The organism is Lactiplantibacillus sp. 3062 (genome assembly GCF_055413545.1).
This window is the reverse complement of sequence record NZ_JBVAYE010000014.1, coordinates 1-44,957: the sequence shown is the minus strand read 5'-3', so window position 1 is coordinate 44,957 and position 44,957 is coordinate 1. Positions and strand designations below refer to the sequence as shown.

At 38.9% G+C, this 44,957-nt stretch carries 42 protein-coding genes; 5 read left to right on the top strand and 37 right to left on the bottom strand.

The features are described 5' to 3' along the window. On the bottom strand, positions 1-2,294 hold a 2,294-nt coding region (locus tag ACWQAU_RS14030; RefSeq protein ID WP_463841233.1), incomplete at its 3' end, for a lectin-like domain-containing protein. Between the two features lie 306 nt (positions 2,295-2,600). Here ACWQAU_RS14030 and ACWQAU_RS14025 point away from each other — a divergent pair. Then, complete coding sequence (locus ACWQAU_RS14025) at positions 2,601-3,347, top strand: helix-turn-helix transcriptional regulator (RefSeq protein WP_027822092.1); 747 nt, start codon at positions 2,601-2,603, stop codon at positions 3,345-3,347. A 124-nt stretch (positions 3,348-3,471) separates the two neighbouring features. Here ACWQAU_RS14025 and ACWQAU_RS14020 read toward each other — a convergent pair whose 3' ends face one another. The 22 genes from ACWQAU_RS14020 to ACWQAU_RS13915 form a co-directional block, all read right to left on the bottom strand. Then, positions 3,472-4,248, bottom strand: coding sequence for a DUF4422 domain-containing protein (locus ACWQAU_RS14020; protein WP_027822093.1), 777 nt, complete (start codon positions 4,246-4,248; stop codon positions 3,472-3,474). Positions 4,249-4,383: 135 nt separating this feature from the next. Continuing rightward, positions 4,384-5,463 carry an acyltransferase family protein gene (locus ACWQAU_RS14015; RefSeq protein WP_003643284.1) on the bottom strand — a complete coding sequence of 360 codons (1,080 nt, stop codon included), beginning with the start codon at positions 5,461-5,463 and terminating at the stop codon, positions 4,384-4,386. Continuing rightward, positions 5,447-6,556, bottom strand: a complete 1,110-nt coding sequence (locus ACWQAU_RS14010) for a polysaccharide biosynthesis protein (RefSeq protein WP_003643283.1) — start codon at positions 6,554-6,556, stop codon at positions 5,447-5,449. Before ACWQAU_RS14010 ends, ACWQAU_RS14015 begins: the two co-directional genes overlap by 17 nt. Continuing rightward, positions 6,553-7,773 (bottom strand): hypothetical protein, encoded by a 1,221-nt coding sequence (locus tag ACWQAU_RS14005; protein WP_003643282.1) that lies wholly within the window; start codon positions 7,771-7,773, stop codon positions 6,553-6,555. The genes ACWQAU_RS14010 and ACWQAU_RS14005 overlap by 4 nt, the downstream gene beginning before the upstream one ends. Continuing rightward, a complete protein-coding gene (locus ACWQAU_RS14000; protein WP_003643281.1) occupies positions 7,760-8,383 on the bottom strand; it encodes a YveK family protein in 624 nt (207 codons plus the stop codon). The genes ACWQAU_RS14005 and ACWQAU_RS14000 overlap by 14 nt, the downstream gene beginning before the upstream one ends. Positions 8,384-8,388: 5 nt before the next feature. Beyond that, entirely contained in the window at positions 8,389-9,516 is a 1,128-nt protein-coding gene (locus ACWQAU_RS13995; RefSeq protein WP_228403022.1) for a polysaccharide biosynthesis protein, read from the bottom strand. Positions 9,517-9,537: 21 nt separating this feature from the next. Further along, positions 9,538-10,671 carry a UDP-galactopyranose mutase gene (gene glf, locus ACWQAU_RS13990; RefSeq protein ID WP_003644178.1) on the bottom strand — a complete coding sequence of 378 codons (1,134 nt, stop codon included), beginning with the start codon at positions 10,669-10,671 and terminating at the stop codon, positions 9,538-9,540. Positions 10,672-11,183: 512 nt separating this feature from the next. Next, entirely contained in the window at positions 11,184-12,116 is a 933-nt protein-coding gene (locus tag ACWQAU_RS13985) for a glycosyltransferase family 2 protein (protein WP_027822095.1), read from the bottom strand. A 38-nt stretch (positions 12,117-12,154) separates the two neighbouring features. Continuing rightward, positions 12,155-13,063: a glycosyltransferase family 2 protein gene (locus ACWQAU_RS13980; protein WP_024002495.1), complete on the bottom strand. Its 909-nt coding sequence runs from the start codon at positions 13,061-13,063 to the stop codon at positions 12,155-12,157. Between the two features lie 816 nt (positions 13,064-13,879). Beyond that, complete coding sequence (locus ACWQAU_RS13975) at positions 13,880-14,068, bottom strand: type II toxin-antitoxin system RelB/DinJ family antitoxin (RefSeq protein ID WP_228403024.1); 189 nt, start codon at positions 14,066-14,068, stop codon at positions 13,880-13,882. 22 nt (positions 14,069-14,090) lie between these two features. Then, positions 14,091-15,596, bottom strand: coding sequence for a lipopolysaccharide biosynthesis protein (locus tag ACWQAU_RS13970; RefSeq protein WP_065080320.1), 1,506 nt, complete (start codon positions 15,594-15,596; stop codon positions 14,091-14,093). Positions 15,597-15,609: 13 nt separating this feature from the next. Next, positions 15,610-16,473 (bottom strand): glycosyltransferase, encoded by an 864-nt coding sequence (locus ACWQAU_RS13965; RefSeq protein WP_079111777.1) that lies wholly within the window; start codon positions 16,471-16,473, stop codon positions 15,610-15,612. Positions 16,474-16,486: 13 nt separating this feature from the next. Continuing rightward, positions 16,487-17,593 (bottom strand): EpsG family protein, encoded by a 1,107-nt coding sequence (locus tag ACWQAU_RS13960; RefSeq protein WP_027821996.1) that lies wholly within the window; start codon positions 17,591-17,593, stop codon positions 16,487-16,489. A gap of 14 nt (positions 17,594-17,607) precedes the next feature. Next, positions 17,608-18,606 (bottom strand): glycosyltransferase family 2 protein, encoded by a 999-nt coding sequence (locus ACWQAU_RS13955; protein ID WP_027821997.1) that lies wholly within the window; start codon positions 18,604-18,606, stop codon positions 17,608-17,610. Then, positions 18,603-19,838 (bottom strand): CDP-glycerol glycerophosphotransferase family protein, encoded by a 1,236-nt coding sequence (locus tag ACWQAU_RS13950; protein WP_027821998.1) that lies wholly within the window; start codon positions 19,836-19,838, stop codon positions 18,603-18,605. Before ACWQAU_RS13950 ends, ACWQAU_RS13955 begins: the two co-directional genes overlap by 4 nt. Positions 19,839-19,855: 17 nt before the next feature. Beyond that, positions 19,856-20,794 carry a GT-D fold domain-containing glycosyltransferase gene (locus ACWQAU_RS13945; protein ID WP_003644166.1) on the bottom strand — a complete coding sequence of 313 codons (939 nt, stop codon included), beginning with the start codon at positions 20,792-20,794 and terminating at the stop codon, positions 19,856-19,858. Positions 20,795-20,834: 40 nt separating this feature from the next. Next, complete coding sequence (locus ACWQAU_RS13940) at positions 20,835-21,668, bottom strand: glycosyltransferase (protein WP_003644165.1); 834 nt, start codon at positions 21,666-21,668, stop codon at positions 20,835-20,837. Next, the gene (locus tag ACWQAU_RS13935) at positions 21,665-22,342 is read right to left on the bottom strand and encodes a sugar transferase (protein WP_003644164.1); all 678 of its coding nucleotides are present in this window, start codon (positions 22,340-22,342) and stop codon (positions 21,665-21,667) included. Before ACWQAU_RS13935 ends, ACWQAU_RS13940 begins: the two co-directional genes overlap by 4 nt. Beyond that, positions 22,323-23,270 (bottom strand): NAD-dependent epimerase/dehydratase family protein, encoded by a 948-nt coding sequence (locus ACWQAU_RS13930; protein WP_027821999.1) that lies wholly within the window; start codon positions 23,268-23,270, stop codon positions 22,323-22,325. The genes ACWQAU_RS13935 and ACWQAU_RS13930 overlap by 20 nt, the downstream gene beginning before the upstream one ends. 17 nt (positions 23,271-23,287) lie before the next feature. Then, entirely contained in the window at positions 23,288-24,061 is a 774-nt protein-coding gene (locus ACWQAU_RS13925) for a tyrosine-protein phosphatase (protein ID WP_027822000.1), read from the bottom strand. Continuing rightward, positions 24,048-24,776 (bottom strand): CpsD/CapB family tyrosine-protein kinase, encoded by a 729-nt coding sequence (locus tag ACWQAU_RS13920; RefSeq protein WP_011101299.1) that lies wholly within the window; start codon positions 24,774-24,776, stop codon positions 24,048-24,050. Before ACWQAU_RS13920 ends, ACWQAU_RS13925 begins: the two co-directional genes overlap by 14 nt. Positions 24,777-24,787: 11 nt before the next feature. After that, positions 24,788-25,558: a YveK family protein gene (locus ACWQAU_RS13915; protein ID WP_027822001.1), complete on the bottom strand. Its 771-nt coding sequence runs from the start codon at positions 25,556-25,558 to the stop codon at positions 24,788-24,790. A 358-nt stretch (positions 25,559-25,916) separates the two neighbouring features. On the opposite strand from ACWQAU_RS13915, the gene ACWQAU_RS13910 reads away from it, so the two are divergent. Together ACWQAU_RS13910 and ACWQAU_RS13905 are read left to right on the top strand one after the other, a co-directional pair. After that, positions 25,917-26,513 (top strand): tyrosine-type recombinase/integrase, encoded by a 597-nt coding sequence (locus tag ACWQAU_RS13910; protein WP_027822002.1) that lies wholly within the window; start codon positions 25,917-25,919, stop codon positions 26,511-26,513. Positions 26,514-26,575: 62 nt separating this feature from the next. Next, entirely contained in the window at positions 26,576-28,129 is a 1,554-nt protein-coding gene (locus ACWQAU_RS13905) for a lipopolysaccharide biosynthesis protein (RefSeq protein ID WP_027822003.1), read from the top strand. 81 nt (positions 28,130-28,210) lie between these two features. On the opposite strand, the gene rfbD is transcribed toward ACWQAU_RS13905, so the two are convergent. From rfbD to ACWQAU_RS13835, 14 genes are all read right to left on the bottom strand, one after another. Continuing rightward, complete coding sequence (gene rfbD / locus ACWQAU_RS13900) at positions 28,211-29,053, bottom strand: dTDP-4-dehydrorhamnose reductase (RefSeq protein ID WP_003646252.1); 843 nt, start codon at positions 29,051-29,053, stop codon at positions 28,211-28,213. A 69-nt stretch (positions 29,054-29,122) separates the two neighbouring features. Continuing rightward, positions 29,123-30,151: a dTDP-glucose 4,6-dehydratase gene (rfbB, locus tag ACWQAU_RS13895; protein ID WP_003643249.1), complete on the bottom strand. Its 1,029-nt coding sequence runs from the start codon at positions 30,149-30,151 to the stop codon at positions 29,123-29,125. A 9-nt stretch (positions 30,152-30,160) separates the two neighbouring features. Next, complete coding sequence (gene rfbC / locus ACWQAU_RS13890; RefSeq protein WP_003644155.1) at positions 30,161-30,742, bottom strand: dTDP-4-dehydrorhamnose 3,5-epimerase; 582 nt, start codon at positions 30,740-30,742, stop codon at positions 30,161-30,163. A gap of 3 nt (positions 30,743-30,745) precedes the next feature. After that, on the bottom strand, positions 30,746-31,615 hold the full coding sequence (gene rfbA, locus ACWQAU_RS13885) for a glucose-1-phosphate thymidylyltransferase RfbA (RefSeq protein ID WP_003646253.1): 870 nt from the start codon (positions 31,613-31,615) through the stop codon (positions 30,746-30,748). A 16-nt stretch (positions 31,616-31,631) separates the two neighbouring features. Continuing rightward, entirely contained in the window at positions 31,632-33,230 is a 1,599-nt protein-coding gene (locus ACWQAU_RS13880) for a glycoside hydrolase family protein (RefSeq protein WP_027822004.1), read from the bottom strand. Next, positions 33,193-33,942 carry a hypothetical protein gene (locus tag ACWQAU_RS13875; protein WP_003646255.1) on the bottom strand — a complete coding sequence of 250 codons (750 nt, stop codon included), beginning with the start codon at positions 33,940-33,942 and terminating at the stop codon, positions 33,193-33,195. The genes ACWQAU_RS13880 and ACWQAU_RS13875 overlap by 38 nt, the downstream gene beginning before the upstream one ends. Beyond that, positions 33,932-35,254 carry an O-antigen ligase family protein gene (locus tag ACWQAU_RS13870; protein WP_003646256.1) on the bottom strand — a complete coding sequence of 441 codons (1,323 nt, stop codon included), beginning with the start codon at positions 35,252-35,254 and terminating at the stop codon, positions 33,932-33,934. Before ACWQAU_RS13870 ends, ACWQAU_RS13875 begins: the two co-directional genes overlap by 11 nt. A 20-nt stretch (positions 35,255-35,274) precedes the next feature. Next, positions 35,275-36,522 (bottom strand): glycosyltransferase, encoded by a 1,248-nt coding sequence (locus ACWQAU_RS13865; RefSeq protein ID WP_027821176.1) that lies wholly within the window; start codon positions 36,520-36,522, stop codon positions 35,275-35,277. 71 nt (positions 36,523-36,593) lie between these two features. Beyond that, complete coding sequence (cps2T, locus tag ACWQAU_RS13860; protein ID WP_044430140.1) at positions 36,594-37,772, bottom strand: beta 1-4 rhamnosyltransferase Cps2T; 1,179 nt, start codon at positions 37,770-37,772, stop codon at positions 36,594-36,596. Between the two features lie 4 nt (positions 37,773-37,776). Then, positions 37,777-38,469 (bottom strand): acyltransferase, encoded by a 693-nt coding sequence (locus ACWQAU_RS13855; protein WP_003646259.1) that lies wholly within the window; start codon positions 38,467-38,469, stop codon positions 37,777-37,779. Continuing rightward, positions 38,453-39,625, bottom strand: a complete 1,173-nt coding sequence (locus tag ACWQAU_RS13850; RefSeq protein WP_027821174.1) for a CDP-glycerol glycerophosphotransferase family protein — start codon at positions 39,623-39,625, stop codon at positions 38,453-38,455. Before ACWQAU_RS13850 ends, ACWQAU_RS13855 begins: the two co-directional genes overlap by 17 nt. Then, positions 39,625-40,596, bottom strand: coding sequence for a glycosyltransferase (locus ACWQAU_RS13845; protein WP_027821173.1), 972 nt, complete (start codon positions 40,594-40,596; stop codon positions 39,625-39,627). Before ACWQAU_RS13845 ends, ACWQAU_RS13850 begins: the two co-directional genes overlap by 1 nt. A gap of 35 nt (positions 40,597-40,631) precedes the next feature. Continuing rightward, the gene (locus ACWQAU_RS13840; RefSeq protein WP_050482325.1) at positions 40,632-41,804 is read right to left on the bottom strand and encodes a serine hydrolase domain-containing protein; all 1,173 of its coding nucleotides are present in this window, start codon (positions 41,802-41,804) and stop codon (positions 40,632-40,634) included. Positions 41,805-42,120: 316 nt separating this feature from the next. Next, positions 42,121-43,704 (bottom strand): glycosyl hydrolase family 28-related protein, encoded by a 1,584-nt coding sequence (locus ACWQAU_RS13835; protein ID WP_044430132.1) that lies wholly within the window; start codon positions 43,702-43,704, stop codon positions 42,121-42,123. A gap of 412 nt (positions 43,705-44,116) precedes the next feature. Here ACWQAU_RS13835 and ACWQAU_RS13830 point away from each other — a divergent pair, with 412 nt between their 5' ends. Further along, entirely contained in the window at positions 44,117-44,449 is a 333-nt protein-coding gene (locus ACWQAU_RS13830; RefSeq protein ID WP_027821389.1) for a helix-turn-helix domain-containing protein, read from the top strand. After that, positions 44,442-44,846, top strand: a complete 405-nt coding sequence (locus tag ACWQAU_RS13825) for a M78 family metallopeptidase domain-containing protein (RefSeq protein WP_003646265.1) — start codon at positions 44,442-44,444, stop codon at positions 44,844-44,846. The genes ACWQAU_RS13830 and ACWQAU_RS13825 overlap by 8 nt, the downstream gene beginning before the upstream one ends. Positions 44,847-44,957 lie beyond the last annotated feature (111 nt).

Genomic DNA, 44,957 nt, shown 5'->3' with positions numbered 1-44,957 from the left:
GCCGCAAATTGTTGCGCTGCCGACCAACCCCCATATGTCTTTTCACCCGTGACAGCATCTGTAAATATAGTCCGTGTAAACGTGATGGGCTGGGCCACATAGTCATCGTGGGCTGTAGTTCCATCCGTATAAACATAATGAATAGTCTCATTGACCGTTTTACTTTCCGTTGTCACGATTGGGACATTCTTGGTGTACACGACGGTAAATTCAAGGTCACCAGAATCACCAGTAACCGTCTGCGCTGACACATGCTGCAAATCTGAATTAGGCGCATCAGTACTTGTTACTGTATAGCCCTTGATTTGTGGATTTGTAACTGCATCGAAATCTTGACTATTACCCAATACCCATCCAGAATCGACTGGTCTACCAGTTGTCGCATCTAGTTCTATCGATGTTGTAATTGTTGAATAGTAGGTTGTCGTCGTTCCATCCACCGGATTCGTCACGGTCAATATATGGATGGGATTGGCGGTGTAGCTAGTGGTCAACGCATGACCATTTTCATCAACATAATTAATAGTTTCGTTAACTGTCTTGACAATAGCCATATATTCAGGCACATATACATAGATAACAGTACCATTGTCACCCGATTGGATTAAGGTTCCATTGGCATCTAAACTTTTTGTGCCGGTAACTGAGCCATCATCCATCTTAATAAATCTATAATTGGGAATTATTAATTGTTTAGTGGTGTACCGACCATTGACATACGCTCCATCTGGATAATTAGCTGTTCCTTGAGCTAGCTGATGTCCAGTAGTATCAACATATTTTACATTCACAGTCGCTGCTTCTTGAAAATCGAAGCTAGTCAACTTAAATTGTTGTAAATTTTTAGCTGCACCAGTTGATGCACTGACAACCATGGCCATTGCTTGATAAGAACTGGCAACAGTCGTCTTCCAAGTTAATACTTTACCACTAGCTTGCGTATAACTAACGGTTAACGTTCTTGTAGCACCATCATAGTTAACTACAAAATCATGAAAGTTACCATCAATATCCGCTTTACTTAACGCCTGCGACTCTCCTGTATCTTGAGCCCACCATCGCTGTACCTTAGAACCATTCGCAGTCGAAATTTCTTGGTTACTCGTCTTGACAAAGGTGCCATATGGTGCGTTGGCTGAGTCACCATTCCAACCAAAGCCATTAGAATTTGTTGATGAGATTTCACTCCCATTTTTATCTGATGATGGTGCTTGGTAGCTATTAAACCATGTGTCTAGCTTGAACCCGATAGCGTCTTGCAATCCACCAATACCTAAATTACCACCAGCATTTCCCACGTCAGTTGTATTGCCACTGTGAAAAGCAAACCCAATTCCATCCGCACCATTCGGGTTAGACCCCAGATTTACCTGACCAGTTAATGTAAAGCTTTTATTCATATCAATCTTACTGGTTAATGAAAAATTACCAACTTGATTATTTTGATTGGGCGTAATAGTTACAATTCCCGTCTTGGCATCATATGTTGCAGATCCGTTCAAACTAAAATACTTTAGGAAATTGTCCTTGTCTACATGAGTCAAGGCCGCTTCATCAGAGATCAACGCTTTACTTGTACGAAGCTGCTGTAACAATGTGCTATATGACACTTTTGTCTTGGTGGAGTACTTTTTAACACTAGTCGAGGTAGCACGAACCGCTTTGCCCGTAGTCGTAGTTGTTAATGATTGGGCTTGGCTTTTAGTGCTATTAATCTTCCGACTACTTGTACTGGTTGTCTGACTAGTATTTTTCGCACTGCTGGATTCTTGATTGCTTGTACGGGTCGCTTGATTAATACTCTTGGCACTGTTAGCTTCTTGATTGCTTGTACTGGTTGTCTGACTAGTATTTTTCGTACTACTGGATTCTTGATTGCTTGTACGGGTCGCTTGATTAATACTCTTGGCACTGTTAGCTTCTTGATTGCTTGTACTGGTTGCCTGACTAGTATTTTGAACGCTACTATTTTCTTGGCTAGTTGCGCTGACCGCCTTATTGACAACACTCGCGCTAGCGTCTTGATTAATTGATGCACTAACACTTTTATCATCATTTGTAAGAATCACATTACTAGACGTATGCTGATTTTTAGACGCATCAGTAGAGATGCTCGTCACATGTTGAGATGCTGAATCGTTCGTCACTTCGGAATCTGCTGCGGCGGCCCGTGTCATAGTAACAGTACCTACCCCCAATGAAACCAACGTAATCCCCATAATAGCCCAGTTTTTTCCACATTTATAAAGCTTATAGTGTGTTTTATGCTCTCCAAAATTATCCTTTTTTAACATAAAAATCTATCCTTTCGCACGATTTTGTAAAAAATCATGCGAAAGGATAGGTGTAAAATGGGACATTATAATTAAAGTTTCTCAGTTAAATTCACGATAAGTATAGCATTACCTATTTGATAACGCAGAATATATAGCACGATTTTTTACAAAAGCATGCTAAAGTTACCTTGTTGCCTTAATTAATCATAATGGTAACATCTTTCTACTACAAAATAAATTACATTTAATAATTTTTGTGTTGTCCATGAATGATTTGTATTGCAAAATATCAAATTTAATAATTATGATGGAAGGTCTCTAATTATGAACATTGCACGCTTTACTCCCTTGCGTATCTCATCATCCGAGCAAGAATTCATTTTAAATTTTTCATTATTGGAACATGATCTGATACACTTTTTTAAAATACGTGATTTCGATCACGCAATTAGTCGCATCAATAAATTCAAGGAAGTTCATCCTATAAATTGGATCGATGCAGAAATACTTAATCAACTTCTACTGGGCTTAATTGGTAGCTTAACAGCAGCTAGTTATACCCACAATCTCAACCTAAATGACTTCCTAAAATTGCGATTATATTTCTTTAATTTTATTAAAAAATCACCTTGTACATCATCGACATTTTGGCCATTAAGCAATGATATCATTACTACTTATTTCAATTTATTAGACAACTTCGACTTTCATGTTTCTTACCAGAATCTATCAAAACAAGTGGCTTTAACGGCTTATTACATCAGTGCCCATCCACAAGAACTTACTAACAGTCATGGAGTTCTGCATACTTTAAACTTGAACAATGATTACACCCAAAAACTGTTCAAAAAAGAACTAGGATTTTCAATTAATGCGTATATTCAGCATATTAAATTATCAGAAGCCAAGCGTTTGTTACTACAACGTCAGCTATCTGTCGGTAAAATCGCATCTTTATTGCACTTTTATGACACCCCTACGTTCTCAAAAACATTCAAAAAGGCTGTAGGTTTGTCACCACTCAAGTATCGCGAACTAAACTATCTGTCGTTAACAAGTCAGTCCTATTAATATGACCTGGTCACTATTAAACGCGTACTGGTGGTTATCGATACACGTTACTTGATGTTCATGGTACACCAGGATCACCTACTCAACACTTCAATTTGTCTGCATTAAATTGAAATGTCAAACGTTAAAAATGGGTCCGCTTAGCAGCTTGTGGGAAGAACTTACGTTTCAACAGATTATACGCTTTCGCCGGTAACTGTTGCTTTTCCATGTACATTACCGGGACTTCCACGTACTTAAGTTGGTTATGGTTGATCCACACGTCCAATAGGAACTCAGATAAGTACCCGAAAACGCGAGCTTCTTGGACATCGTAATCCGCAATATCGATCCGGTCACGCACAGCAAACAGAATATCAAAGACCCATTTGGCATAGTCGTCAAACTTAGGACCCGACATAATCATCATGTTAAACATGTGCGCCGACGTTCGATGCATCAACTGATCAAAATCATCTAAGTAGGCAGCATGACGTTCACTAATAACCGTTCGCATCATGTCCAGTGGTTCTCGATGATGTGCGTGAACGTAATGTGAATAATTCGATTCAATATAATAATGGCGCTTTTTTGGTACGATGACATCATATTGCTGCAATAAACTTTCAATTTCGGTCATTGATAAAATACCGGCTAATTTGCGTTTGGGTGCTTCAGACAAGTAGCGTCGATATTGATTCAAGCCCTTAACATCCGCATGACAGTTCTTCCAAATCCAGTACATCGCTGTTAGCTCGTTAAAGTTCGGGTTGCTTGCCGAAATGTTATCACCGACGTCATCAGGTTGATAATTTTGTGGTGCACCTCCATGGATCGCAGCACCAACAAAAATAGGTCGGTAAGTTGGATCCTGTGGCATTTGATACGGCTTATGAGCCGCTACATAAATTTGTACTTTCATTTGCCAGTCCCCCTCTGGTATGAAATTTGTGCCTCAAATCATGATAAATTTTCCATCATTTAATAATGCAAGTATTTGCACGTGACTGTTAGGTCAATTAATTATCTCGGTATTTGCCGGATTATACACAGTAATTTAACGACGTTGTAGCCGGCGAAATAGATACTGCCGAGGTAAAAAACAAGCTCGAATTCCCGGAAGATGCGGAATTGCCAGCATGGCAACCGTCACGAAGCCAATTCGGTAACTGATTGCGATGATCGTCGTCACGAGTGGTCCCATATGGGTAATCAAATGATTCGTCAACCATCCTTCAATGCCAATCACGTTTAGATCGATCAAATGAAAACACAGAACCACTAGCGATAACTGACCGTAGCGTTTTAACCACTTAATCGGCCGCGCATTCGGATAATGACTAAGCCAGTCACTGACGCGAATGATACACAAACTGCCAGCAACGCCCCCCATGACGCTAATCAACAGATTAGGCGATGTTGGAACTGTCAACGCAAAATAACCCTGAAAAGCACTCACTAACCACATGAACGTGAATAATAAATACCAAGCTGATGATATCCGACTTAGCAGGGCTGTTTGTTTAACGAGGTAACCAGCATATAAAAAGAGCTGTGCTAACAACGCGGCGTTAACGGCCCACGGTAAATAAGCGGCATGACCGAGCCAACCACCTAAGATTGCGAAAATAGCGAACACCCCGCCCCGTACAATGGCCTGACGCCAGCGCTGATGACGTCGGGCCGTTAGTAGCATCACACCATTGAACAGTTGCAGCGCAATAAACATACTGAGCAAGAACCACACGGCCCCAATCGGTTGAACTTGCCAGTGCCACGGATTGAACACTGCCGAACCGGCCCCGTATGCCGTGGCAATTAGTCCTTGTCGCCAGCTTGGAAAATACGCATTAAGGAGCGGATTCGGTAATAATCGGGCTATCGCACTTACGACTAAGAGCACAACTGCCGTTGCGAGATACGGTAGTAATAGGTTAATGATGCCACGCTGACATTCTTGTCGTGCCGGGCGTGAGCGATACAAATAACCGCTCAACATGAAGAAAATCGGCATGTGAAAGGCGAAGATCAAACTACCGAAGAATTGCCCGTTATAGGGGCCCAAGGTATGACCAATCACGACCGCTAAAATTGCGATTCCCTTTGCAATATCGATCCACTCAATTCTTTTGCGCATTAACAGAGCCTCCTATTAACTGGGAGCCACCAAATAAATCTGGTAATAACCGTTGCAACCAGCGGACATGTCGTAATAACCATACTAGTTCAACGCTAACGATCAGCACCGCGATACTCCAGAGCCAACCAGACCACCACGCACCAATAATTGGTGTCAGCAACCGATTAATGACCATAAATGGTGTAATCAGTAGACCGGCCACCAGCATATCACCATAACCCGTTTGAACAAAGTTATGCCGGCGTACTGCTTTGGACCGTGGCCGGTTCATCATCCAGGTGGCAATCGTCACCCACAGCGTCAAACATGGAATTGCCTGAAAGGTTTGGGCAAATGGCTGGCTGCTGATAAGGTCAAAATTCTTTTCCAGATTCACTTGATACATCGTGACCGACACCATCACGGCATAGCACCCACATGTCAGCAGCCACGCCACTAAGAGATGTTCTCGCGTAATCCGGTGTAACACCTCCGTTTGGCTCAACCAATACCCCATCAATGCAAAAAAGCAACCGGCCGTAATCGCGAGCGGCGAATTAACACTGATCGTCGTCAAACCAGTGAAATAGGCCAAGATTGGTACCATGCCAATAAATACGAGCTCCGCCCAAAATAGGTATTGCTGAATCGCAACACTCGCATGGTGTGCAATCACCCTTAACAACGGCAAGGTGACAAAGAAGCCCAACAGCTCATACAAAATGTCATAAAAGCCCACGGGCGCTTGGGCTAACGCGGTTAAAAAGCCGGCAATGTTAAAACTATTTAAACTGCCTTGGGTCACCAAGTCTTCAAGATAGAAGGCCAGTGAGAATAAGGTAATTCCGCCTATTATCCATAAGACTCGGCGAATCAACTGTGGCACGGTCAATGCCGTGCGCCGCAATTGATAGGCGCCCAGGGCCATCAACAATAAGTTGGGGCCCGCTGCCGTTATTAATGCAATGACGAGCTGCGGATAGAACCAGATACTTTGTGGTTGGTGGCTAAAACTAAATACCGCGTTCATCCCGGTATCACCGAATAGAATTAACATCAGGGCGATGATCAGGATCAACCGCTGGACCCGATAAGCCTGTTGATGATTCATCGGCACGACGCCCCCCTTCGAATAACGACAGGTTGGTCAAATGCGGGGCCGACTGCCGTTTGATAATTTGGTAAATCAGCGAATAACATCAGAATAAAGACGTTATACGTTACTTCTAAGAAGTGCTGATCAAACATACTACTGATGGCAATGGCCACAAAGATTACCGGCAACAAATAATCGTGTTGCCGCGTACGTTGATACAAAAACCAGGTCATACCGATAATTATAATCAGCGTTAATAGTAATCCGTATGAAATCAACATATTTAAGAATGACGAGTCAATGAAGAAATACGTTGCATCACCAACACCATTGGTAAACGTTTCAAACCGATCGCCGCCCCAACCATTAATTGGAATCGGGGCTTGGCCGAATAATTTAACGCCATATGCTAATAACGCGTTATTCCCTAGCGCGAGTCGCGTGGACAAGGTATTATTGAGCGCTACCAGCAACCGGTCTTGATAATTAAAAATATTCGACAACCCAATAATTAGCCCACTAGCAAGTGGTAACATCAAAAAGCTATACCGAATCATCGGCCGAAGCCACCGAAGCTGACGGCGATAGATATAGACCAAGTACAAGCTGATCAAAACGAGTAAAGCAATCACATCCGTCATCGTTTTCGTAAACTGGTAAATCATTGCCAGGCCAAACAACACGGGTAATAGCGCTACTAATCGAAAACGACGGGCCAATAAATACAAATACGCCGCACACAGATAGAAAATATGGGCCGCAAAATCAGTGGTATACACGACACCAAACGACTGACGTAACCCATCGGCAGTTGCAAACGTAATATTTTTAATCAGTCCGACTTCCGCAGCAACTAGCGCTAACAAGAGAATCGTCCCCACGACGCCCAGATAAACTTGAATGATCTGCCGAAACGAAACTTCCCGGGCTGCAATCACCAACATGATTGTCGGCATCAAATAATGCGCACCCGATGTGAGTGTCACGACAGTCACCAGTACAAGTAAACTGACTTCTCCAATAATTTGGCCGGGGGTCAAGGTATCTAAGCAAACCACGAGGCCCAGTAATGCGGCCAAAGTCGCTAATTCAATCAAAACGCCCACTCGATGCGGTATCATCTCGTTAAAGGTCGTCGTCTGTAGTGTGACTGAGGCTAAGTAGATTCCGAAGATAATCAGATAGAGCACATTACGGTGCTGCTGCATACTTGCTCCCCTACGTCTCATCATCGTGCCGCCCCCAACCCTGACCATATTTCACGAGGTACGGACTCAGCAACGCCAAGCCGCCCCCAACAACTAATATTAACTTCCAAAGCGCCCCGCGAATCACGTTCGTCTCACGCGTTACGGTACGTTTAACTGTCTTCACTCGATAATTTTTTAAGCCCGTCAGATTAGCTTTAATCGCCACATTGAACGCCTGAACATTCTGCTGGGCCACTTGCCGTGAACTACTCGTTGCTGTCACTCGCAAGACCGGTCGCCGCGCAACTGGTGCCGCTTGGACCGACTCACTCAGTTCCTGAATCGGTTGCCAAATGCCATAATGCGCATAGGCATAAGTGCTGGCTCGAGTCAGCACTGCACTCTGGTGTGGCATCACGTTGAACTGCGTGATAGCTTTGATATCCTGGCGTCGCTGACGTTTTAGACGGGCTGTTGACAGCCCTGAACGCGGCGTTTGCGCAATCTGAATATCAACAGATGCTTGATACACCGGCTTAGGTAGCCATCGATTGCCCGCCCATCCAAGGCCGACGCTTAGCATAATGATCAGCAATTCGAGCGGCAACCACCGCCACGCTAGACTAAAGCGTTCCTTTGGCTGTACCTTCATGTGCCTCACTCACTCCCACGTAGACTAATTTGAAATTGGCTCCAGAGATAATCAGTGACCAATAGATGCTGCTGCCCCACTGCTTTAAATCGCCGATCAAGTAACCGATAACGTGGCTGTTTCTGAACTTTTTCAGCTGTCGTCAAGTCAAATATTAACCGGTAGCGATGCTTGGTGGTCGGTATCAAATTCACCGCGGTCACTCGTTGTGACTGCGCATGATTTAGCTTAACGCGACCAACCAACCTGACCGGACGCGTCAACCGATTGGCACGATAAATGGCCAACTGCGTACCGCGCTGACGAAACAGGTATAAGTGTTGATCAATCAAGCTCATTCCAGCAACTTGGCGCGCTGGGAGCTTTCCTAGTTGTAACGCGTGCCAAGCTTTGACCCGTCCAGTCTTCGTGAGCTGTCCATAATAGAGTTTGGCGCGACTGCTTTGGCGATCAATGCCGCGAACCACAACAACCGCTGAACGAGTCGTACCTGGAAAGACGGCCTGAACCCGACCTTGCTTAAAATCAGCCCCGTTAAAGTTCAACCGTTGATGTTGCCAATCTTTAAAATTAGTCGTCCAGTAACGGTCTTTCCCATCTATCAACGTCAAGCGGCCATTCGCGTACCAGACACTCGGCCGTGACAATTGCACATGCGGATAACTAATGGGTAGTTTCGTCCATATCCGGCCGTCTTGGCTGGTACTGATACGACCGTACGTTGTCGCATCACCTCGATGCTGTCGATTTTGAAAGACCGGCGTGGCGGTATTCTGAGTACCGGCCTGTAAATACCGTGCTTGACGTAGCGTCTTGCGTAGCTCCACCGTCGTCTGTGCAGAACGATACTTTAGATGCACTGTTTGATTACGGCGCGGCAACAAAGTCGACAATGGATCGCGATTCGTTAAGACATAGCCATTAATGCCAGATTGAAATAAATTGCGGTGATTGACCTTACCTACTAAGGTAATTGGTCCGGGTGAAATAATCGGCGTCCCATTTTGATCAGTTTGATAAATCCGCGTGACCGTGTCTTGACCGCGCTGAATACTCAGGGCGTAGCAAGCATATCCCAATAATAGTGCGAGCAATGCTAGGCTCCCCCACACAATTGCTAGCCGTTTTCTCATCTTCAATCATCACACATTCTTTTATTTGGTCGTTGCAAATTCCGACGCGACTGTCACTAAGGCCGCGTGAATCACTTGGTGCATGTCATAGTAGCGATACTGGCCTAGTCGACCACCAAAGATGACTTGGGGTTCAGCCGCGGCGAGCTTCGCATACTGTTTGTAGAGCGTATTGTTGGTTTGATTATTGACCGGATAATACGGCTCGTCACCCCGCTGCCAGTTCGCTGGAAATTCACGTGTAATTACAGTTTGATCCGCATCGCCCTTACCGAACTCAAAGTGTTTGTGTTCGATAACACGGGTATACGGCGTCTCAGCATCAGTGTAATTGACTACGGCATTACCTTGATAATTATCCACGGGCACGGTTTCAGTCTCAAAACGTAGTGAACGGTAGGCTAATTCCCCTAACTGATAGTCAAAGAATTGGTCAATCATCCCGGTAAAGACGACTTTCGGGTATTGGGCAAGATACTCAGCCTTATGCGCAAAGAAGTCGGTGTTCGTTTCCACGGTAATTTCAGGATGAGCTAACATCTTCTCAACAATCTGCGTATAACCACCGATGGGAATACCTTGATAAGTATCGTTAAAGTAATTGTTATCGTAAGTGTAGCGTACCGGTAACCGCCGAATAATGAACGCTGGTAAATCCGTAGCCTTTTGTCCCCACTGCTTTTCCGTATAACCCTTGATCAGCTTTTCGTAAATATCGGTCCCAATCAACGCAATTGCTTGTTCCTCCAAGTTGCGTGGTTGGTGATCACCGAGATTCGCCGCCGCGCGTTGTTCCGCAATCTTAGCGGCTGCTTCTGCCGGTGTCCGAACGCCCCAGAGTTCACTGAACGTATTCATGTTGAACGGCAAGTTGTACATGTGACCCTTGTAATTAGCGACTGGGCTATTCGTATAACGGTTAAATTCCGCAAATTGATTAACGTAATCCCAAATTTCACGATCCGAAGTGTGGAAGATATGAGCCCCGTATTGGTGGACTTGAATCCCCGCCACTTCCTTAGTGTAGATATTACCAGCAATGTGGTCGCGCTTTTCAATCACTTTGACCCGTTTACCGCGTAAGGCTGCTTCATGAGCAAAGACGGCACCAAATAGTCCCGCACCAACTACCAAATAATCGTATTGTTCGTTCATGTGAATTCCCCCAAAATTAACTTGTTCTTGGTGAATTATAACAAACATTACGTGATAAACAATCGCTCAATATACGGATATAATGGGTTTTAATCAAATATTGGGGCTTGCTAAATTAAGTTTACTATCTAAATAACAAATAATATTATGATTACCGGTTTCAACCATTGCGACTAAATACAAGCAATCATCTGAATGCTTTCTGGTGGTCACTGGTCAAAAGGCCAATAAACGTTGCTGTAAAAACAGTAAAATTATCCATTCGAATTACAAAATAAATCTAAAAATTAAATTTTGCTTTTCCGTCTAAAATGTCACCAAAACACAAAACTAGTTGTGCCAAGAAGTTTTTTCTCAGCACAACTAGCTTTTAATTCGTTGTTAATAATGATGAAGCTGATGTCCAAAATTGAGTCGGCCTGGTTTAATAATCTGACCTTAAATTGCAATAATCACTGGTTTCGCCTGTATACGGTTCCCATGTCATCAGACAGCTCACGATCAGGCCCACACTAAAACTTCTGTCCCGGCATGAAGTTGGGATTCAAGCCCTCACGCTCGCGACTCGCATCACGTAACGCCTCCAAGTAAACTCTGATAACCATTTTGCGATAGCCACGATAAAACGGTCCACAGAGTTTAATGGCCAATCGGGCGTAGAATCCAAGCAACCATCCGAGACTGACCAATGAGTTTGCACGCCACCGCTTGATCGTAATCAAGCGATTACGCTGCCCGTAATAGAGTCGCCAATCGGGTACGAATTTAGACTTGAAGTCCAGGGACGGTAAAGCCGTCTTGTGAATTAATTTAGCTGCACTCACATTAACCGGTCGACTTAGCTTGGCCGTCCGTACCGCGTACTCACAGTCATCCCACCAAATAAAGTAGCCAGCGTCCGCCACTCCCACTTGCTTGATCACGGTCACACTCATGAAAACACCGCAGAAAGTGTACTGGTCAAACTCAAAATTACCGCGATATTCACGTTCAGGGACCGCCTGCGCTTGAAAGGTACTCCAATTGGTGAACCGGTTCCGCTGATCCGCTTGCAAACGGCCATCCTCAATATACACACTCCCCGTCAAGATTTGGCGATTTGGATGATCTTGCTGATAAGCAATTAGTTTTTCAAAGTAGTCTGGCTCAAAAATTGCATCATCATCGGACATTGAAACCCAATCCAAGTTCGGATCCGCCGCCGCAATCTGCATCCCCCGAGCAAAGCCCCCAGCACCACCGATATTTTTGGTCAAATACCGGTAATCAACACTTGGATTAGCCAAAATATCAGCTGTTTGTAATTCAGCTTTTGTCCCATCCGTCGAATGATTATCAATAATAATAATTTTCGCGGGTGGGACCGTCTGATTCAGTAGTGCCGTAATTGATTCGATTAGTAATTGTTTGCGGTTGAAAGTTACCACAATCGCCCCATATTGCATTTTTGTCCACTCCTTGTCTTAGCCTAACGTTCTGTTCTTTATGGTAAATAATCTTGATTGCGCCCAAGCCGGTCATGCCAACCATCACGGTAACCATGAACATACGCTTTTATCAGTGGCCCCGCTTGGCCCCATCTATCCCGAAAAAGCAAGATGGCGAATAATTTGCGCGCTAAAAAGCGACGGGCATACCAGCGGGTAACCCGAGTTTGCCCACGGTGTTTGAATAATGATGCCAGCCGATTACGCATCACGTAATATTCCTTCCACGGCGCTATAGCAGTACGAGTATACGTCGTTTTGTGTAGGACCAACGCGTCGTGGACATTTAGAAACTGACCATACTTGCGAGCCCGGAGCGCATATTCAAAGTCATCAAACCGAATAAAGTAATCCTGTTCAGGTAACCCAATTCGTTCAACAATGCCGCGACTCATTAAGATACCCACAAACGAAAAAATATCATACTTAAAGTCCTGCGCATAGTCGGCTTCGGCTATGGGCTTAACCGTCAGTGTTTGCGAATTGGTAATCATTTCACGATGCATCGCATCATGGTGTCCATTTGGTAATAACACTGATCCTGAAAATACGCCTTGTTGCGGCTGAGTCACAATCGCTCGCCGCATCGCCGCAAAGTAGTCGGTCTGAAAAATCGCATCATCATCAGAAATCGAGATCCAATCACAGTCAGTCTGCAATGCTAGCCGGATTCCAGTTGCAAAACCAGCGGAACCACCAAGATTTTGCTGACAACGAACGTAAACCAAGTGTTGATCATCAAAGTCAAATTGTTGCTGAATAAACGCCTCCGTCCCATCCGTCGATGCGTTATCGATGACGAAGACATATTCTGGCGCTTCCGGCTGCGTCAAGACACTCTCAATAGCCTCCGCAAGTAGCGCTTTACGATTAAAGGTCACAATCACACACGCAATTTTTGTCATAAGCTTCCCCCAAATTGTTATGATCACTTAAAACTAATCCGAATTAGTCAGTTAAACTGACTAGCCGTTTCAAGTAATTTTTCATTATACTAGTCTAGTTTGATTATAGCTAGACGTGGTGGTTAGGATAAAATATTTAAACCTGATTTTTGAGGGGATTAAACGTATTTAGAGGTTAGTTTGGAAAGATGCCTATCATTAACTATATAGTTATCAAAAACATGCCTTGATTTCAGAGTAATTTAAAAACACATCACAAAATTAGTTACCGAAGCTAATTTTGTGATGCGACACTTTCTTAATTCTTTTCGATTTTCTATGCAATCCTAGTTCCATCAATTGTACGCTAGAACACGGGACAGTCCGCCAAAATGACGCTAGCAAAAATTAGTGTTTTCGTTCCCCAGGTCACAAAATAAAGAGTACCCAATTACAGTCTATTCCTCACTGTGGTATGAAACCGCATTTATATCGCCAGACTGTACCTCTTAAAGTAGATGGGTATGTGATACTTTGTCAACCTCAAATTCAAAGCAACGATGAGTCTATCAGATAGTTTTACTCTATGTTATTCTGACTATTATTACAATATAAGAATACTAATAAGCTTGCATTAGGTGATTGACGATATAACTTTGAATTAAATAGCCTGATTAAGAAGACCATACCTCAAAGATATCGACGGGTGCAGTCAGTTTCGATACTTTCATCCTTTAATTATAAAAAAGAGTCTAAAATATTCTGCACCACAACTACAAACCATTATGATGCAGAACATTTCAGACTTTCTTATATATAAGCTTCAGATTATATTCATTAATAATCGTGATCACTTACTTTACGCGATGGTTGAAAAGGCAACCCATTCTCCACCAAACTTTGCTTAAAAACCAGATTTACTGCTGTAGATAAATCAAGTCCCATGTCACTATATAGCGATCTGAGCTGCTCCTTCTCCGCTTTATTAATACGCATTGCAAACATCGTTTTATCATTATCTGTCATGTCCATACCTCCCAGAACAATATTATCTTCTAACTAACTTCTTGATTAATAATTTAAAATCTGGAACTACGATTATCATAATTATATTGAAAACCACAGTAAAAATAATATAGTACCCACATAGTGCAACAAAATTAGAAAAAATCAATTTGATAAAATGAATCAGTATTAATCCAATAACAAAGATGGTATTTACTCCCAAAAAAGCTACCCAATAGTCGCGCATCTTACCATGAAATCCTGACTTGAATACAATCAATGGTTCCCACCAGATGTTAATCAACAAATTACTAGCAATCGTTCCCATAACAACTCCAAGAATCGATAAATGAAACACTTTGACAAATATGATTGAAAACGCCAAATTTGTAGCCGCTTCAAACAAAGACTTATACCTCTGCTCCCAGAATAACGAGTGAGCAATCTGAAAAGAAATTGCAATTTGTCGCAACTGATTTTGAAAAAACAAGAATATTATGGCGACCGTTGTTAATTCAGATAGCTGATATTGAGCTCCAACCCACAACTTAATAAAATCATCGAAAAAGAAATAGGAACCAAAAGAAAGGTTCATCAACAAAATAGCATTTCCCCAATAAAGTTGGAAAAATGTTCGTGCTTCTTTTGCATAATTGCGTTCAGTCCCCAAATTACCAATTGAAGCAGTTACAGCACTAATTGCAGTGTTGACCAGTGTCGTTATCCCATTAATCACCGTTGTATAGTTAGTGTAATTACCAACTGTCGCTAAATTTACAAACATGGATAAAACCAAGTTGTCAGTGCTATTCAACACTATCCCACCAAACTTAGCAGAGACCATGCCAATTACATTTTCTTTTAGTTTTTGAATTGTTTCTTGTGGTAATCTTGAAACCGAGTTACTAATAAGGTATGGATAAAGTTTTTTGCTACGTATACTAAGAGAGAGATTTGATGAAATCGTTGCAATTAATTGGATTAGCAAATATACAATATAATTTAACCCAGCTATTAGTAAAATAATTTGTATAAGCTGTTGAACAATCAAAAACACAAATTGATTGATGGAATTGATATAACCCCTTTGATCTGCAATTAACAAAGTCCTGTTTACCACCAGCATATAAGTTGCAGCTGAATTCAAAAAATACAATATGAATGCAATTCTTGCACCTGCAGGCATCTGTCCATTAATCAAATTAGGGAGTATGACAGTCATTATCAGACCAACCGTAATAATAAGGATGATGATCCAATGATAAACTTTCTTTAACAAGTGAATTAACGATTTAATTAATTCAATATCGTTTTTAGCCAAAGGTTCATATAATGAAGAAGATATTGCTACGCCAATGCCAAGTTCAGTAAATGACATCAGACTAAGGATATTTTTAAAAAGACTATCTAGTCCTAAAAATTCATTTCCTAGATGCTTAATGAAGATACTTCTGACAACAAATGACATGGCTAATGTTAAAAATTGAAAAATCACGCCATAAAGTGCATTCTTTTTACTTGCATGTATACGTGTCTTGTTTTCTTGCACCCAAAGTACCTCCTCATTTACTTTCCAATACTCCCCTAAGAATGCCACGAAGCGCAGCTCTGAGCTTTGCAAAGCGTGGCTTTCGCATAATTAATATTTCACGTAAATTTAAGATTTCACGAATCAACATTTTAACTGGTGAACCAGATTGAGGATGCCTTCTTCGCACAATCAATCTATTACGGAATATATAAAAAATTCGAAAAGCAGAATGATCAAAAACCTCATGTTCATTTAACAATAATAGCTTCGATAAAAATCCTTTTGTCACTGGCGCGCCGATTTCATGCGAGAACTCAACATCATTTATTCGATAAACCGAATAACCGTGCTCTGCTAATTTGTAGTCAAAATCAAAATCAACATAGTCAATGAATAATCGTTCATCAAAACCGCCAACTTCCTGCCATGCCTGTACGAGAACTAAATTTCCAGAAGAAATCTCTTCGGTTACGCGTTGAACTCTAGGTGTTCGTTTAGAACGTATCGTACAAACTTCCGTTGCGTTCCATTTAATATCCATGTATGCACCCGTAATGATACCAGCGTCCTTCAAACCTATACATTCCTTTTTTAACTGTTCCACATAATTGAAAGGTATTATTGTGTCCTGATCTAGCGTCAGTACCCAATCGTAGGACAAAAACTCAAATCCTCGAACCCCAATATTCTGAGCCTCTGCAATACCAAAGTTATCGTTCAACATTTCGACGGTCACATTATTATAGTTCTTCGTTAAACGCCGTATATCAATAATATTAGAGGAACCATTATCAACTACCTTAATGCTCTCAACCTGACCTGTCACTGCATCTAGAACTTGCTTAAATTGGGTAGTATTAGGATTGAAGGTTACGATTACACTACATATTTTCATTATATAATCACCATTATTTTTTTAATTGTGCCAAATACGGCAGCGATTCGGCATAAGGAGCTCCCCAAATTTTTGTATTTATATACGTCGTCAATGTGAGTACACTTAACAATAGCACCAGTCTTACCATGTTTTTTTTAGTCAAAGATATAACTCTTTTTTGCTCTAAAGTTACACACAATAGTATTATGACAAAAAGAAATGCATTTCTTGAAATACGGGAGTAATCTGGAGCTAATACAATAAAAAAGACTACTATCATAGAAATAGCACTTCCAACATACAGCAACTTAACTTTTTGTTGGTCAACATCTGCTCGCATGCAGATACGAGTCAATTCTGTAAAAAGAATCGAAACCAATAATAAAGTAATCCACATCATAATAGTTGTACTATAACTATTGCCCCTACCAAAATTAGTAATCACATTTTCAGCAGAATTACTTCTTGAAGAAAACTTCATTAAAAATGTTGCCAATAACTGCACAATCGATATATGACTAGAGATAGTAAACACAAATCCTAGAACATACAAAACTAATACAGCGTATTTATAAATCCGTTGTAGGACAATAATATTACAAAAACTCAACGGAATGATGATAAGAGCAAACACAAATCCTAAATCATGAAATTGGGTAGACAATAATATAACAAATATTCCCATTACCTTATAGAGCGATCTTCTTTTTGACAAAAGGCCAGCCCCCAACACAACCAAAGAAATCATCATTAGATTTCTTATCTGTGTTGCATCATTAAAGAATACTGTAATACCATACACCCCTGAAAAAAGTGCAACTTTATTTGTAAACAGACAGATTCCAACAAATAAAATCAAAAACGCTAATATGGCGAAGAATAGTCTGAATTGAGCATAAGTATAACCCAACCGTGAAAAAAGCAAAGATAAATCAGTATAACCTTTCTCAAAAGGTGATGCTTCCCACCCTAATAAATTATAGTGATTTAAGTATACCTGATAATCCAAAGTAGTTGATGGGTTGGCATTTCCCGCAAGAAAAGCAAATACTATCAAAGCAATCAAGCCAATGAATTTAGTCTTACTGAAGAAAACACTACTCAAAAAACAAATAAATATTGTGAACCCAAATAGCACCTAATCAACTCCCTTTATAATTTCCAGTCAGCATTTTCTCCAAGCTTCCCTGCTAATCCATCATGAACCGCTACACACAGCATTTTCAGTCTACTCAGGCTTCTCTTTCTGAACACGCCATATCGAATGTATCCAGACAAGAGAAAAATAACTATGTTCATGTAAAAAATAGTTCTATTAGTAATAAGTCGATTTTTCCCAAGATATACGCTATTCCGAACTTTATATAAAAATCTGCCTGGATTGGTTTTTTTTTCATAAAAAAGCTTGTATCCTGATTCTTGATTCCCATCATTTTCAAACCAAGACTGCGAGCTCTCATTCAATTTCAAATTATAACTTCGCAATATCTCATAGTGTGCATCTCTAATATTCAATGAGAATTCTGTGTCATCTTCATATACGAAGTACTGTGATTTTGGTAATTTAACCTTAGCCAAAACTGATTTTTTGATAAACGTTCCAGCCCACGGAATAAAAAAGGGCCTTCCAAACTCATCGGACCTATTCGTATATACTCGCGAAAATCTTCTAAAAGCAGAAAAACCCGCTACATTGTTTAAATAATAATTTTTGTTCCGATCAGAGCGTGCATCCACAGTTTTGTCTCGTCCAACCCTGTACAGAGACCAAACATACTTATTAACATCTATTAAAGACTTTTTGATTTCACAAAAACTTGGCAAGAAATGATTGTCCAACATTACATCGTCATCCAAAATCAGAATATAATCGTCTGGTTGTAAGAATTCATCATTCAAAGCTAACATTATGCCGCTTTTGAATCCCTTAAGTGAGCCTTGATTTTTCGCATAGCGCTGATATTCAACTCTACCATCAAATAATTGACTAATTTCAGCCTTCAAATCGTAATCACAACCATTATCAATTAAGTAGACCTTAACGGCCCCCGCATCAAATGCAGAACTAATTGTTTTTTTTAAACCTGCTAAACGGTCAAAACTACCATATGTTACTACTATTACTGCAAAGGAAATCTTATTTTCTGTCATTTTACTAGTATATTAAATAGCCTTTCACAATTTTTTCCGTCCCGCCAAGCAAAAGTATGATCAATTCGATTGGCATATTTTTTTTCGATTTCAAAGTTATTTGAAATAGCATTTCCAATTTCATCAATCAGCTCGACCTTATTGGTACAAATTGGTCCAAAACCGTCTTTATCATAATGAAAATAGCCTTGCTTATATTGTCCTTTACGATATTCTTCTAAATCGAACTGAAAATAAGCAGTACGCTTATATAAGAATGCAAAATCAAAAATAACACTCGAAAAATCTGTAATCATCATCGCACTTGCCAAAACTATGTCGGAGAAAACAGATGCTTCTGTATCAATTGGTATTATTTTGGTTTCATCTAAGTCAAATAACTTTATTCGTTTTTGTATTTCATGATGAGGCGGAAAAAAGTAAAACCGCATTTGATTATCCGAGATAAGACTATTCAAGTCCGAATCGTGCAGTAAAGAATAAATTTCCTTGAAATACTTTGACTCAATAAATTTATCATCATCTACATCTGCCAGATAATATCTCCAGGTAGGCATAAATACAATATTCCGCTTTTGAGTAATTTTGTTAGGATTTTCTAACAGTACATCATATCGTGAAAGCCCAGTCTTGATCACATTACCACTTGGATAGCCATATCGACTGCTTGAAAACTCCTCATACTCATCCTCAGTAGAAGTTACAAAGTAGTCAAATCTTGTTCGTTGATAATTTGCATTACCAGATTCATCATCCTTACTTACACCATGGCTTAAAAACACAAATTGTAATTTAGGTGCCAACCACCCATATATAGCCTTGAAATCATGCCAATTTGCTCCCACAAAGGGGATTGAATACCCATCATGTGTTGAGAGTATGTATTTCGCAGACATAAATGCAACCTTATGCTGAAATGAACTCGTAATTACGCTTTTTCCTATATGATGTATATTAGCTGCCGCCGCAGTTTCACCAGAAATGTAGTATACCGTATTAATTTCCGGATGATTATAGATTAGATAAGAAAAAAAAGCTTGCCCGTTATCTTTTGCATCAGTACCGGTTTCACCAATAAGCCATACATCTTGATATTTCTTGGAAAACTTTGAATAAATAAATGCCGTTAATACTATCGGAAACTGCAAAATAATTAACACTCGTTTAATAAAGTCTTTTAGTTTAATATTTCTTTTAACATGATAAATCACTGCCGCCTTGATTCGATTCATACTCTCTTTCCCCTCAATCAATTTATCAACGCAATAATTTCAGATTGATATTTTTTGTTCTGGCTCGGCAAAAAGCTAGCACCATTAATCATCTCATTATCATATCGATTATTGAGTTTAATCCTGTCGTATGAGCCATTCACTAAATATTCATACTGTAAATCAAAATGACCGATATCAATAGTTTGAACAATTTCACCAAATTCATAAGCTAAGACAGTCGCAGTTGGTCCAAGAGCAATTAACACAACAACATCCTCAAGGGATTGTTGCGAATTAATAAAATTTCTAATCTCTTTACGAATTTGATTTACTTTTTTGTATGCATCTTCTGCAGGCGCAATTATGCGCGAGACGTGCGCTGCATTTGCCAATAAATCATTACCGATTCCAAACTGAGTACCACTACCTTCAACAATCAGAACAGATTTTGCATTCCAAATCATTTTAATTTTCTCAATTATTCGATTTATTTTATTCTTATTCTTTAACTCGGTGATAACACGAGTAAAGCTAGCATCTAGAACCTCTTTTTTCCCAACACTATTTTTGAAGCTAATTATATTGTGCTTATTTCGAACAACATATGACCACCAGAACACCTTGGTTTTAAATCTGTCTTCACTTGTATCACAATAACCATGTGGCAACGCAACTGTCACTGCCGTCTTTTTTGAATCCCTCATAACATCTAAAAGTTGTTTCTCCAGCTCTTTGCTATACTCCTGAAAACCAATTCCGCGATGCTGAAATGCTAAATTAAATTCACCATCCCCAAATCTAGCTACAGAAAGCTTTTCAGAAATAATCATTTGAACAGATTCCTCTGGAGAAATAATCTTTAGACCCAGTTTTCGAACATATAATTTATAAGGCAAAAAATAAATGCTTCTCACAAACATTAGTATAAATTGTGTAATTGTATTTTTTTTTAAAAAGATCAGTAACTTTTTCATTCTTTATTATTATCCTCGTTACAAAATAAGCAACCTGCACTCATCCACGCAGAACTTTCTTATAAACAACTTTGCGTACAGCTTCAGGGCATAACCCAACCACTGTACCTCCCACAATTGAAACGATTAAGTCTTTTAAAGAAATCAATCCTTCATCAAAAAAAAGACTTCTCGCACGAATGTTTTGTAGTACATACTTGAATCCACCACGTCGACTTTGTAAACCTGAAACTCTTGCCGCCACAAGTACTTGTGGTAAGTTACTAATCGCCATTGCATCTCTGTTCAGCACTCGAAGCCATAATTCATAATCTTCATAACCAGGCACATCATGATACCCATGCATGACGTTATTAATAAAATCTCGCTTAAACATGACTGTCATATGATTCAACGGATTCCGTTTACGTGAAAACTCAAATATTTTACTTGCTTCAATTGGGACCTTCCGGTAACTAACTGGAGTTTCCCATGTTTCAACATACTCCTGGATTGTTCCTCCCAATACCATAGATTCTGGATGTCCAGCAAAAAAATTCTCTTGCAAAGCAATACGATCAGGTAGAGCATGATCGTCACTATCCATTCTTGCAATAAGTGGGTACTTACATTGAGCCAATCCATAGTTGAGTGCGACTCCCAGATTTTTTCTATGCTTCACTCTTACTAACGTAATTTCCAATAAAGTCTTGTATTTCTCGAAGAACCGTTTCAATACTTCTTCCAAAGTATTTGGTAAGTATCCATCACACACAATAACAAATTGCCGGGGCACTTTGGTCTGTTGAATAATACTTTCCATTGCCTCACTAAGAAATTGAGGATTCTCTTTAAAGTAAACAGACATCAAAACCGAAACATTTGCATACTTCAACGTGCACCATCCCCAGTAAATACAATTTTAACGGTGCCAAATAACATTTTAATATCGAACCAAACTGAAAAATGTTCAATATAATAATTGTCCAATTTGCACTTAGCATCTGGCGTAATATCATAGCCACCATTAATCTGCGCATACCCTGTGATTCCAGGGATTATTCGTAACCGTTTAGGAAAATCTGGAAACTGCTGACTAAACTCTTCCGTCAACACAGGGCGTTCGGGACGCGGTCCTACTAAACTCATATCACCTTTCAATACGTTCCAAAATTGTGGTAATTCATCCACCCGAGTCTTTCGCATAAACCGACCGACGGGGGTGATTCGTGGATCATTTTTTTGCGCCCATACTGCACCTGTTCGTGCTTCAGCATCTTGGTACATAGAGCGTAATTTAATCACATTAAAGCTCTTTCCCATCAGCCCAACTCGTTCTTGCTTATAAAAGGCTGGGCCCTTAGATGTCAGCTTCACAAAAATAGCAAACACCAAAACAATCGGTGAACTCAAGACTGTACCAATTAACCCAACAATCAAATCAAAAACTCGTTTCACAACCAATTTCCAACCGGAAACTGGTTTTCCAATCATCATTGGAAAGTGGTAGTTTGTCTGGGGTTGAACACGACCAACTTTGACCGTTTCATTAATTTCGACTTGTTTCACTTTGTTGTGCCCCTTCCCAATATTTGTTTAATCCTGATTCTAATGACCATTTTGTTGTATAACCTAATTTAACTAACTTACCGATATTAGCTACCGAACGTTTTACTTCCCCATCACGGCCTGGCATCATTTTTACTTTTAATGAAATTCCTGCTACCTTTTCGTATGTCTCAATAATGGAATTTAGACTGGTTTCATTACCGTTCGCAATATTGAACACCTCATGTGCCGTTTTACTCTTGGTAATCAGCCAAAGCGCCTGAATCACATCTTCAACATAAACGAAGTCACGTGTCTGGCTACCATCACCGTATAATGTAAAAGGCTTATTATTTTGCAAACAATCCGTTAAAATCGACAAAACACCTGAGTACGGTGAACTAGGATTTTGACCCGGGCCATACACATTGAAAAATCTAACGCAGACCGTTGGCAAATTATATAACTCCCCATACGCCAAGACAAAACGTTCCGTCGCATACTTATCAATCGCATACGGTGACAACGGGTCAACGCGCGAATCCTCTTTTTTAGGCAGTTCTGGCAAGTTACCATAAACAGCAGCCGATGATGTAAACAAGAATTGCTTAATTGGTAAATTAGTTCTCCGAATATATTCCAACATATTGAATACTGCAGTTTGATTCACTGAATGGGTTTCAGCTGGACGTTCAATCGAATCGGCAACACTAGCAACAGCTGCTAAAAAGTAAATATAATCAGGTTGTTCTTCCTGTAACAATTGTTGCATGAATTTTTCGTTGCGAACATCTTCGACATAAATGGTGACTTCATCCTGATGCTTAACATTATGTAGGTCCCCCATGGACAAGTTATCAACTACGACAACGTCCAATCCTTCTGCAACCAAGTGGTCCACAAGGTGGGAACCAATAAATCCTGCTCCTCCAGTTACCAATGCTTTCATTTAACTCGCTCCTTCTTCTAGAACAACCAGTGCTTTCGCTGTTTTCGTGGTATTTCAATTCCGCCAATATCAATCTGTTCACCATTCAACAAATCCCGAGCGTTGGTTGCAAAACGTTCAGGATATTTCGAATTCATTTCATTTAATACTTCGTAGGCCTTGGTCATAGCAAAGCCCCGATTTTTCAGCGTATGTGCATCTGATGCGACAACTTGAACCAAACCACACTTAACGAATTCTTTTGCAGTTCGCTGCACTTGTTCCCCAAAAGTACCAACTAAACTCGTGGCCGTAACCTGTGCCAAGACCCCATCCTCAGCCAACTTGTATAATCGTTGCGGTTCGGCAATAATTTGAGCATTCCGTTCAGGGTGTGCAATGACCGGGGTAATCCCCTCACAAGACAATTGAAAAATCATCTCATCCAAGTAACTTGGTACCATCTCGTGGGGAAGTTCTAGCAATAAATAGTGTCTACCGGTATCTATACCCAACAAATCGTCCACTTTTTCCATCAACTGACCATTTAGATGTACCTCTTGACCAGGAAAAATGGTTAACGGAATATCATTTACATCTAGCTCTGCTTGAAATGCCTCAACCGCCGCTACCACATCACCGGCATGATTGAGATAGTGACGATCCATATGATGCGGTGTCGCTAAAATATAACGAATTCCATCAGCAACCGCCTGTCGTGCTAATTCCAATGACGCTTCTAAGGAAGGTGAACCATCATCAATGGCTGGTAAGATGTGGCAATGTAAGTCAACTAAATTATTTATCTTCATCACTGTAATACCCGTAGCCACTGTTATAGCCGTAGTATCCGTGATGAGAGCTATCACGAACATCGTTCAACACTGTACCCAAAATGTTAGCTTGTGATTTCTTTAATGAATTAACAGCATCACGAACCGCTGCTTTTTGGGCTACACCTTGGCGAACAACTAAGACCGTGCCATCAACTTTATTAGCAAGCAATTGTGAGTCAGTCACCGGCAAAATTGGTGGTGCATCAACGATCACCAAATCTAATTTACGTGTTGCCGAAGTTAAAAACTCGGTCATTTTGTTACTACCCAACAGTTCGGCCGGGTTAGGTGGCTTCGGGCCACTCGTCATCACAAATAGATTGCCAATGACGGGATGAATTGCATCATTCACATCGTCCATCTGATTGGCTAACCATGAACTTAATCCCTTATGGTTTTTAAGGCCAAATGTCTTATGAATCGTTGGTCGTCGCAAGTCAGCATCGACCAGTAAGACTTGCATGCCTTCCTTGGCATACTCCACTGCTAAGTTACCACTTACTGTCGATTTACCCTCGCCAAGCATGGCCGAAGTCACCATCAAAGTTCGTAGCTTATGGTCAGTAGCCGCAAAATTGATATTAGTTCGAATTGTTTTAATCTGCTCAGTAATGACCGACATTGGTTCATTAATCGTCGTGAGATTAATTGGGGCCGTAGTCGTTATATTCTGTTCTTTACGTTTAAACATCTAACACCCTCCTAAACTCGTTTCATCGCTTGTGACGATGTTCGATCATTATGCGTATGATAGCCACCATTCAGATTCAAGGCCTGTTTCTTCATTGAATGGTGATGTTGATGGTTAACCAAGCCTAAACTAGTCAATCCTAATTCATCAGTTAAGAAATCAGCGTCGTGAACGCGGCGATCAGTGAGCATCCGAATCGCTGCATAAACAAGTCCTAATAGTAAGCCGACAACTAGCCCAATCAACATATTCAGCGGCTTCTTCGGCGATACTGCGCCATTTGGCGTTTCGGCCGGAGCAACAATCGTGACGTTGTTGACCTTAATAATCTTTTGTACTTGATTCTTAAAACTACGAGCAATTTGATTAGCAATCGTCGCACTAGCTTTTGCATCAGCATCAGTCACTGCAATCGAGAAAACCTGTGAGTTGGTCGTGCTTGTCACACTCACTTCACTTTTCAATGTATTCAGTGAACGCTCAATACCATAACGTTTGCTTAATTGTTGCTTAGCTGGTTTTAAAACCACCTGTCCAGCAATTAATTCTTTGTAGGTCGTAATCATCTGAACATCGGCCTGCTGCCCAGCGTACTCAGTAGCGGCATTAGTATTCTTACGGTTAACCAAAATCTGAACACTCGATTGGTACTTAGGCGTAATTACAAAGAAGGTCAACCCTGCGGCAACTATCAATCCCACCACCGTAAAACTGACAATTGCACGCCAGTACTTACGGACAAGCCGGATAAAAAAGTCAAAACTTACTGCTTGATCCATCATTCACTCTCCAAAATTAACTAGATTAAAACCACATTTTATGTAACGTCATTAAAATAAAAAAAAATAATGCCGTTTCAACACAATCTGTAATCAAATATAACATCACATCAATATTTGTCAATGTAATATGTCATTTTATTGTATGTAAATAGTTGTTTTCAGTGCAGCATATACAAGTTTATACAAATTTTATGGAAATCGATTCGAAGCATTGATGCAAAAGGAATCTTTCTTTTTTAAAATAGTGCCGTTTATTCGTGTAATCGGGTATTGTACTAGATGTTTGATTATATTTATTAATTAATATGGTTTATAATTAATGCTTAATAGTCATAATTAGTACGTCCCACGAAAGAGTGTGATTAATATTTACTACAATGTTGAGCCCTTACGTTCCAATGAAGAAATCACTGACTTCGTTAATAAGGCTCGGAACGGTACGCACGGTGAGCGTAACGCGTTGTTAATTCTAATTGGTTTAAATACTGGACTCCGAATGAGCGATATTCTTAACTTAAAGGTCGGACAGATTCGCTATCACGATATTGTCCACATTACTGAAAAAAAGACCAAAAAAAGGCGTGTGATTTTACTCACACGCCTACGTCCACAAATCAATCACTATATTAAAGATTTACCAGATAATGAATATCTTTTTACCAATCGACAACATCAGCCGCTAAGTGTTAATGCCGTTTATAAACTTTTCCAAACCATCGCCCGTAAAATGCACCGAACCGATATCGGTACCCATACACTCCGTAAAACTTTTGGCTACCATTATTATCAGCAAACCCACGATATTGGAACTTTGATGATGATTTTCAATCATTCTAGTGAAGCAATTACAAAACGGTATATTGGGCTCAATCAGGATGTTATTTTAAAACAAATGGCGGGCTTCTCATTAGGGATTGACATGCTACCTGGCATCAAAATTTCTGATAAACGATAATATTACTATGGTATACTTATATAATTGTTATTTATATTTCATTAAAGGCGGTTTGAATCACTTTGAAAGTCAGTCGATCAAAGAGTACAATGTTGAATTCCTCAATTTTAACATTAGTGCAAATCTTTACAATTCTTGTCAAGTTCATTACACAAACAATTTTCATTAAATATCTTGGAAAAGAGTATTTGGGGCTTAACGGACTTTTCACCAATGTACTTAGTGTCCTGTCCTTCGCTGAGTTAGGTGTTGGGAGTGCTATTGTTTTTTCTTTATACGCCCCACTTGCTAAACGTGATGAAAACTCAATCAGTGCACTAATGAATCTTTTCCGGAAGGCCTATAATGCTATTGGTATTATTATTGCGTTTGCCGGAGTCGTCATGATTCCGGTTCTTCCCTACCTAATCAAAGATTATAATGATCTTACACACGTTTCTTTATACTTTGTTTTATATATCTCTAATTCTGTCGTAAGTTACTTTTTCACTTACAAACGCTCACTACTTATTGCCGATCAGAAAGAATATATTAGCGCACTTAATCAGCTTAAATACACTGCTTTACAGGTAGTCCTACAAGTTGCTGTATTATTCTTCTTTCATTCATATGCTTACTACTTAATTGTTGCCATCATTACCACGCTTCTATCAAACTTTACTATTTCAAGAAAAGTTGACCGCCTATATCCATATTTAAGTAAGCACAGAGATCTAAAAGTCGATACAAAATCGATACACATCATTCGCAATAACATTGTCGGTATGGTAGGGTCAAAAATTGGTAGTATCGTTGTCCGCTCCACGGATAATCTGTTATTATCGGCTTTCATGGGCATTTATATCGTTGGTATTTATTCTAATTATTTGCTAATTGTCACTAGTATCAGTAGTGTTTTTACGAAATTGATTAGTTCTGTTACCGCTAGCGTCGGGAATTTGATTGCAGAAAATAACAAGAAGCGAACTTTTGACGTTTTCAGGACTCATTATACGATTAACTTTTTCATCGTCTCAGTCTCCGCTGGGTGTTTACTAGTCTCTCTTAATCCATTTATCAAATTTTGGGCTGGAAAAAGTTACACACTAGCCCTCTCAATTGTCATTATCATTGTCTTAAATTACTTTTTTGATCAATTACGTCAAAGTAGTTTAACATTCATTACCGCCTACGGACTTTTCGTTGCTAATGGCAAAAAATCAGTTGTTGAGGCCATCATGAATTTTGCCTTTTCTTTCACACTACTCGTTGGGTTCCATCTTGGAATACGTGGTGTACTTCTAGGTACCATACTAACTAATTTAATCCTTAATTCTTGGTGGGAACCTTTGTTGCTATTTAGAGCGGGATTTGGATTCCGTAAAAAGTACATGCGATTTTATTTAATTAACTACTGGTTAAGTAATTTAGCAATTCTATCTTTTATATTTGTCGGATCACAATTTATTTTTTATTTGGATACCTACATTCATAATTCTAACTTTTTAATTGCTTTGATTAACTCTATTCTAATGCTTATTCTTCAGTTAATTTACTTTACTATTTTTTATTCACGTACCTCTGGTTATAAATATTTACTAAAAGTCGGAAAACATCTATTACTACGAAAACACTGATTCAACTATGATTTCTTTCGGGTAAACATAAAGGTTCTGGGATTCCATACCATTTGGAATCCCAGAACCTTTATATTTTTACTACTGTAAACTCTTTAAGAATTCGTTCAATGCATCTTGCCAGGTTAGTATCTTATAACCAGTGGCTTTAGCCTTATCCAAATTCATCACTGAATGCTGTGGCCGGTAAGCCTTTTGTGGGAATTGTTCAGAAGTAACTGGTGCTACTTCAACATCAGTGTCCTTCAAAATTTCCTTCGCAAAGTCATACCAAGTAGCTGTATTATCGTTACTTAATTGATAGGTCCCTGAAGCGGCTTCAGTTTTCACCAGGTGGGCCATAAATTCTGCTAATGTTCGCGTCCAGGTTGGCCGTCCGAGTTGATCATTGACGACTGTCAACTTGTCATGCGTCTTTGCTAAATTCTGCATTGTGAAGACAAAGTTATGCCCAAATTCACCGAAAACCCAGCTAGTCCGAACAATATAGTAATCAGCACCGCTGTGACGAACGGCTTCTTCACCAGCCCACTTAGCACGCCCATACTCATTCTTGGGGTTGGCTGGATCATCTTCTAAATATTCACCTTTATTAGTGCCATCAAAAATGTAGTCAGTAGAAACATAAACCAATTTAACACCCTGTTCAGCTGCTACTTGGGCTAAATTTTTTGTTCCATCAACATTGACCAGCCAATTGAGGGCTTTGCCTTCATCTTCGGCCTTATCAACTGCTGTGTAAGCCGCACAATCATATAAGACCGCTGGTTGTAATTCGGCAATCTTAGCTTTGACTGCGTCTAAGTCTGTAATATCCAATTCTTTTTCAGTCAGCGCGTCAAATGCAATCTCTTGTTCATTTAATAGTCGTTGTAACTCATGACCTAACTGACCATTGGCACCAACAATCATTACTTTAGCCATTTTCATTTCCTCCTAAAAAATAAGCGAACTGTCAATCGACACTCCGCTTATTCAAAATCTTCTGTGTTTTTATTGCCCGTTCTTGGCGTAGTTTGATTCAACCTTGTTCTTATCTGCTTGCCACCAGTCTTGATGGTCCGTATACCAATCAATCGTTGCTTTCAAACCAGACCGGAAGTCAGTAAACTCTGGCTGCCAACCTAATTCCGTGCGCAACTTAGTTGAATCGATTGCATAACGTAAATCATGGCCGGGACGATCCTTAACAACATCATAAGCATCTTTAGGCTGACCCATTAATTCAAGAATCATTTCCAAGACGTCCTTATTGTTCATTTCGCCATCGGCACCAATCAGGTAGGTCTCGCCAATCTTACCCTTGGTTAAAATATCCCAAACGGCCGCAGAATGGTCGTTCGTGTGAATCCAGTCACGAACATTTTTACCACTACCATATAATTTCGGCCGAATACCACTTAAAATATTGGTAATTTGGCGTGGAATAAATTTCTCAATATATTGATAAGGGCCATAGTTATTTGAGCAGTTTGAAATAGTGGCTTGTAAGCCAAACGAACGCACCCAAGCCCGAACTAAGAGATCACTGCTGGCCTTAGATGAAGAGTATGGGCTGGAAGGCTTATACCGACTAGTTGGTGTAAACTTCTCGCCAACACCCTCACCATGGCCCGGTAAATCTTCCCGTAATGGTAAATCACCGTATACTTCATCAGTGGAAACATGGTGGAAGCGTTTGTTAAACTTATGTGCGGATTGAATCAGCGTATAAGTCCCAATAATATTCGTTTCGATGAATGGCCATGGATCCTTCAATGAATTATCATTATGGCTTTCAGCGGCATAATGGACAACCGCGTCAGTTTGTTGCATTAATTCATCAACTAAGGGCGCATCACAAATGTCACCCACAACTAATTTAACCCGGTCGCCTAGAATTTCTTCCAAGTTGGCCCGATTACCAGCATAAGTTAACTTATCTAACACGGTAATCTTGACTTCGGGATGATGATTATAAACATAGTGAACAAAGTTAGAACCAATAAAGCCGGCACCACCGGTAACTAATAAGTTTTCCATGACGTCTCCTTAAATTTCGCCGTAAACAAACGGATTATTCTGTTCAAATTCTTTGAAGGTCTGTTGTTTAGCATCCTTATCAGAAGTAATAGCTTGATCGTAGTCAATAGGCCAGTTAATGTTTAAATCTTTATCCATAAAGGTGATTCCACCATCAGCTTCAGCATTGTAGTAGTTATCACACTTGTATAAGAAATTAACATTATCAGTCAATGTCACAAAGCCATGGGCAAAGCCACGGGGGACTAACAATTGACGGTGGTTACTTTCAGAGATAATATAGCCTTCCCATTCCCCGTACGTAGGTGAGCCAGCACGAACGTCCACAATAACATCAAGCACGGCGCCAGTCACTACGCGAATCAATTTAGTTTGCGCTGCCTTGCCACGTTGAAAATGCAGTCCCCGCAAAACACCCGCTTCAGCTGACAATGATTGATTATCCTGAATGAAATCAAAATCAATTCCAGCTTCTTTGAAATCACGGTCAGAGTAAGTTTCCGTAAAGAACCCGCGCTTGTCACCAAAAACTGCTGGTTCAATAATCTTAACATCTTGTAACTTAGTCGTTGTTACCTTTAATTTGCCCAAAATTTAAGCCCTCCCAATTAATCTTAATAAGTATTGACCGTAATCATTCTTCTTCAATGGTTGCGCCAATTCATACACTTTATCAGCATCAATATAGCCCATCCGATAGGCCACTTCTTCCAAACAAGCCACCTTTAAATTCTGTCGCTTTTGAACGGTAGCAATAAAACTACTTGCTTCTTGTAATGAATCATGGGTCCCAGTATCAAGCCAGGCAAAACCACGACCCATGAGTTCAACATCTAACTCATTATGTTCTAAGTAAACTTTGTTGATATCCGTAATCTCCAATTCACCACGTGGTGATGGTTGAATATTCTTCGCAATATCAACGACTTGATTATCATAAAAATACATTCCCGTGACGGCATAATTACTAGCTGGATGGTCTGGCTTTTCAACAATGGACTTTGCATGCATATTTTCATCAAAGTCAACGACACCAAACCGCTCCGGATCATTGACATGGTAACCAAAGACCGTGGCCCCCTTCGGCTTAGCGCTAGCATGTTGAAGCATCTTAGATAAGCCGCCACCATAATAAATATTATCACCTAAAATAAGGCAGACTGAATCATCTCCAATAAAATCAGCACCCAAAATAAAAGCTTCAGCTAAACCGTTCGGCTTTTCTTGGACAGCATAGGATAGCTTCAAGCCCAAATCATGACCATCGCCTAACAGTTCTTTGAAGCGTGGCGTATCAACAGGCGTTGAAATAACCAAAATATCTTGGATTCCTGCCAACATTAACGTCGATAACGGATAATAAATCATTGGCTTATCATAAATCGGGATCAATTGTTTTGAAATCGCCCGTGTAATTGGATACAGCCGTGTACCAGATCCCCCTGCAAGTATAATTCCTTTCATCTATAAAGACACTCCTCTAAGATTTTTTCCGTCTTATCGACTTAATTGCTATGAGAGTTAATAAAATAACCAAACCAATTATTATTAACAAAGCGCTCAAATGAGCGTTCGCGGTACTTTTACTACTAGTCACTACTTTGGCTACTTTATACACCTGGTAAATAATGACACTATTGTTACTCGGTGAATGGTAATAACTAGAATACTCAAACAAATTAAAGTTTTTATAGTTATTTGGTATTATTTTATCAATCTCGACATTAGTGTTCGGGAGATAAGACTCAGCATTAACTTTTATAATTTTACCACTGCTGTCCACGAGCTTCACATTATTTTGGATAACTTTTCCACTGTTCTTAGCAAATTCGTGTTTTGAAATTCCAGAATTCAGATTCATCACTTGTGGAAAACTCTGTGCAACCAGTAAAAATTTATTATTAGTCTGATATTGAACAGGAACCAAAGTTTCATTCTTAGTGGCCCAATAGACGACTTTATCCACGTTACCCTTGCGATAGAGCAATGCAAACGTCGATTTATTGTGATTCATATCGATTCGTTTTACAAACCGATATCCCTTTAGGTTTTTGAGTAAGTAACTAATATACTTTGCCACTTTCTTCTCAGAGCCATTTTGTCGATACATTCCCCAACCAGTGTCATTACTATCCTGCAAATTAAACATCGAAATCAAAGGTTGACCCATACTATCTAAAATGAATATGCTCCGAGCATCATACTTGGCTTGATCATCCTCAGATACTTTCCCTTGCCATGAGGATTTCGTTGTATATCCAATTTCCGTTGTAACCGTTGGCATCTTCACTCCAGAATATGCCTGATCATTACTTAACAGTTCTTCAGGCAACCCTGTTTGATAAGGATGATTTGACACTGCACTGGCATTTTGTGTCAGCCCATTGTTCCTTGCGTGCACAAAAATAGTATTGTTTTTGGCAGAATATCCTGAAAACACACCTGTGAGGAAAATACCATTCTTTGTATATGTCCGAACTGCCGTTGCAATAGTTTGGTCAAAACTAACCCAATCCTTAACTGTCTTAGCACTATCTTGATTAAACCAATAATATCCGTTTGGTTCGTTCCAACCTTCCCAAACAATATTACTACCCGCATATCTCTTTACAGTATTTACAGCTACCCTCTTCATGATATTAATTAATGTAGTTGAATATGTCAGATCCGGGTAAAGTGATTGCCAAGTGTTAGCTTCTGGATTATGTGACCCTGATACAAAATATACAATAGGTGTCAAACCAACTTGTTTAGCCAACTTGATTGCATAATCCATCTTGTCGTAGTTATATGATCCAGAAAGGGGCGTAAGTTCCGGGTCAATTCTAAATGGCACTCGTACGTAGCTAAATCCCATTTGTTTCGCTTTTTGGTACTGCTTTAAAGTTGCTGTCTTATCACTAACTGATGAATTATCAGTTAACGTGCTTGCATAAATTCCTAATTTACCTGTCAACGGCTTATCCGATAATGTCGCCGCGGAAGCATTCTGACTTTCAGCTAACCATCCAAGAAATACAACTAGCAGACAAACTAATACTCTACCAAGTAAATTGATGTAATCTCTCAAACATTTCATAAGCAATCAGCCTCATTCCAAAGTTATTGGGATATTTATCATCACTAATGCCAAAATGTGTATATAATCCACTAGGGCCCGTAACATCATCGGTATGACTAATCTTTGTAATATCTACATAAAGTACGTTTTTCTTGTGCTTATGAGTCTCTTTTTTAACGGCAGAGTTATACTTTCGGGACGTTTTATTTTCTCCCCAAGCTGACAACACTAAAATAATTGTGTTTGGTTTTTGCGTATGCACTTTCACAATTGTCTTATCTATAAGCTCAGCCGTTTGCTTTGCGCCGTACTTCTTCTCAATCCCCAAATTTTCTAATTCAATTGAGATAATTTTATCATGATTGGTAATCGATTTTGCAATTTGAGTGCTGGTACGGTTAGATAACTTAGATATTCTAGTCGTCTTTTTGACAGGTGTTCCGCCCATACCTTCTTTTAAGTATCGATTAAACATGCTTGTATACGTATCCCGATTGGTAAGCGCATATGCACCATAGGTCATTTTTGCCCCAAACGCATGGTAATGATACGTTCCTCTATTCTGATACTGATCTCTCTTGATATTATCAATAGCAGCATATTGCTTGGTCGTTAATTTAGGATCAATCAATGGACTACGAAAATCAGCAAAATGATTGATACAGAAAAACACTGCAATGACTATGGAAAGTATCGTAATAACAATAATGTCACGACGTCTATTTTTCATGATGTTTACTTCCCTTCACCACAGTTTTACGATTTGAAACTAGTTGTGTTTTCCTGTATCCCAACAACAATACAAAGAAGTAAATAAAATTAGGAACATAATAATATTGATCCGGATTGAAATTTACTGTTATAAAGGAGGAAACACTTAACGCTAAATAGAAAAACTTCAGATTTCTATTTGGTGTATTCCGTATCACCTTGAAAACTAGATATACATTTAATGCGAAAAATGCAATGAATAGTAACAATCCGTTCTCAATCAAAACATTGTAGTACAAGGAATGTATCGGCAAATCTACGTAACCAAAGTTATAGTATGAGTAACTCTGCCATTGCCCAATACCAACACCTGTAAATGGATGATGAAGTACTCCGGTATTCCACGCATTTACATATTGCTTAAATCGTTCCCCAGAGGTGTTACCACGATCAATGAATAGTTTCTGAATAATTGGCTTGTGAAATACAATCAGCAATAACGCCAGAAACACAGCCGCACCACCGATAATCTTCTTTTTGGATATTGAAAAACGACTATTCTTATTTTTATATCCAATGAATACAATCACAAATGCGACCAACATTCCCAAATACCCAATTCGCGTCAATGTCAATAGAGAGAAAACTGTTGTTATTCCCAAAGAAAATAAACTAAATAGATTTTTTTGAGTGACAGTATTATATAAACAGATGCAAAACAATAATACGCCCAAGTTACCTGCTGCATTATTGGACCCAGCCAGTCCAACCACTCTTTTAACATTTGTAACGCCTTCAGTATAAACAATTGATTGCGATAAATTACCAATTAACAATGTTTTGCCTGTAATATATTGAAGAATAGACAATACACCATTCAGAATTGCCAAATAATTGAAGTTATATAAAACCTGATTTAAATTAATTTTATTCAAAGAAGCGGTTATCAAGTAAATCATCATGATTGACAGATATGTTCCAAACACAATTGTAAAGTTAGGCCAATCCAAGATGTCACGAAATACGAATACTTGCAAAAGAACGCCCACAATCATCAATACACTAAAATATGCTACTGGATCTTTTAGATTTATCTTTCGGGAAAACAGATAGACAGCTAACATTGCCAACAAAACAACCGTTGAATGGATATGCATACTTGCTATACTACCGAGTATGCGAAAACGAATTGTTGTGAGCGCTAAACTAAATGAGAGTAGCAATAGAAATGGTACTAACTCAATTATTCTTGATCTATCATGCTTAAATAGAAATGAGTTAGCACAAATAAACATGACGTAATAAACTAGCATTAAAATTAGTATTTTCATTTGAACCCCCAAATAATCGTTTACAACCTATACGCCTGCTGAACATCCAGCATCTGTGGAATCTGAATAGCCATTGTTTCACGTAGCTGTTTAATAAAATTCCTATCCAACGCATTCAATTTTTTTAATAATTCACCTTGAGAGCTATACTTACCTTGATAATCATCCGTAAAAAGCATCTCTGCACCGACATGACGACTTAATAAAACCGGCACTCCATTTGTCACACATTCTATTGGAACAAATCCAAAGGTTTCTTCCCAAATGCTTGGAACAACAACAACATCTAAATTGTCCAAAATATTGGTGAGCTCACTAGAAATATATGCACCCTCGTTATAAACATTCTTAACGTTGAAATTGTGCCGACTAGCGTCACCAAACAAGTGCAATTCTATGGTTGAATTAGAAGCCTTCTTGAACATTTCTACTAACTCATAAACACCTTTTGCTGGTGTAAATCGTCCCAAATAACCAACACGGATGTTTTGCGATTCTACCAACTTATTTGGCTGTTTAAGATTTCGTTTACGTATATTACTATTGGTTATTGGAATAACCATATACTTCTGATCCTTTAATTCCGGCATATTTTGGAGAAAAACGCCTTGCGAAACTCGACTATTAAAATGAAAGACATCAACCATTCGAAACATTGCCCGATAGTGTTCAAATAATTTCCTAAATTCGGTGTCTATAGTTACAGTCTCATTCACCATCTTATTATCGTTACCCGGCTGCTCATTTGACCTGAATTGTGAAATAAAGTGAGCAATCTTTTTGAGCTGCACATAGATTGGTAGCTGAAAAACACGTAATTTCATTGTTGAAGACGACTGTGACCCGAGCCGCTGCCAGAACGCTAATTGACTATCAACCTGTTCATATGCGAAAGAGCGTCCAAGTTGCGCATCAAAGAAATCTGGCACTGGTGATAATCCAAAATAATCGTGAGTTGTGTATACGATTTTCAGGCCCAATTGCTTTGCAAGTTGTAAAAATTCTATTGGCAATCCCATGAGTGTGTGAATGTGAATAATATCTACGGCTATATGCTTAAGAAATTGACGTATCCCACTAACATCAACATCTCCACCCCAAAAATCTTCGGGTGTCTTAATTCCTCCAGTTAGTGGTAATGGATAGGCATTCACTAATTGATAAACCTTTGAGTCACGAGTTTTACTGATATGAATTCGTTTATTGGAAGTAAGCTTTAGTGGGTATAATTGCAAGCAGGTGTCCCCGTTCAGTTTTTCTGCTTCCATTAAATCCTCTACATACTTCGTAAGTCCCCCACTTCGTAAAGGTGCCGGTCCGAGGTAATAATGCAAAATCCTCATGACTTCTGTACCTTTGCGAATAATGCTTCATATTGTTCCACAATACTTTCCCAGCTATAAGAACTGGTAATGCGGTACTTAGCAATTCGTGCATAACTGTCAATTGCAGACTCTGACAGTGTCTCTACCTGTTCAATCAAATTACTCAAACTACCGGTATTTTTAGACCAATATAAGGCCCCTTCACGAGCGACCTCTTTATTAAAATCAACATCAAAAAGAAGGTTCATCTTAGTGCTTCCAAGTGCTTCTAAAAGCGAAGGATTTGTCCCACCAACTGAATGACCGTGGATATACGCGAAGGCATTGCACCGGATAGCTGTTAGTAACTCAGCATCATATACGGTCCCTACAAATTTAATCCGCTTATCATCATCAAAATGTGTTTTCTGTAGTAAGGCTTTATAAAACTTATTCTGTTCAACATTCGAAATGATCACTAATTGCTTATTCGTTTTGCTCAGCTTAAATTCTTTCAAGATTGTTTCAAGATTGTTTTCAGGGACAAACCGGCCAACCACCAAATAGTACTGGTTCCGTTCAATATCAAAACGCTTAAACCATTCATCCAACTTTGAATTCTCTATGCTACTTTGTTTTGCAATATAAGAGCCATAAGAAATAAACGTGGTATCTGGTTGATACGAACGATAATCATGTTTAATATATCTCTCAATCCCCTCGCTATCACAAATTAGTAAATCTGCATGTTTGACCATCAATCGCTCAGATATTTTCCAATACCGACGAATAGCCGCATTCCATTTTGCACGCTTCCATTCGTGTCCATCTGGATTAACCAGCAAAGTACCGTTGTACTGAGCCAGTTCTTTCTTATAGTGATTAATAAACGGACCAATTCGACATGCCAAGACATAGATAATCGGTGAATCAATATGATGTTCTTTAATGTAGTCCAGACTAGTGCGCAATGCTTTCATATCATACAAAAGTGCTTTGGCTGAACCAATATTTGGTACATTAACGTTGAAACAAGTCGCTTGATTGACCATAAATGTATCTGAATCGGTATCCGCATTCATACATGCAACATAGTAATTAATATCTGAATTCTTTCTCCGTTGCGTTAATTCATCCACAAAAGTTTCAAAACCACCATATCGCGCTGGTATTCCTTTTGAACCAACAATAAAAACATCTACTTTTTGAGACATATCCTTACTCCAATCTTGATTTTATAACTTTTGCAGGTGAGCCAACAGCAACAGAATTATCTGGAATATCCTTTGTAACCAATGCATTAGCCCCAATGACGCATCCAGAACCAATCGTCACACCGTCTAAGACAACTACTCCAGCACCCAACCAACAATTATCTTTGACAACAATTCCACTGTGGGTGACCCCTTGTGACCGAATTGGGATTTTATCATCACTGTAATTGTGGTTTTCAGCGTGCATACGCACGTTTTGCCCCATGATGACATTACTCCCAATTTCAATACCGCCTGCCGCACCAAAAAACGAAAACTCACCAATACCCGAGTTTTCACCAATTACAAATCCTTTACCTAATTGTTTGAGTGTCCCACTACAACGAATTTGTGTATAACGACCGACCTTGACATTATCTCCAATAACTAATCCATTTACCGATGCACCATCTAGCACCACGTCCTTTTCAAGGGTAACGCCTTTCCCTAAGTGAATATTTGCCATATCTCGAACTTGAATTCGGGTTGAAATAAACGAAGGAAACTTGGCATGCGTCCTAAACCTTATCACTCCCCACACAATCTGTAGAATCCGATTAAGTGATTCGTGAAATAAAACAGCCAACCTTAAGTGTTCGTCGATCTGATACGATTCATGTTTGATTTTTGAGATTAAGAAATTAACGATTTTTCGCATCTTTAGACAACTCCTCAATTACTGAATATACCCGAGCACAATTATTACCATCAATATGCGTAAAATAACGATGTCGTAGTTTCTGTGATACTTTCTCTTCACCAGCGATATAATCATGTAAAGCGACTAACAACTCTGATTCTGTTTTACATACTGGTCCAAATAGCTGCGTATCAAAATCAAGGTATGAGCCTCTGTCCTTTAAATACCTTTCTTGGTCAAATTGATAAAAAACAACTGGCTTGTTCTGGTACAAAAAATCCCAACAAACACTAGAATAATCCGTTATCAACAAATCTGACTTAATAATTTCATCAGAAATATTTCCAAAGGCAAACTCGATACGATCGATGTGGCCAATTTGTTTTTTAAAAGTGTTCAAATATGGTTCACAGAATGGATGAAGTTCAACGTGCAAAATAACATGATGTTTGGCAACTAGTTGATATGTTCTAGGGTCTTTTAAAAATGCCACGATTTTTTGAAAATATTCGGTGCTTTCAAATTCACTTTGTTCGCTTCCATAATTCCATTCCCGCCAAGTAGGCAAATAAAGAATCCGAGTTACGTGTGAATGACTTTTACCCTGCATAGTCTCAAACAATCGATCATACCTTGCCAATCCTGTATCAATAATTAAATCATCCGATAAATGCCAATATTGTTGTTTAATTTCCCGACCTACCTTCGACGCAACCACATATCCGTCTGCTGGCTCGATTTTCGAAGTCCAACCAACCTTTTTTAACCCATCTATTCCATGATCCAAATAGATACGAATAGGTTGCATGAATTTGAAGTGAAATGCTAGTGGAGCAATATCAGTACTTGATGAATGCGTGTAAAGTGCGCACTTGGCAGTGAAATAGTCAAAATATCCTTTGAAAGAGCCAATTCTGTTAACATTAATTTGCTTACTCAGCGCATTTTTCTGTTTGGAATACCAAATCACATTTTCTGCTGAGACTGACTTATTGTTAACTAAGAATTCATAGAATGCTTTCCCATTATCTTCAAATAACTCACCAGAATGTCCCCCAATTACATATCGTTGTCGCTTAATAAAAGGAAGCATAACTAACGCAGCCAAATACGCAATAATCAGTACAGGAAGGTACTTTATCTTACTCAGGCGAGAAGCAAAAATATTTGTCATTAATTCCACCCCTGAATACGCTCATTAGAAATTTGCCCCAACCTTCCAGTCCAGCCTTCTTTGATCAGTCGAATAATCATCCGCATTCGCTTTATTCCAGCCTTGTTCTTCGGCATATAGAAAAAGAAAACATATATCAAATAAGTCATGATATTTACTAGATATAGAAACTTGTTTGTGACAATATTATGTTTTTCAAAAAAAACTCGATTACGAATCGTATAGCACGCATTAAATAATTTGGTGGTTGTGAAAACAGTCTTGAACATGGGAACCGGATTCTTTCGATACCATGATTGTTCCATATCAGTAATCAGCGAATGTGTGTCAGTTAACATATGCATGCCCAATTTAGTCATCCGGTAGGTAAATTCATTATCATCGGAATACAAGTATAATTCCTTATTTGGATAACCAATTTCTTTCAAAACTGTCCGAGGAAGGAGTAATCCACCATATGGAACAGTTTCACATTGAATTAAGTTCATTTTATTGCTAACTGATTTAATGTTTGAATTTTTCCAACCCAACTTTTGTGAAATGCTAAATTCGAAGAAACTATTTGATTGGTATCGTTGATACCCTCTTGCTTTTAGCTCAACGCGATCCTTACGAAAACTTGAAAAGATTAGATTGTTTTTGCTTTCCTCATAATCTTTTAGCAGGACTGACAGTGCTGAACTATCAGGTAAATTATCATCGTCCAACATCCAGACATATTCACTTGCTTGCTGAGTTGCAAAAAACTTTAACCCTTCGCTAAATGCCCGTGCTGAACCCATATTGCTTGAGAAATAAATATTATGAATGTTATTACTATCAAATTGTTGCTTGCGCTTCGGATAATTCCCATTCCAGACAATAATAATATCTTGTACATTCTCCATCTTCTGAATTGCACTAACTAATTTAGAAACGTATTTTTCACGATCGCCATAGGTTACAGTTAGTACAGAGACTGTTCTAGCCATTTCAATACTCCTTTAAATTAAAAGTCCGCACATCCCTACTTCTTGCTATCAACACTACTGAAAATCTTGTTAGCTACATATTCGATTGGGCTATTTTTTTGATAATAATTGCTCATTAAGACAACACCTGTTTTGCCAGATTTATCCATTTTGAAATAAGTTTCATACCCATATCCACCCCCGCCTGTGTAGTAGGAATTTTTAGTACTATATACACCGCCGTTGTAATGTGGTCGACTTTTACTAGTTTGCCGCAGTACCGCCAGATTGCCCTTGGAAATAATCTTCCCACGTGCAATTGCAGACTCCAACGTATATAAATCTGCAGCTGACATATACATGTTCCCTGACCCTATTGCTGAATGAGCCTGTCCTTTGGTTCTACTTTGTACGTTGTGATAATTAACGATATGCTTATTTGAACTCTTGTTAGCATAGCCGAGAGTAGAATACTTTTGTTTTGAAAAGTCATTGTAGATGAAACCAGTTTGCTTAAGCCCTAAGTAATTTTTTATTTCGGTATTGAAATTGCTTTCGTAGGATTTTCCAGTAATCTTTTCGATAACACCTGCAAGCAGATTATAATTTACCTCTGAGTACCGCCAAACATTCATTTCAGAAGTACTGTATCTTATGTTATCAACATAATAATTCAACACATCATTATCAGTCATTGATTTTTGTGGTGCTAATCTGCTAGACAAACCGGAGCGCATCTGTAACATGTCCAACAATGTTATATTCTGTCCACCAATAATTTTAGGATAGTATTTTGATATTGGATCTGATAGTTTTGCTTTATGATTCTGAATTAGTTTCATGAGCATTACCGCAGTTATTGAATTTTGCACACCATTGATCTGATAGATAGACTTAATGTTATTTGTCCAACCTGCCTGATAGTTTGAATACCCGTTACCTTCAAAATAAACGACCTTATTGTTTTTAACAACTAATGCCGTCCCCACAAAATTCACACTATGTAGTAACTCAGCATATTTATTATTATTTTTTTCGACTGTTTTAATTGTAGTTGTCGCCACATTATCTGCACTAATACGATTGACTTGTTTTTCAATTAGCTGAGAGGTAAAAATAACAACCATTGTAATAACCAATACTGAACTAATAATAATTACACTTAAGATCGGTAACCTAACTTGCCTTTTCGGCTTTTCAGTCATCCCTTTGCTCTTCTTGAAATTCACACTTTACGCCCCTTTATACAATACCTACAACACAAAAATACGCACTCTAAAGTACGATTATATCAAAAATTTGATGAATAAAAAAATCTTTATAAAAATATTTACAAACTATACTGGAACGTGGTCTTCTCACAAAGTAGAAATTATAAAGGAATTTGAAACATTGTCTATTTAAACTATGTAGCATAAAAGTAACCCAAGATATTACTGGCTAAAGAAAAGCCAGAATCCTGGGTTACTGTTTTTAGATAATTTTGCGCCCTAACTCAGGCAAGAAACTATAGACATTATTCGAATCTTCTGTCACCCGCTACTCTTAATAATACTTAGTGATACGCCATCCTGAAAGCACATATTTTCCTAATGCAGACACATATACCCAATTTGTGATCCGGGCTTGTCCCCAGTCAAGCGAATCCATAGATAGATCATCTGGAACGATAAACTGATTCTGATTAAAATCGGGTGGTGTAATTTCACCATTTGTTGAGCGATTAATCACTGTTAAATACGCATTGTGCAACTCAGGATTCACGATAGTTGTTGTTCTTGGCTTATCTGTTGAAGCTTGTAGCAAATCCACTAAACCACTATCTCCCAATTCCAAGCTTTCATCTGTCGCATGCAGTTGCGTTCCCCAGTCTTTTGACATCGAGCGCCCAATCTCATAGTATATTCCATCTTGGTATCGTAAAATCACGCTGCTCCCAGTTCCCTTTACAATACTACCACTCAACTGTATCGTTTCAGATGTACGAATACTTGTATTACTATCACCGATAATAATCGTATATACTTGACCACTAATCGGATTAGTAAAATCTGTAATTACAGTGCCCACGGTATTTGCTGTTCGAAAAGTACGACCAAATCCAATATTTGGTTTAACACCATCCTCTAGCGGTAGAATATCATCAAATTGGCCGAATTTTGCACCATTAACACCACTTGCTACCATCCCCATGTTACTATCAACTTCATCTTGCTTAACAATAGCTTCATTGCGTAAAAACAGTCCTGCAATGGTTAAATTGGTCGTGTATAAAAATCGAACTGGGCCGCCATATTCAGTGAAACCTGCAACAAGCGTATTTGACACAGCATAGGCACGATATTTCCCCCAACCTGTATTGCCAACGTTTTCTCCCAAGGTCAATGAATGAGTACAATTATACCCTGAGCAACCAATGAACTGATTTGCATTACAAATCACAGCTCCTTCATTGTCTTCATAATAGTTTCGACGATATTGCATAAACCCATCCCCACTCACATTCACCGCACGACATCCAATCACCTTATTATCTACAGCCATGCCGATTGAATTCTTCGCCGGGATATTATCTGAAATAATGCCAAATCCTAAATTACTCATTCCCATGGCTAAACAATTAACAAATGTTGTTCGTAGTGCCTTGGAGATAAATCCATGAATGCCATCATACGACTCACAAGAATCAACTACTGTGTTTGAAACCTCGCCATCATATGATTCAATTAAGAATCCATGCTGAACCGGAATTGCCAAGCAATTCTTAAAAGAGATTGCACTCAATGCCCCTCGAACATCGAAACAGTTTGTAAAATCAGGATTATTTACGACACCAATTCCAGTTATGTTCGTTCCTGAGCTACCGCCAATAAGGAAAATACCTCCACCACGAATAACAGAACCAGCTGTTAAGTCACCTGATTTATAATTTGGTTTCACACCAACCAAATTCAGCATCTTATTAATTTTTAGATTTTCCGACACAAAGTAATTTCCAGCCGGAAAGTACAAAGTATCTCCCTTATTCGCATCCAAAATAATTTGATTCAAAGTCTTGATATTATCTGTTTCTCCATCTGCAACGACGCCCAATTGTACAACATTTTTAAAACTCGTCTCTTCACCCATTACTTCACCTCATAATTTTTTCTATAGAGTCAACCCTGTACAACATCATTATTTAAGTCAATTGTAGGACCTACGTAGGCCAATTTGTTCATAATTCGTTGTGTAAAAACAATGATTATCTTAAATACAATTTTTGTCTTAGTATCTATAAGTTTTAAAAATTCCACTTATTCATAGTCCCTTCTCCTTCCGCATGTTCTATCAAGTAGTTGTGCTTTTTATCTGAAATGATAAAATAAAAGAGTATGTAATCTGCTGTTAGTTGCATTCTTCATAACATGTATCTTGAATAGATTGCACCCTAAAGCTATTACTACTATTTCTAAACAATTATTTGATAAATTAATTATAATCCTTTTAGATAAAAAATCAAGATAATGTTATCCAAAAAGATAAAAAGGAGGAAACGAAAATGACTATACTAGAGCGAATCAAAGAATTATCAAAGTCTCAAGGATTATCACTACAAGCGGTGGCTGTAAAGGCAGGTATTGGTAAAAATAGTATTTATAAATGGGATACACAAACTCCCAGCATTGAAAAAATAACAAATGTTGCTAACATTCTTCACGTCTCAACAGATTATCTTCTTGGATCAACAGATAATCAATCAGCAGCCCCTAAACATCAACAAATTGACCTAGAGGACGAAAATGTCATTATGACATTCGAAGGTAAACCAATACCCCCTGAGGATATTGAATTAATGAAACGCCTTTTGAGAGGTAAAAATACTGATGAATAACTATCTTCAAAATGTTCTATCTTATGCTTTCAACCAAGGGATTGGAATCACTTTGTGTCGTGACTTCTCCCCATATACGCCATCTGGCGCAAACCCTAAACGCAAACAAATTGTTATTAATATGAAATGGTATAAACCACAACAACTTCCGTACATTGCTGCTCATGAAACAGCACATGTTTTAAATGAGGATTCTGGACTCTTGTACTTCAGCGGTACAGCCAAAACTTCCATTGAAGCTAAGGCGAATCGCGGCGCAATTGATATTTTGATTCCAATTTATTTTCAAGACATTGAAAAAGAATGTGTCGATATGTATGCTTTCATAAACAAATTTGAAATTCCCACATTTATGGAAGACTATGTTTTTCATAAAATACATGATTTTTATCATTAGCTCAAATGTTCAGCATTGGATGTAATTATAAATCGGTATGCCTCCCAAAAACACCCTAAAACCAAAGTAAATTTCAATCTCTTCGTTCATTAAATGCCTATAAATCAAAAT

Bases quoted from the DNA above. Each gene is read 5' to 3' on its own strand.
- ACWQAU_RS14025 (WP_027822092.1), top strand. From the start codon at position 2,601: ATGAACATTGCACGCTTTACTCCCTTGCGTATCTCATCATCCGAGCAA.
- ACWQAU_RS14020 (WP_027822093.1), bottom strand. From the start codon at position 4,248: ATGAAAGTACAAATTTATGTAGCGGCTCATAAGCCGTATCAAATGCCA.
- ACWQAU_RS14015 (WP_003643284.1), bottom strand. From the start codon at position 5,463: ATGCGCAAAAGAATTGAGTGGATCGATATTGCAAAGGGAATCGCAATT.
- ACWQAU_RS14010 (WP_003643283.1), bottom strand. From the start codon at position 6,556: ATGAATCATCAACAGGCTTATCGGGTCCAGCGGTTGATCCTGATCATC.
- ACWQAU_RS14005 (WP_003643282.1), bottom strand. From the start codon at position 7,773: ATGATGAGACGTAGGGGAGCAAGTATGCAGCAGCACCGTAATGTGCTC.
- ACWQAU_RS14000 (WP_003643281.1), bottom strand. From the start codon at position 8,383: ATGAAGGTACAGCCAAAGGAACGCTTTAGTCTAGCGTGGCGGTGGTTG.
- ACWQAU_RS13995 (WP_228403022.1), bottom strand. From the start codon at position 9,516: ATGAGAAAACGGCTAGCAATTGTGTGGGGGAGCCTAGCATTGCTCGCA.
- glf (WP_003644178.1), bottom strand. From the start codon at position 10,671: ATGAACGAACAATACGATTATTTGGTAGTTGGTGCGGGACTATTTGGT.
- ACWQAU_RS13985 (WP_027822095.1), bottom strand. From the start codon at position 12,116: ATGCAATATGGGGCGATTGTGGTAACTTTCAACCGCAAACAATTACTA.
- ACWQAU_RS13980 (WP_024002495.1), bottom strand. From the start codon at position 13,063: ATGACAAAAATTGCGTGTGTGATTGTGACCTTTAATCGTAAAGCGCTA.
- ACWQAU_RS13975 (WP_228403024.1), bottom strand. From the start codon at position 14,068: ATGACAGATAATGATAAAACGATGTTTGCAATGCGTATTAATAAAGCG.
- ACWQAU_RS13965 (WP_079111777.1), bottom strand. From the start codon at position 16,473: ATGAAAATATGTAGTGTAATCGTAACCTTCAATCCTAATACTACCCAA.
- ACWQAU_RS13955 (WP_027821997.1), bottom strand. From the start codon at position 18,606: ATGACAGAAAATAAGATTTCCTTTGCAGTAATAGTAGTAACATATGGT.
- ACWQAU_RS13950 (WP_027821998.1), bottom strand. From the start codon at position 19,838: ATGAATCGAATCAAGGCGGCAGTGATTTATCATGTTAAAAGAAATATT.
- ACWQAU_RS13945 (WP_003644166.1), bottom strand. From the start codon at position 20,794: ATGAAAAAGTTACTGATCTTTTTAAAAAAAAATACAATTACACAATTT.
- ACWQAU_RS13930 (WP_027821999.1), bottom strand. From the start codon at position 23,270: ATGAAAGCATTGGTAACTGGAGGAGCAGGATTTATTGGTTCCCACCTT.
- ACWQAU_RS13925 (WP_027822000.1), bottom strand. From the start codon at position 24,061: ATGAAGATAAATAATTTAGTTGACTTACATTGCCACATCTTACCAGCC.
- ACWQAU_RS13920 (WP_011101299.1), bottom strand. From the start codon at position 24,776: ATGTTTAAACGTAAAGAACAGAATATAACGACTACGGCCCCAATTAAT.
- ACWQAU_RS13915 (WP_027822001.1), bottom strand. From the start codon at position 25,558: ATGATGGATCAAGCAGTAAGTTTTGACTTTTTTATCCGGCTTGTCCGT.
- rfbD (WP_003646252.1), bottom strand. From the start codon at position 29,053: ATGGCTAAAGTAATGATTGTTGGTGCCAATGGTCAGTTAGGTCATGAG.
- rfbB (WP_003643249.1), bottom strand. From the start codon at position 30,151: ATGGAAAACTTATTAGTTACCGGTGGTGCCGGCTTTATTGGTTCTAAC.
- rfbA (WP_003646253.1), bottom strand. From the start codon at position 31,615: ATGAAAGGAATTATACTTGCAGGGGGATCTGGTACACGGCTGTATCCA.
- ACWQAU_RS13880 (WP_027822004.1), bottom strand. From the start codon at position 33,230: ATGAAATGTTTGAGAGATTACATCAATTTACTTGGTAGAGTATTAGTT.
- ACWQAU_RS13875 (WP_003646255.1), bottom strand. From the start codon at position 33,942: ATGAAAAATAGACGTCGTGACATTATTGTTATTACGATACTTTCCATA.
- ACWQAU_RS13870 (WP_003646256.1), bottom strand. From the start codon at position 35,254: ATGAAAATACTAATTTTAATGCTAGTTTATTACGTCATGTTTATTTGT.
- ACWQAU_RS13865 (WP_027821176.1), bottom strand. From the start codon at position 36,522: ATGGAAGCAGAAAAACTGAACGGGGACACCTGCTTGCAATTATACCCA.
- cps2T (WP_044430140.1), bottom strand. From the start codon at position 37,772: ATGTCTCAAAAAGTAGATGTTTTTATTGTTGGTTCAAAAGGAATACCA.
- ACWQAU_RS13855 (WP_003646259.1), bottom strand. From the start codon at position 38,469: ATGCGAAAAATCGTTAATTTCTTAATCTCAAAAATCAAACATGAATCG.
- ACWQAU_RS13850 (WP_027821174.1), bottom strand. From the start codon at position 39,625: ATGACAAATATTTTTGCTTCTCGCCTGAGTAAGATAAAGTACCTTCCT.
- ACWQAU_RS13845 (WP_027821173.1), bottom strand. From the start codon at position 40,596: ATGGCTAGAACAGTCTCTGTACTAACTGTAACCTATGGCGATCGTGAA.
- ACWQAU_RS13835 (WP_044430132.1), bottom strand. From the start codon at position 43,704: ATGGGTGAAGAGACGAGTTTTAAAAATGTTGTACAATTGGGCGTCGTT.
- ACWQAU_RS13830 (WP_027821389.1), top strand. From the start codon at position 44,117: ATGACTATACTAGAGCGAATCAAAGAATTATCAAAGTCTCAAGGATTA.
- ACWQAU_RS13825 (WP_003646265.1), top strand. From the start codon at position 44,442: ATGAATAACTATCTTCAAAATGTTCTATCTTATGCTTTCAACCAAGGG.